This window comes from Enterobacter sp. CC120223-11, assembly GCF_900215375.1.
Taxonomy (GTDB): Bacteria; Pseudomonadota; Gammaproteobacteria; order Enterobacterales; family Enterobacteriaceae; genus Scandinavium.
This window is the reverse complement of sequence record NZ_OBEF01000015.1, coordinates 56,349-114,019: the sequence shown is the minus strand read 5'-3', so window position 1 is coordinate 114,019 and position 57,671 is coordinate 56,349. Positions and strand designations below refer to the sequence as shown.

Sequence of the window (57,671 nt, the reverse complement as noted above, 5' to 3'; positions counted from 1 at the left end):
ACGGGAACACCAGGATGCTCATCGCTTTGACGATCATCTGCTCACCGAAGCGCACGATGGTCATCATGCCGACAATCAGGATCAGCGACAGGATTGCACGCGGCGGTGGCGTCATGCTCAGCTGGTGAGTCATGAAGCTTTCAACGGTGTTGGTGATCGCCACGCTGTAAACCAGCAGGATTGGGTAAATCGCGAAGAAGTAGAGCAGGGTAATCAGCTTACCTGCGCCGATGCCGAAGTGCTCTTCAACAACTTCTGTGATGTCTTCGCCCGGATTTTTACCGGACAGCACGAAGCGGGTCAGGCCGCGGTGTGCGAAGTAGGTCATTGGAAAGGCAAGGATTGCCATGATGATCAGCGGAATAAGTCCGCCGACACCGGCGTTGATCGGCAGGAACAGCACGCCCGCACCGATCGCCGTGCCGTAAAGGCCCAGCATCCACATAGTGTCCGTTTTACGCCATCCGCTACGACTTTCAGCCGAGGCAATGGTGCTGGTCTGAATGGTTTCCATCTGTATCTCCTGGAGGAAGCAATTTGTCAGTAATCTGGTCAAATCCAATGAATAAATGACTGACGGTAAAATAAATTAGTGCCAAACGGGCTTTTATTGTGATTTTTACCCGTGATTGTATGGGGCCGGAAAGATACATTTAAGTTATCAATGTATCAGTGATCGCGATCTCAAATGCAATAAAACACTTCCAGAAAGACGCTTCTTAGGTCATCAGTCTGCTTTTCGTAGGTTAACGATGATTTATGGGCGCGAAGGCTACCATCGGCAGCGAGGAGGAGGAAAGTTTACCATGGGGAAAACATATCTTTTGCTGAAAAATGGCTCACAAATAGCGCTTTAAAGCGCACTAACATAATTTATATGAATATTTGTCGTTTTCGGGTGGGGCGATAATGCCTGCTTCGAAGCAAAAGATAAGGGCGGCTTATGCGCCGCCCTTGTGTCAGAGATGTGTTGGTCAGGAACAGATTTCGTAGCAGGGAATGTAGGCAGAGCCTGGCAGCTTCATGCGGTGCTGGGCCACAAAGCTTTGCAGCAGCTTGTCCATCCGGCGCATCATCTCGCTGTCGCCGTGGATTTTGTACGGACCATTTTCTTCAATGGCACGAATGCCCACTTCCTTCACGTTACCCGCAACGATGCCCGAAAACGCGCGGCGCAGGTCTGCAGCCAGCACTTCGACCGGCTGGTCAGGATAAAGCTTCAGGTTGGCCATGTTTTCATGGGTCGGTTCAAACGGCTGTTGCAGGTCCGGCGCGATACGCATCGACCAGTTGAAGCTGTAGGCATCGCCCGTGTCGCGACGATTCTCTTTCACCAGCGGCATGGCCTTTTTCATCTGACGCGCCACTTCCGCCGGATCGTCGATGATAATGCGATAGTGACGACGGGCCGCTTCGCCGAGCGTATGCACGATGAAATCGTCCAGCACGCGGAAGTAGTCCTCGCTCTCTTTCGGCCCGGTCAGGATCAGCGGCAGAACCTGATTTTTGTTGGCTGGGTTCATCAGAATGCCGAGCAGATAGAGCAGCTCTTCCGCAGTGCCGACGCCACCCGGGAAGATGATTATCCCGTGGGCGATACGCACGAAGGCTTCCAGGCGCTTTTCGATATCCGGCATGATGATGAGCTCATTCACCAGCGGGTTTGGCGGCTCAGCGGCGATGATCGAAGGTTCAGTCATGCCAATAAAACGCCCTTCTTTATAACGCTGCTGCGCGTGACCGACGGCGGCACCTTTCATCGGCGCTTCCATCGCGCCCGGGCCGCAGCCTGTGCAGATATTCAGTTCGCGCAGGCCGAGCTGAGTCCCCACGCGGCGGGCATACAGGTATTCGTTTTCATTAATGGAGTGGCCGCCCCAGCAGACGACCATGCTCGGTGCTTCCCCCACGTGCAGCGCACGGGCGTTGCGCAGGATTGAGAACACCAGGTTGGTGATATGGGCAGAGCTTTCCAGGTCGAGATTCGGGAAGCGAACGGTGTTATGGATCTGGCCGTAAACGAACAGAATATCGCGCAGCACCGCAAACAGGTTGGCCTGCAGGGAGCGGATGATGCGCCCGTCAACAAAGGCATCTTCCGGTGGGTTAATCAGTTCCAGCTTCACACCGCGCTCGCGGCGTAGCACGTTGATATCAAAACTTTCAAAGCGGGAGAGCAGTTCTTTGCTGTTGTCCGTCAGGCTGCCGGAGTTGAGTACAGCCAGGGAACAGTTGCGGAACAGCTGGTACAGGTCGAGGTCGCTGCTGGCGTTGCTTTTCAGCATGTCGACTTCCAGCTGCGACAGCATATCCATTGAGCCAAGCGGGCTAATATGTGTAATCAAGTGAGCTCCTTACGGGACGAGTATCGTCTTCCCTATTGATTACAATAGCCTTGCCTGTTTGTTTTCCACAAGAAAAAGCGCGGACATATCCGCGCTTTATTTTGCAATGATTTATGTTACTGGCGCACCAGGCGTCCAGTCGCCGGAACGAAATCCGTGTTGCTGCGCCACGGGTTGATATCCAGCCCGCCGCGGCGGGTGTAGCGCGCGTAGACGCTGAGCGATTCCGGCTGGCAGAAGCGCTGGATGTCGCTAAAAATACGCTCGACGCACTGTTCGTGGAATTCGTTGTGATGGCGGAAAGAGACCAGGTAACGCAGCAGCTTTTCACGGTCGATCTTCGGCCCGCGGTACTGAATCTGCACCGAGCCCCAGTCCGGCTGGTTGGTGATGAGACAGTTGGATTTCAGCAGATGGCTGACCAGCGTTTCTTCAACGACTTTACCGCTGGCGGCATCCTGTAAATGGTCAGCGCTGAATTCGTAGCTTTCAATCTCGATGTCCTGATCGTCGATGCAGCTGCCGTGGAAATGGGCAATCGGCTGACCTTCCATTTCATCAAGACGGAACAGCGCGACGCTAACATCACCCTGCGCACAGCCACGAAGATCGCGTTCGAGCGTGGCACGAACCTCTTCCCAACTGGCGAAACGGGTCTGGTTGAAGCTGTTCAGGTAGAGCTTGAAACTTTTCGATTCGACCAGGTTGGCGCTGGTGTCGCTCAGCTCAACGTGGCCGACCGCCACCTGCGGCAGACCTTTCGCGTTCAGCCAGGAGAGCTCGTAGAGCGTCCAGATATCACCGCCGTGAAACGGCAGGTTATCGGCATGCAGTCCGAGCGGGTCTCGGTTCAGGCTGCGCGGAACAGGCTGCAGCAGGCTTGCATCGTAAACATCGCGGTAATCAGTGGATTTACCGAGCGTCAGGCCAGAGAGTGCCTGGTGGTTATCATAAGAAGACATGTTTCACCGTCATAAAGCAGGTAGACTAATGGTTTCAGTTTATCCTGGTTGACCTGGAGAGAGAAAGCAGTGGATCAGCAGACCGCCGAAGCCCTGGAGGGGTTTACCCAACGTTATTGTGATGCCTGGCAGCAGCGCCATGGCACCTCGCCGCGCAGCGAAGAACTGTACGGAGTCCCTTCCCCCTGCGTAACGCGCACAGAAGAGGAGGCGGTATTCTGGCAGCCTCAGCCGTTTAGCCTGGAGCCCACTCTGGAAGCGGTTGAAAGGGCGCTGGATATTGTGGTACAACAGCCGCTTCAAACTTATTATACCAGCCAGTTTGCCGGTGATATGCCAGCCACCTTTGGTGCACGACAGCTTACGCTGCTGCAGGTCTGGAGCCCGGATGACTTCCAGCGAGTGCAGGAAAATCTGATTGGTCATCTGGTGACGCAGAAACGCCTCAAGCTTTCACCGACGCTGTTTATCGCTACGCTGGACAGTGAACTGGATGTAGTTTCTGTCTGCAATCTGACGGGCGAAGTGGTTCTTGAGACCCTGGGCACCCGCAATCGCACCACGCTTTCCGCCTCCATCGCGAGCTTCCTGACTCACCTTGAGCCCCTTGTGTAATCCATCAGCCCAGGATCCTTGTGAGAGATCTCTTACATACTCTGTAGGAGATCGCCGGATCATTCCCCGGATATTGCCGCTTCGTTTTTATCACTATTTATTTAAATCAATAAGTTAGAGTTTGGTCTTCCCACTTTCATATGAAAACTAACTTAGTGGAGTCGTTAAAGGCGTCTTGTAAGACGAGGCGAAATAGGGGATTCTATACAGGTCGACAGGGAGTCGCGAAACGAAGCGAACATCAGGATGATGACGCTTCAGCAGGATACACCAGGACGGTGCTACAAGGACAGGCTTGAGGATGCAAGCAAAAGGATGACGCAGGACGCGTTAAAGGACACCTCCAGGATGGAGAATGAGAGCCGGTCATGATGCCCGGTGGATCAGGAAGATCAGGACACACTTACGGATAAGTGAAATCGCATCGGGGTGGTGCGAGCAGGATGCAAAAGTTTACGGATGAACTTGGTCAGGAGACCGCAGGAAAAGTTGTCACGGATGAGCAGGGAGCACCAAAAGTAGCTGGATTGCTGCGAAACGAACCGGGAGCACTGTGTAAAAACAGTGCTCCTTTTTTTATTTCCCGCCATACCGATGGTATCCTGCGCCGCAGATTTCCATTTCGACGTCTCTTCCGAGGTTTTCATGAGCCATCACGATAGCGTGCGCCTGCGCCTGCACGCGATTGAATCCCTGCTGCGCGAACATCAGCACTGGCAGAACACCGCGCCGGACGCCAGCGTGTTCGACAGCACACAGCCTTTCTGCATGGACACGCTGGAGCCGCTCGAATGGCTGCAATGGGTGCTGATCCCCCGTATGCATCAGCTTATCGAGAGCCAGCAGCCGCTGCCGCAAAGCTTCGCCGTTGCGCCTTATTACGAAATCGCCCTCGAGGCGGGCCATCCGTTTCGGGCGATTATTCTGCCGGAGCTTGAGCAGCTCGATGCCCTGTTTGCGGATGTTGACGACTGATGCTGGAGATCCTCTATCAGGATGAATGGCTGGTTGCCGTCAATAAACCCTCCGGCTGGCTGGTGCACCGCAGCTGGCTCGATCGCGATGAAAAAGTGGTGGTGATGCAGACCGTGCGCGACCAGATTGGTCAGCATGTGTTTACCGTGCATCGCCTCGACAGGCCCACCTCCGGCGTATTGCTGATGGGATTATCAAGCGAAGCGGGCCGTCGCCTTTCGCAGCAGTTTGAGCAGCATCAGATCCAGAAACGCTATCACGCCATCGTGCGCGGCTGGCTGACGGAAGAAGCGGTGCTTGATTATCCGCTGGTAGAAGAGCTGGATAAAATCGCCGATAAGTTTGCCCGCGAAGATAAAGAAGCGCAGCCTGCGGTGACGCACTACCGCGGCCTGGCGACGGTGGAAATGCCAGTCCCCACCGGGCGCTATCCAACCACGCGCTACGGCCTGGTGGAGCTCGATCCGAAAACCGGACGCAAGCATCAGCTGCGTCGCCACATGAGCCATCTTCGCCATCCGATCCTCGGTGACAGCAAGCACGGTGATTTGCGCCAGAACCGCAGTGCGGCGGAGCATTTCGGCTGTCATCGCTTAATGCTGCACGCCAGCGAGCTGCATCTGACCCACCCCTTCACCGGCGAGCCGCTGACGATTCGCGCCAGCCTCGATGATATCTGGATGCAGGCAATGTCACATTTCGGCTGGCGTGGCCTTCTCCCTGAGGTTGAAAGGGTTGAGTTTACGCCGGACAACGGTCAGGATGACCGCATAACTGAATGATTCAGGGAGCAAAGTAATGGCGGAAGTAGGCATTTTTGTCGGCACCATGTACGGAAACGCGCTACTGGTGGCGGAAGAAGCAGAAACGATCCTCAAAGCGCACGGCCACCAGGCGAAGGTCTTTGAAGATCCGGAAGTCGATGACTGGGCGTCATATCAGGGGAAGTACGCCCTGGTCGTGACCTCCACCACCGGGCAAGGCGATCTTCCGGACAGCATTGTGCCGCTGTATCAGGGGATTCAGGACATGTATCAGCCCCATTTGCGCTACGGCATTATTGCGCTCGGCGACAGCACCTACTCGCATTTTTGCGGCGGCGGCAAAAAATTTGATGCGCTGTTGCAAGAGCAGGGCGCGCAGCGCATTGGCGACATGCTGATGATTGACGCCAGCGAAGATCCTGAGCCTGAAAGTATTTCCAACCCGTGGGTGGAGCAGTGGGTCACGCTGCTCGATTAACCCTCAATGCCCTTCAGCCGAAGGGCATTTTTCTCTCTCCATTCCTCATTTCGTGAACCAGCCCCCATCCTCCTGGGCATAAGCCACAAAACACCTTCCCACACTACGTGAATGCTGTGTTTATGCACGGTGAGCCTGTGCGTGCGCGTTTTTATACTTCTTCTGCCGGTGAATAAAACGTGGCGCGCCTGAGTGCGACGCCGCCATAAAAACAAACATCATTCTGATTACCCTACAGGTTACGTTGTTCAGAATGAGGGAAGCCTCAGGAGTACAACAATGAGTTCACTAAGTCAGGCGACGGCGGCTGCAGAAAAGCGGACCAACGCGCGCTACTGGATTGTGGTGATGCTGTTTATCGTCACCTCCTTTAACTACGGCGACCGCGCCACGCTGTCGATTGCCGGGTCAGAAATGGCCAAAGATATCGGCCTGGATCCTGTCGGGATGGGCTATGTTTTCTCCGCTTTTTCATGGGCCTACGTCATTGGCCAAATTCCAGGAGGCTGGCTGCTTGACCGCTTCGGCTCCAAGCGAGTCTACTTCTGGTCAATTTTCACCTGGTCGATGTTTACCCTGTTACAAGGCTTCGTCGATATCTTCAACGGCTTCGGCATTATCGTGGCGCTGTTTACCCTGCGTTTCCTGGTTGGCCTTGCTGAAGCGCCTTCCTTCCCTGGCAACAGCCGTATTGTAGCCGCCTGGTTCCCGGCGCAGGAAAGGGGCACGGCGGTGGCCATCTTTAACTCGGCCCAGTATTTCGCTACTGTGATCTTCGCACCAATCATGGGCTGGCTGACGCATGAAGTGGGCTGGTCGCACGTGTTCTTCTTTATGGGCGGACTCGGGATCCTGATTAGCTTCCTGTGGCTGAAGATGATCCACGAACCTAACCAGCACCCGGGCGTAAACCAGAAAGAGCTGGACTACATCGCAGAGGGCGGCGCGCTGATCAACATGGATCAGAAAAAGAGCGTGCAGCAGGTGCCGATGCGTGAGAAATGGCAGCAGATTAAGCAGCTGATCGGCTCCCGAATGATGGTCGGTATCTATCTGGGCCAGTACTGCATCAACGCGCTGACCTACTTCTTTATCACCTGGTTCCCGGTGTACCTGGTGCAGGCGCGCGGCATGTCAATTCTGAAAGCGGGATTTGTCGCTTCCATTCCGGCGGTCTGCGGCTTCGTTGGCGGCGTGCTCGGCGGGATCATTTCCGACTGGCTGATGCGCAAAACCGGCTCGCTGAACGTGGCGCGTAAAACGCCTATCGTGCTCGGCATGCTGCTGTCGATGAGCATGGTGTTCTGTAACTATGTGGATGCGGAATGGATGATTATCGGCTTTATGGCGATGGCCTTCTTCGGCAAAGGCATTGGCGCGCTGGGCTGGGCGGTGATGGCAGATACGGCACCGAAAGAAATCAGCGGTCTCAGCGGCGGCCTGTTCAATATGTTCGGCAACGTTTCCGGGATCGTGACCCCGATTGCTATCGGTTACATCGTGGCAACCACCGGTTCATTCAACTGGGCGCTGATTTACGTTGGCATCCACGCGCTGGTGGCGGTGCTGAGCTACCTGGTGCTGGTGGGAGATATTAAACGCATTGAACTGAAACCTGTTGCGGAGCGTGCGGCATGAATACTCAGGCAAGCCCGGTAATCACCGATATGAAAGTGATCCCGGTGGCGGCGCAGGACAGCATGCTGATGAACATCGGCGGCGCGCACCACGCGTACTTCACCCGCAACATTGTGGTGCTCACCGATAACGCCGGGCATACCGGCGTGGGTGAAGCGCCCGGTGGGAAAGTGATTTATCAGACGCTGGTGGAGGCGATTCCGCAGGTTGTCGGCCAGGAAATTGCCCGTATGAATCGGGTGGTGCAGCAGGTTCACAAGGGCAATCAGGCGGCGGATTTCGATACCTTCGGCAAAGGTGCCTGGACGTTTGAACTGAAGGTGAACGCCGTGGCGGCGCTCGAGGCTGCGCTGCTGGATCTGCTCGGTCAGGCGCTGAACGTGCCCGTCTGTGAGCTGCTGGGCCCGGGTAAGCAACGCGATGCGGTGACGGTGCTGGGGTATCTGTTCTACATCGGCGATCGCAACAAAACGGACTTGCCGTATGCCGAAGGGCGGCGTGATGGCCACGACTGGTATCACCTGCGTCACCAGGAAGCGCTATCTTCTTCTGCCGTGGTGCAGCTGGCGGAAGCGGCGCAGGACAGATACGGCTTCAAAGATTTCAAACTAAAAGGCGGCGTGCTGCCGGGCGAGCAGGAAATTGAGACGGCGAAAGCGCTCAAGAAACGCTTCCCCGATGCGCGAATCACCGTTGATCCCAACGGCGCGTGGCTGCTCGATGAAGCCATCGCGCTCTGCAAAGGCATGCAGGACGTGCTGACCTATGCTGAAGATCCGTGCGGCGCAGAGCAGGGCTTTTCGGGGCGTGAAGTGATGGCCGAGTTCCGCCGCGCCACGGGCCTGCCGGTGGCAACCAACATGATTGCCACCAACTGGCGCGAAATGGGGCACGCGGTGATGCTTAACGCCGTCGATATTCCACTGGCCGACCCGCATTTCTGGACGCTTTCCGGTGCGGTACGCGTGGCGCAGCTTTGCGATGACTGGGGGCTAACCTGGGGCTGTCACTCGAACAATCATTTCGACATCTCCCTTGCCATGTTTACCCACGTCGGCGCGGCGGCGCCTGGCAAGCCGACCGCCATTGATACACACTGGATCTGGCAGGAAGGTGATGCCAGACTGACCCAAAATCCACTGCAGATAGAAAACGGTAAAATCGCCGTGCCGCAGGCGCCAGGGCTTGGGGTCGAGCTTGACTGGGCGCAGGTTGAAAAGGCCCATGAGGCCTATAAACGCCTGCCCGACGGCGCGCGTAATGACGCGATACCGATGCAGTATTTAATCCCAGGCTGGACATTCGATCGCAAACGTCCTGTTTTCGGTCGCACTCACTAAAAAGGATTGCATGATGACGCTTCAACACTCCACGCCGGTCGTGACTTCGATGCAGGTGATCCCGGTTGCCGGGCACGACAGCATGCTGATGAACCTGAGCGGGGCGCACGCGCCGTTCTTCACCCGCAATATCGTGATGATTAAGGACAACTCCGGGCACACGGGCGTCGGTGAAATTCCCGGCGGTGAGAAAATTCGGCAGACCCTGGAAGATGCCGCGGCGCTGGTCGTAGGCAAAACCCTCGGCGAATACAAAAATGTGCTCAATGCGGTGCGTAACGCCTTTGCCGACCGCGACTCCGGCGGGCGCGGCCTGCAAACCTTCGACCTGCGAACCACCATTCACGTGGTGACGGGCATTGAGGCGGCGCTGCTCGATCTGCTCGGCCAGCATCTGGGCGTCAACGTTGCCTCATTGCTGGGCGACGGACAGCAGCGCAGCGAAGTGGAAATGCTCGGTTACCTGTTCTTCGTTGGCGATCGTAAACGTACGCCGCTGCCGTACCAGAGCCAGCCGGATGATAAATGCGACTGGTATCGCGTGCGTCATGATGAAGCCATGACCCCGGATGCCGTGGTGCGTTTGGCGGAAGCCGCGTATGAGAAATATGGCTTCAACGATTTCAAACTCAAAGGTGGCGTGCTGAGCGGCGAAGAAGAAGCCGAAGCGGTGACGGCGCTGGCAAAACGCTTCCCGCAGGCGCGCGTGACGCTCGATCCGAATGGTGCCTGGTCGCTGGATGAGGCAATCAAAATCGGCAAGCAGCTGCGGAACGTGCTGGCCTATGCGGAAGATCCTTGCGGCGCAGAGCAGGGCTTCTCCGGGCGGGAAGTGATGGCGGAATTCCGCCGTGCGACCGGCCTGCCGACCGCCACCAATATGATTGCGACGGACTGGCGGCAGATGGGGCACACGCTCTCATTACAGTCGGTGGATATTCCGCTGGCGGACCCGCACTTCTGGACGATGCAGGGCTCGGTGCGCGTGGCGCAGATGTGCCATGAGTTTGGTCTCACATGGGGCTCGCACTCCAACAACCATTTCGACATTTCGCTGGCAATGTTCACTCACGTGGCTGCCGCAGCACCGGGCAAAGTCACCGCCATCGATACCCACTGGATTTGGCAGGAGGGCAATCAGCGCCTGACGAAACAGCCGTTTGAGATCAAAGGCGGCATGGTGCAGGTGCCTTCCACGCCGGGCCTCGGCGTTGAGCTGGATATGGACCGCGTCATGCAGGCCCATGAGCTGTATCAGAAGCACGGCCTCGGCGCACGTGATGATGCGATGGGAATGCAGTATTTGATTCCTGAATGGACCTTCGACAACAAGCGCCCCTGCATGGTGCGCTGACGGAAAAATGCCGGAACTCTGTTAAGGACAGCCTATGAAAATCGTGATTGCCCCGGATTCGTATAAGGAGAGCCTGAGTGCGCTCGACGTGGCCTGCGCCATCGAAGAGGGCTTCAGGCAGATCTTTCCCGATGCGGAGTATGTGAAAATTCCGGTGGCGGATGGCGGCGAGGGCACCGTGGAAGCAATGGTTGCCGCGACCTGCGGGCGCGTAATCACGGTGAAGGTCACCGGCCCACTGGGCGAACCTGTACAGGCGTTCTACGGCATTTCCGGCGATGAGCACACCGCGTTTATCGAAATGGCGGCGGCCAGTGGTTTAGAAAGCGTGCCGCCTGCCAGACGCAATCCCCTGAAAACGACTTCGTGGGGAACAGGCGAGCTGATTCGCCACGCGCTGGACGCGGGTGTGAAGAGCATCATCATTGGTATCGGTGGCAGCGCCACCAACGACGGTGGCGCAGGAATGGCGCAGGCGCTGGGGGTCAAACTGCTGTCCGAAAACGGGCAGCAAATTCCGCCAGGCGGCGAGGGATTGGAGCAGCTGTCGCGTATCGATCTCTCCGGGCTGGACTCGCGTCTTGCGGCGTGCCGGATTGATGTCGCCTGCGATGTCACTAACCCTCTGACCGGCAAAGAGGGGGCGACGGCGGTGTTCGGCCCACAAAAAGGGGCGACTGCGGAAATGATCCCACAGTTGGATGCGGCGTTGACGCACTACGCCACGCTTATCGAGCGCGATTTAAAGATTGATGTTCTGAATCTTGAAGGCGGCGGCGCGGCTGGCGGTATGGGTGCGGCGCTGTTTGCATTTTGTGGCGCGACGCTGCGCCCAGGCATTGAGATCGTCACTGAGGCTTTGCAGCTGGCTGAGCAGGTTGCGAGCGCGGATCTGGTGATTACCGGTGAAGGCCGCATCGACAGCCAGACCATCCATGGCAAAGTGCCTGTCGGGGTAGCAAAGGTGGCGAAGCGCTTTCACATCCCGGTGATCGCCATTGCCGGAAGCCTGACCGAGGACGTAGAGGTTGTTCACCAGCACGGTCTGGATGCGGTTTTCAGCGTGCTTTATCAGGTCGGGACGCTTGAAGACGCGCTGGCGGGTGCGGAGGAAAACGTCAGGCGCACGGCGCGCAACGTGGCGGCGGTGCTCAGGATGAGATAAACGCCCCTCACCCCGACCCTCTCCCCAAAGGGACGAGGGAGAAAGTCAAAACCCGCACTGAACAGTCACCTCTGCTCTTTGGGGCGAGGGAGAAAGTCAAAACCCGCACTGAACAGTCACCTCTGCTCTTTGGGGCGAGGGAGAAAGTAAAAACTCGCACTGAACAGTCACCTCTGCCCTTTAGGGCGAGGGAGAAAGTCAAAACTCGCACTGAACAGTCACCTCTGCCCTTTAGGGCGAGGAAGAAAGTCAATACCCGCACTGAACAGTTCCCTCTCCCCTTTGGGGAGAGGGTTAGGGTGAGGGGAAAATCACCCCAAAATCTCCCGCGCTTCCCGGGCAACATTGTCCATCTCATCCAGCAGTTCGAGAAACTCGGGTTCAAGATCCTCTGGCGCAATGCCGTTACGCAGCTGCCCTTCAATCAGATGACACAGGTTTTTTAGTCGTGGCACGCCGCTGTAGCCGCAGCTGCCATGGAGCTTGTGAATGGCATCGACCAGATCATCCGGATTTTCACCCACCAGCTGCTCTTCCACTTTGTTACGAATTTCCGGCAGAAACTCCACCAGCATTTGCAGCATGTCCCGCGCCAGGTTCTGCTTGTTAGCGGCCTGGCGCAGGGCCAGCGCCCAGTCGAGCGTGGTGTTGATATTCACCGGCGGCTGCGGCTCAGACACCTCAATCGGCGGCGCGCTCATGCCGGGCTTATAGCGTAGCAGCAGGTTAAGCAGCTTGTTCTCTTCGATAGGCTTCGCCAGATAGTCATTCATCCCGGCGCTCAGCAGCTTCTCTTTCTGGCCCGCCATGGCGTGCGCGGTGACCGCAATCACCGGCGTCTGCTGCTGGTGCGGCAGTTGGTGAATCAGCTCGCAGGCGCGAATGCCGTCCATGTCCGGCATCTGAATATCCATCAGGATCAGGTCGAACTGCATCTGCCTGGCTCGCTCAATAGCCTGCTGGCCGCTGTCGCACAGCTCTACGTTTTGTACCTGATCTTCCAGTAACGCGCCGATAAGCTTCAGGTTAGCCGGATTGTCATCCACCGCCATCACTGACATCCCTAAGCGCGAATCGCTGGAAGCGGGGGGCGCCGCGGCATGGCTGGTGCGGCAATATTCCGCCAGTGCGGGCAGTAAGCGAGTAGAGGTTAGCGGTTTCAGCAGACAGGCGGCTGCGCCGTTGCTCTTGAGCGCTTCGGCATTGACCTGCGCGTGGCAAGGCAGCGCCAGCACCAGGAAGTCGGTCATTGAATTGGCGCGGGCAAGCTTGTCGGCGTGCATGTTCAAATCGCGCATTGAAACGGGCACCGCAATCAGCAGAATATCGTAACGATCTTCCGGCAGGGCAGAGAAGGTCGGGCTGTATACCACCTCCAGCGGCGTGGTGGCCAGCATGTCCAGCGTTGCTTGCGCGGCGGCAGCGTTGGCTTCGACGTAGGCCAGACGTTTTCCCGCAAGGCAGCCAATGGTCTGCCCCTCTGGCGAACCCACGTTAGGGTTGAGATCGAGGTTAATGTGGAACCAGAAGGTCGAACCGCGGTTCGGCTGGCTGTGGAAGGAGATATCACCGCCCATCTCTTTAACCAGTTTCTGGGTGATGACGAGGCCAAGCCCGGTGCCGCCGTGACGGCGTGAAATGCTGGCATCCGCCTGACGGAAAGCCTGGAACAGCCGCGACTGGTCACGTTCGGGAATGCCGATGCCGGTGTCGCGGATCTGCACCTCAATCTGCGCTTTGTTGTTACTCAGCGAGCGTTTTTCCACCAGCACATCAATGTTGCCGTTTTCAGTAAATTTGATCGCGTTGCCGACCAGATTCGTGATGACCTGCTGAAGGCGCAGAGGATCGCCAATCACGTTGTCTGGCACGTCGTTCTTGATGTTGAGGGTCAGCTCAAGCCCTTTGTCGTGGGCAGAGTGAGCGAGCAGCGTCACCACTTCATCGAGCGAATTGCGCAGCGGGAAAGGAATATTTTCGAGCACCAGCTTGCCTGCTTCCAGCTTTGAGAAGTCGAGGACGTCATTGATGATCGCCAGCAGGTTATTCGCCGATCGCTCAATGGTGCTGAGGTGATCGCGCTGGGTTGGGTTCAGATCGGTTTTCAGCGTCAGGCGCGTGAAGCCAATCACGCCGTTGAGAGGGGTTCGCAGCTCATGTGACATATTGGCGAGGAACTCGGACTTAATGCGCGCCGCTTCCTGAGCACGCTTTTTGGCGAGATCCAGTTCGACGTTCTGGATCTCCATCTGCTCAAGGGTTTCACGCAGATCGGAGGTCGCCTGGTCGACGTTGTGCTGCATCTCTTCGTGATAGGCGGCAAGCGACATCGCCATCGAGTTGATGCCGTTTTTCAGCATATCCAGCTCACCGAGCATAAAGCCTTCCACGCGGCTGTCGAGCTGACCACGACGTATGCGGTCGACGGTATTGACCATGTTGCGAATCGGCCCGGTGACGTCACGCATCAGACGCCAGCCGAAAATCAGCGCGATGCCGATGCAGAACAGCATCATCACGCTGGAGATAAAGATCTCCTTATACTGCTGTAAGCGCACGGACTTCAGATCCAGCTCCAGCGCCACGTAGCCGAGCATATTGACCGGGGTTTTAGCATCCGAGGTTGGCGACTCATCCGGCGAATAGCTTTCGGAAATAATGGGCGTGCGCAGGATCATCAGATCGCCGCTGCGGATGACGCTCAGCCTGCGGGGCAGCGGGGAGCCTTTCGGCAACTGTAATTCGCCCGGATCGAGATGATAGTTGGAGGTAACAAACAGCCGGTTGTGCTCATCGTAGACCGAAATGGCCCGCACGATATCCGAATGGCGGCGATGCAGGACGCTGATCAGCTGTCCTATTGACTCGCGGTTTTGCAGGTTCATGCCATATTCACTGGAGACGGCGAGCGGCTCAATGATGCTGGCCCCGGCGTCTTCCAGCTGACGTTGCAGGTCGTGATATCGGTGAACGACAAAGAAGATGCTGAGCAGCAAACCGATAAGCACGGTCGGGGCGAGAATCAGGATCATCATGCGCGCGCGCAGGCTGTAGTTGGTCATGGCGGTCCGTTATGGGAGAATCAGGGTTAACACACTATGTTTGAGATAATGCTCTGAATGGCGCAATTCTACTCTGCAAAACGCCGCGTGACGACGCGCGAGATCATAACCGTAACGGTAAACGACCTGGATCCCTTTGGCCAGGGCGTGGCGCGCCATAACGGAAAGGCACTTTTTATCAATGGATTACTGCCCGGTGAACAGGCAGAAATCCGCATCACTGAAGATAAAAAACAGTATGCGCGCGGGCAAGTAAAACGTCGGCTGAATGATAGCCCGGAGCGCGAAAAACCGCGCTGTCCGCATTTTGGCGTCTGCGGCGGCTGTCAGCAGCAGCACGCCAGCGTCGCGTTACAGGAACGCAGCAAGCAGGCGGCACTGGCGCGATTAATGAAGCGGGACGTGAACGAAATCCTCTCTGCCAACCCCTGGGGTTACCGCCGTCGCGCGCGTTTGAGTCTGAATTATCAGCCAAAGAACCACCAATTGCAGATGGGTTTTCGCAAGGCGGGGTCGAACGACATCGTTAATGTGACGCAGTGCCCCGTTTTGGTGCCCGCTCTTGAGGCATTATTGCCCGCCGTACGCGACTGCCTGAGCGGGCTTGCCGGAATTCGCCATCTTGGTCATGTCGAACTGGTGCTGGCAGACAACGGTCCGCTGATGGTGTTGCGCCATACCGCACCGCTGAGTGCGGCGGATAAAGCAAAACTGGAACAGTTTTCGCATTCACACCAGCTTGCGCTCTGGCTTGCCCCGCAAAGCGATAGCATTGAACAGGTTAGCGGTGAGCAGCCCTGGTACAGTTCAGACGGGCTACGCTTAACGTTCAGCCCGCGCGATTTTATTCAGGTCAATGATGGCGTGAACCAGAAGATGGTGGCTGCCGCGCTGGAATGGCTGGACGTTCAGCCAGGCGACCGCGTGCTGGATCTGTTTTGTGGAATGGGCAACTTTACTCTTCCGTTGGCGAAGCGCGCGGCGAGCGTCGTCGGCGTTGAAGGCGTGCCTGCGCTGGTCGAAAAAGGGCAGCAGAACGCGGAACGTAACGCGTTGCACAATGTGACATTCTTTCACGAAAACCTCGAAGAAGATGTCACCCTTCAGGCCTGGGCGAAAAACGGGTTTGACAAAATTTTACTCGATCCTGCACGTGCGGGCGCACCGGGCGTGATGCAGCATATTGTAAAATTGGCCCCCAAACGGGTGGTGTATGTTTCCTGCAACCCGGCGACGCTGGCGCGGGACAGCGAAGTGCTGCTGGCGGCAGGCTATCAAATTCAGCGTCTGGCAATGCTGGATATGTTCCCGCACACTGGGCACCTGGAGTCGATGGTGCTGTTTGAGCACAATTAATGAATCAAGGCTTGTCGAATTCGACAGGCCCGGTCCCTAAAGGAGAGGACAATGGTTGCGGTACGCAGTGCACATCTTAATAAAGCTGGGGAGTTCGATCCGGTTAAATGGATAGCAAGCCTGGGCATTTCCAGCCAACAGTCGTGTGAACGCTTAGCCGAAACATGGACCTATTGTCGTGAACAAACCCTCGATCGCCCCGATGCGGAGCTGCTGCTCTGGCGCGGCGTTGAGATGGTTGAAATTCTCTCCATGCTGAATATGGATATCGACTCCCTGCGGGCGGCGATGCTGTTTCCGCTGGTGGTAGACGAGGTGGTCAGCGAAGAAACGCTGGAGCAGAGTGTTGGCAAATCCATCGTGACGCTGATTCACGGCGTGCGCGACATGGCCGCCATTCGCCAGCTGAAAGCCACTCACAACGATTCCGTCTCTTCTGAACAGGTCGATAACGTGCGGCGCATGCTGCTGGCGATGGTCGACGATTTCCGCTGCGTGGTTATCAAGCTTGCCGAGCGTATTGCCCACCTGCGAGAGGTGAAGGACGCGCCGGAAGACGAACGCGTGCTGGCGGCAAAAGAGTGTACCAATATCTACGCGCCGCTGGCGAACCGCCTCGGCATCGGCCAGCTGAAGTGGGAGCTGGAAGATTACTGCTTCCGTTACCTGCACCCGGCGGAATATAAGCGCATTGCCAAACTGCTGCACGAGCGCCGTATCGATCGTGAACACTACATCGACGAGTTCGTCGGCACGCTGCGTGGCTCCATCAAAGAAGAGGGCGTGAAGGCCGAGGTTTACGGCCGGCCGAAGCACATCTACAGCATCTGGCGAAAAATGCAGAAGAAGCATCTGCAGTTTGACGAGCTGTTTGACGTGCGCGCGGTGCGTATCGTCGCTGAGCGTTTGCAGGATTGCTACGCGGCGCTCGGCATCGTGCATACCCACTTCCGTCACCTGCCGGATGAGTTCGACGATTACGTCGCTAACCCAAAACCGAACGGCTATCAGTCAATCCACACCGTCGTTTTAGGGCCGGGTGGTAAAACCGTAGAAATTCAAATCCGTACCCGCCAGATGCACGAAGAGTCCGAGCTTGGCGTGGCGGCGCACTGGAAATACAAAGAGGGCGCGGCCTCCAGCGGCGCTCGCGGTCACGAAGACCGTATTGCCTGGCTGCGTAAGCTGATTGCGTGGCAGGAAGAGATGGCCGATTCGGGCGAAATGCTCGATGAAGTGCGCAGCCAGGTCTTCGACGATCGGGTCTACGTGTTCACCCCGAAAGGCGACGTGGTCGATTTGCCTGCGGGCTCCACGCCGCTCGATTTCGCCTATCACATTCACAGTAACGTTGGGCATCGCTGCATCGGCGCGAAGATCGGCGGGCGCATCGTGCCGTTTACCTATCAGCTGCAGATGGGCGATCAGATAGAGATCCTTACCCAGAAGCAGCCGAACCCGAGCCGCGACTGGCTGAACCCGAACCTGGGCTACGTCACCACCAGCCGCGGGCGCTCGAAAATTCACGCCTGGTTCCGCAAACAGGATCGCGACAAGAACATTCTGGCGGGGCGTCAGATCCTCGACGATGAGCTGGAACGCCTCGGTATCAACCTGAAGGAAGCGGAGAAGCACCTGCTGCCGCGCTACAACTTCAACGAGCTTGACGAGCTGCTGGCGGCCATCGGCGGCGGCGACATTCGCCTTAACCAGATGGTCAATTTCCTGCAGGGCCAGTTCAACAAGCCGAGCGCGGCGGAGCAGGATGCGGCGGCGCTGAAACAGCTTCAGCAGAAAACCTACAACCCGCAGCAGAATCGCAAGAAAGACGACGGCCGCGTGGTAGTCGAAGGTGTGGGCAATCTGATGCACCACATTGCGCGCTGCTGCCAGCCGATTCCGGGCGATGATATTGTTGGTTTTATCACGCAGGGACGCGGGATTTCCGTGCACCGCGCTGACTGCGACCAACTGGTGGAACTGCAGTCTCACGCGCCGGAACGCATCGTTGATGCCGTCTGGGGCGAAAGCTACTCCGCCGGGTATTCGCTGGTGGTCCGCGTGCAGGCCAATGACCGCAGCGGCCTGCTGCGCGACATCACCACCATCCTCGCGAACGAAAAGGTCAACGTGCTGGGCGTGGCCAGCCGCAGCGACACAAAGCAGCAGCTGGCGACCATCGACATGACCATCGAAATCTACAACCTGCAGGTGCTGGGCCGCGTGCTCGGCAAGCTGAATCAGGTGCCGGACGTGATTGACGCTCGCCGTTTGCACGGCAGTTAATTTTTTTCTCTCTTATCCTGACCGACAATGTTTTCTCCCTCTCCCTGAGGGAGAGGGCCGGGGTGAGGGGGAAATCTGACATATTGCAAGGAACTCCCATGAATCAAATCGACCGCCTGCTCGGCATCATGAAGCGCCTGCGCGACCCGGAAAACGGCTGTCCGTGGGACAAAGAGCAGACCTTCGCCACCATCGCGCCTTACACCCTCGAAGAAACCTACGAAGTGCTGGATGCCATCAGCCGTGAGGATTTTGACGACCTGCGCGGTGAGCTTGGCGACCTGCTGTTCCAGGTGGTGTTCTACGCTCAGATGGCGCAGGAAGAAGGGCGCTTTAACTTCGATGATATCTGCGCCGCCATCAGCGACAAGCTTGAACGCCGCCATCCGCATATCTTTGGCGATGCCACCGCCAGCAACAGCACGGAAGTGCTGGAGCGCTGGGAAGCTATCAAGAGCGCTGAACGTGCTGAAAAAGCACAGCATTCTGCTCTCGACGACATTCCACACAGCCTGCCTGCGCTGATGCGTTCCCATAAAATCCAGAAGCGCGTCTCTGCCGTTGGCTTCGACTGGACTTCGCTCGGCCCGGTGCTCGACAAAGTGTATGAAGAGATCGACGAAGTGATGCACGAGGCCAAACAGGCCGTCATTGACGAAGCAAAGCTCGAAGAGGAAATGGGCGACCTGCTGTTCGCGACGGTCAATCTTTCGCGTCATTTAGGCGTCAAAGCCGAGACGGCTTTGCAAAAAGCCAACCTCAAATTCGAGCGTCGTTTCCGCGAAGTGGAACGGATTGTTGCCGCGCGAGGCCTGGAAATGACCGGGATCGACCTCGAAGCGATGGAAAGCGTGTGGCAGGAAGTAAAACGACAGGAAACTGATCTCTAACACTTTTTTGCGATCAAGCGCGATTTGTGTGATTTTTAAAATGACAAGCGCTTGATTTGCGTCAAAAACATTTACCCAAAAGGGGCTATTTTCTCACTCCTTATCTTGCTTGAGCCTGGGAATGGAGGCGAAGAATGAATGTTTGTGGCGCTCGCCGTGTTCGGGTATACTACTTTCCCGTCCTGGTTATTCCATCATTCCAACCTAACTTCTCAGGTTCAGCATGACAACGAACTATATTTTTGTGACCGGCGGGGTCGTATCCTCTCTGGGTAAAGGCATTGCAGCCGCCTCCCTCGCAGCCATCCTCGAAGCCCGTGGCCTTAACGTGACCATGATGAAGCTGGATCCGTACATCAACGTCGATCCGGGCACCATGAGTCCTATCCAGCACGGGGAAGTGTTCGTTACTGAAGACGGCGCTGAAACCGACCTGGACCTGGGTCACTACGAGCGTTTCATTCGCACCAAAATGACTCGCCGCAACAACTTCACCACTGGCCGTATCTATTCTGACGTTCTGCGTAAAGAGCGCCGTGGCGACTATCTGGGCGCAACCGTTCAGGTTATTCCGCACATCACCAACGCCATTAAAGAGCGCGTGCTCGCAGGCGGTGAAGGCCACGACGTGGTGCTGGTAGAAATCGGCGGAACCGTCGGTGATATCGAATCCCTGCCGTTCCTCGAAGCCATTCGCCAGCTGGCCGTGGATATTGGTCGTGAACACGCGCTGTTCATGCACCTGACTCTGGTGCCTTACCTGGCCGCGGCGGGTGAAGTCAAAACCAAACCGACTCAGCACTCCGTAAAAGAGCTGCTCTCCATCGGTATCCAGCCAGATATTCTGATCTGCCGCTCCGATCGTGCGGTTCCGGCTAACGAACGTGCAAAAATTGCATTGTTCTGTAACGTTCCAGAAAAAGCCGTTATCTCGATGAAAGACGTCGATTCCATTTATAAAATCCCGGGCCTGTTGAAATCACAGGGCCTGGACGATTATATTTGTAAACGATTCAGCTTGAACGTTCCGGAAGCAAATCTGTCAGAATGGGAACAGGTTATCTACGAAGAAGCTAACCCGGCTGGCGAAGTGAACATTGGTATGGTCGGCAAGTATATTGAACTGCCGGATGCCTATAAGTCCGTTATCGAAGCGCTGAAGCACGGTGGTCTGAAGAACCGCGTTTCCGTCAACATCAAGCTGATTGACTCGCAGGATGTTGAAACTCGCGGTGTAGAAATTCTGAAAGATCTGGATGCTATTCTTATCCCTGGCGGCTTCGGCTACCGTGGTGTAGAAGGCAAGATCGCTACCGCACGCTATGCGCGTGAAAACAATATTCCTTACCTCGGCATTTGCCTGGGTATGCAGGTTGCGTTGATCGAGTTCGCTCGTAACGTAGTCGGGATGGAAAACGCCAACTCGACGGAATTTGTGCCAGACTGTAAGTACCCGGTTGTGGCCCTTATCACCGAATGGCGTGACGAAGACGGGAATGTCGAAGTGCGTACTGAGAAAAGCGATCTCGGCGGCACCATGCGTCTGGGGGCTCAGGCCTGCCAGCTCAGCGACGACAGCCTGGTTCGCAAGATGTACGGCGAAGAGACTATCACCGAGCGTCACCGTCACCGCTATGAAGTCAACAATATGCTGTTGAAACAGATTGAAGCTGCGGGCCTGCGCGTTGCGGGCCGTTCCGGGGATGATCAGTTGGTCGAGATCATCGAGGTGCCTAACCATCCGTGGTTCGTCGCCTGTCAGTTCCATCCGGAGTTTACTTCTACGCCGCGTGATGGGCATCCGCTGTTTGCAGGCTTCGTGAAAGCCGCCAGCGAGTACCAGAAGCGTCAGGCGAAGTAAGAAAAGTTAGAACGGCAGCGCCCCAGGTTGGGGCGTTGTTTGTCTGGAGTTTTAGTTTAACTTGTACTGAGGAAAACCTAATGTCCAAAATCGTTAAAGTCATCGGTCGTGAAATCATCGACTCCCGTGGTAACCCGACTGTTGAAGCCGAAGTACACCTGGAAGGTGGTTTCGTCGGTATGGCTGCTGCACCATCAGGTGCATCTACCGGTTCCCGCGAAGCGCTGGAACTGCGTGATGGCGACAAATCCCGCTACATGGGTAAAGGCGTACTGAAAGCTGTTGGCGCGGTAAACGGCCCAATCGCTCAGGCAATCCTTGGCAAAGATGCCAAAGATCAGGCTGGCATCGACAAGATCATGATCGATCTGGACGGTACTGAAAACAAATCTAACTTCGGCGCTAACGCAATCCTGGCTGTGTCTCTGGCAAACGCTAAAGCAGCAGCTGCTTCCAAAGGTCAGCCGCTGTTCGAACACATCGCTGAACTGAACGGCACCCCAGGCAAATACTCCATGCCAGTTCCGATGATGAACATCATCAACGGCGGTGAGCACGCGGACAACAACGTTGATATTCAGGAATTCATGATTCAGCCAGTTGGCGCGAAATCCCTGAAAGAAGCGGTACGTATGGGTTCTGAAGTGTTCCACAACCTGGCTAAAGTTCTGAAAGCTAAAGGTATGAACACTGCAGTTGGTGACGAAGGTGGCTACGCGCCAAACCTGGGTTCCAACGCAGAAGCTCTGGCTGTTATCGCTGAAGCGGTTAAAGCAGCAGGCTACGAGCTGGGCACCGACATCACCCTGGCGATGGACTGTGCAGCATCTGAATTCTACAAAGACGGTAAATACGTTCTGGCTGGCGAAGGCAACAAAGCGTTCACCTCCGAAGAGTTCACTCACTTCCTGGAAGACCTGACCAAACAGTACCCAATCGTCTCCATCGAAGATGGCCTGGACGAATCTGACTGGGCTGGTTTCGCATACCAGACCAAAGTACTGGGCGACAAAATCCAGCTGGTTGGTGACGATCTGTTCGTAACCAACACCAAGATCCTGAAAGAAGGCATCGAGAAAGGCATCGTTAACTCCATCCTGATCAAATTCAACCAGATCGGTTCCCTGACCGAAACTCTGGCTGCAATCAAGATGGCTAAAGATGCTGGCTACACCGCTGTCATCTCTCACCGTTCCGGTGAAACCGAAGATGCAACCATCGCTGACCTGGCGGTAGGTACTGCAGCAGGCCAGATCAAAACCGGTTCCATGAGCCGTTCTGACCGTGTTGCTAAGTACAACCAGCTGATCCGTATCGAAGAAGCGCTGGGCGAAAAAGCACCTTACAACGGTCGTAAAGAGATCAAAGGTCAGTAAGTCTGACTTTCGCTCTTACTAAAAAACCCGCCTCGGCGGGTTTTTTTATGTCTGAAGCTTAGGGATTTACAGCAGCAGCGGCAGCGTCGCGCTGGCCGTTTGCTGGTTGACGTCGCTGTAGTGCTCATCGAGTGCAATCAGTGAAGTCGTCAGCAGTTCAACAAGCAGCATGACACCCACTTTGGCATTGAGCGCCCCTGCGCTCAGCGGCCCTTCGGGCTTGGCCGCCACCAGCTGAATATCGCTCAGGGAAGCCAGCGGGCTGCGCGGGGTGTTACTGAGCGACAGCACCTGCACGCCACACTTGCGCGCAAGCTTCACCACGTGGAGCAAATCACGCGTTGAGCCGGAACTCGAAATAGCTACCACCAGCGTGTTTTTTGAAAGCGTGGTGGCATTCATTGCCGCGCGATGCATATCGCTGAAAAGCTGCGCCGGTTTGCCGAGGCGCAGCAGCTTGTAATGCAGATACTCGCCGAGAATGGCGCTGGCCGCCACGCCGTAGATTTGCACTGAGTCCGCCTGGTGCAGCGCCTGGGCCGCCTGTTCCAGCAGTGCCCTGTCGAGCAACTTGGCGGTATCCTGTAAGGCCTGAACGGATTCACTGACCACGTTATCAATTTCATCGCCGCTGTGCTCAGTCGGTTGACCCTGCTGAATATCCAGCGCCAGCGCCATCTTAAACTCGTTGTAGCCCTTGCAGCCCAGCGTGCGGCACAGGCGCGTCACGCTTGCCTCGCTGGTTTCACTTTCGCGCGCCAGCTCGGTGATCGTCAGGTAAAGCACCTTCGCTGGATCGCCCAGCACAAACTCTCCCAGCTTTTGCTGTGTCGGGCTGTAGCCGGACACGCCCTGGCGCAGCCTTAACAGCAGATTTTCATTGTCTGACATGCAGGATCCTTAATGCGTTTCTCTGTGGCTAGTGTGGCGGAAAGCAGGGGATCGGCGCCAGTCATTTTAAAAAAGTATGATCGGCCTCCGGGTTTGTGGTGATAATTTTCACATGAGTATATTTGTGTGGTAAAAATTTTCATCACAACGACAGGGGAATGAAAAAATGAATCAAATATTCAGCGGTGCCTCCTCGGGGGCGTGGTTTGAAAAGGCGCAGCGCTTCGGAAAATCGTTCATGCTGCCGATCGCGGTGCTGCCTGCCGCAGGGCTGCTGTTGGGAATCGGCGGAGCGCTCTCTAACCCGAACACCTTAACGGCATACCCGTTCCTGGATGTGGCCTGGCTGCAGGCCATCTTTACCATCATGAGCAGCGCGGGCTCGATTGTCTTTGCCAATCTCTCGGTGCTGTTTGCAGTCGGGGTTGCCGTTGGTTTGGCGAAAACCGACAAAGGCACCGCCGGGCTCGCGGCGCTGCTGGCATTTTTGGTGATGAACGCCACGATTAACGCTTTGCTTACGCTAAACGGCACGCTGGCGCATGAGAACCCGGGCGCGGTCGGCCAGGGAATGACGCTGGGCATTCAGACCCTGGAAACGGGCGTGTTTGGCGGCGTGGTGATTGGCCTGGTGACCTGCGCCTTGCATCATCGCTTCAATAAAATTGCGCTGCCGCAGTTCCTCGGTTTCTTCGGCGGCTCGCGCTTTGTGCCCATTATCAGCTCACTGGCGGCAATTTTGGTCGGCGCCATCATGACGGTCGTGTGGCCCCATTTTCAGAAGCTGATTTTTGGCCTTGGCGGGCTGGTGGATGCCACAGGCTACCTCGGCACCTTTCTCTACGGCTTTATCCTGCGCATGCTCGGACCCTTTGGCCTGCACCATATTTTCTATTTACCGTTCTGGACCACGGCGCTCGGCGGCAGTGAAATCGTCAACGGCCAGCTGGTGGAAGGCACGCAGCGCATCTTCTTCGCGCAGTTAGCCGATCCGGCCACACAGCAGTTCTATATCGGTACCTCGCGCTTTATGTCCGGGCGCTTCATCACCATGATGTTTGGCCTGATTGGGGCGTGTCTGGCGATGTACCACACCGCGAAGCCGGAGAACAAAAAGCGCGTGGCTGGCCTGCTGCTCTCAGCGGCGCTGACCTCTTTCCTGACGGGGATCACCGAGCCGATTGAGTTCTCCTTCCTGTTTGTGGCACCCGTGCTCTACGTCATCCACGCCTTCTTCGACGGGCTGGCGTTTATGATCGCCCATATTCTGCACATCACCATCGGCCAGACTTTCTCTGGCGGCTTTATTGACTTCATTCTCTTCGGTGTATTGCAGGGCGAAGCCAAAACTCACTGGATGTACGTGCCGCTGGTCGGCGTGCCGTGGTTCTGCCTTTACTACTTCACGTTCCGCTTCCTGATTAACCGCTTTGGCTTCATGACGCCGGGCCGGGAGAAAGAAGCGACGGTCGAAAATGTCATCCCGCAAAGCGGACGTGCGGCGGCAGTCATCGCCGGGCTGGGCGGGCGTGACAATCTGGAAGAAGTGGACTGCTGCGCCACGCGCCTGCGCGTCACGGTGAAGGACGGCGGGAAAGTCGATCAGGAAGCACTGAAAGCCACGGGCGCGCGCGGCGTGATCCTGCGAGGCAACGGCGTACAGGTCATCTATGGCCCACACGTCACGATTATTAAAAATGAAGTGGAAGAGAGCTTAGCGTTATGAAAACCGTACTGGATACCCTGAAAGGGAAGTTAATCGTCTCCTGCCAGGCGCTGGATAATGAGCCATTACACAGCCCGTTTATCATGTCCAGGATGGCGGTGGCGGCAGAAGAAGGGGGCGCGGAGGGCATTCGTGCCAACAGCGTGGTGGACATTGCCGCCATTAAGCAGCAGGTTTCGCTACCGGTGATTGGCATCATCAAGCGTGATTATCCGGACAGTGAGGTATTTATCACCGCGACGATGAAAGAGGTAGATGAACTGATGAGCGTCGGGCCGGAAATCATCGCGCTTGATGCCACCGCTCGCCCGCGCCCAGGTAGGCAACGGTTGGATGCACTGGTTGCGGAAATTCGCGCTAAGTATCCGTCGGTGCTGCTGATGGCAGATATCTCAACGGCGGAAGAGGCGCTCACGGCGCAGTCGCTCGGGTTTGATTGTGTGGGCACCACGCTTTACGGTTATACGGCAGAAACGGCGGGCCACACGCTGCCGGAAAACGACTGCGGTTTTTTACGCGAAGTGCTGGCCGCAGTGAGCATTCCGGTGGTGGCGGAAGGGAACGTAGAAACCCCGGCGCTGGCGGCGCAGTGCCTTGAAATGGGCGCGCATACCGTGGTGGTGGGCGGCGCGATTACTCGTCCTCAGCAAATTACGGCGCGCTTTGCGGCGGCCATCAAAGCCTGACGTTTCGCCCTTAATAAAAAACCCGCCTCGGCGGGTTTTAGCTTCTTATTTAAAATCAACGGCCATCTGCTGGGGGATCGACATGCCCTGCGTCGTCTGCACGCAGCGGGCGATGTAGTCCGTAAAGCGTGGCGGTTTAGGCATGCCGAGGCTCAGCAACTTTTCGTTGCTGAAGCGCACGTTGAGCATCGCAAACGCGCCGTACAGACGCATCGCTTTCAGCATCAGGCGCTCGTTGCAGGGGCCAAAAATGCCTTTCAGCTCACGGCGCGTTTTGACCAGCGTTTCATAGCTTACCTGCGCGTACTGGTCGCTGACCGGCGCTTTCTCCAGCGCCAGCGCCATGGCGTCATCAATCTCTGCAAAGCGCACGCTGTTCTCTTCGCCAGCGGAAATGTGGACTACTTCGCCCTGCGCCACCTTGCCGGAAAGCAGCATGAGCAGCGCATCGGCGCAGTAATCAACCGGGATCACGTCGATTCTGTCCTCAAGCGAACACATGAACTTCTGTAGCATCAGCGCCATGCTGAAGACCCAGAAAATGCTGCTGGAGGGTTGGCAGCCGTGATCGGTATGGCCGACGACAATGGAAGGTCGGGCAATCACTAACGGCAGAGATGGGCATTCTTCGCGCATCAGTTGTTCGATGGTGGATTTCGAGTGGGTATATTCCACAAGATGCTCCGCACGTTCGTGGAAAGTGGCACTTTCTGAAACCAGCGAATCAGGTTCTGGCGCGCAGGACATCGCGGTGCCAACGTGTAAAAAGCGCAGCAGACCGCTCACCTGAGACATGCGGCGCGCAAAGGCCAGCGTGCCTTCCACGTTAACTTTCCAGATAAGCGGATTGTTGCCAAAAGAGGCCACGGCGGCGCAGTTCAGCACGTGCGTCACGCTGTCCAGACGGGTGTCATTGAGGAAATCTTCTGGCGAACCGAGATCGCCGAGCAGGATATGACCCTCATTCAGCCGTGCCAGTCGGGCTTCGCTGACGTTGAACTTGCGCATATTGTCCTTCACGCGCTCAACCGCCGCAGATTTGTTGTCAGCCCTGACTAACAAGAGATAAGTAAAGTCTGATTCCTGATTGAGCAGTTTTTCAAAAACCGCGCCGCCCAGAAAACCGGTCACACCTGTCATCAATAACGTATTCAAGATTGCACTCTCGCTTAAAAGGATGCGACGAGTGTAGGGAGTGGGATATCAACGCCGTATCAATGGCGTTTGCGACGGAGCCTGAGAGTGTGAGGCGTTTAGGATTGGTTGCAGAAGTGCGCCACGCAGCCGGTTGGCTCGCCCTGAGGGGCTAAATCTGCGATAATTATCGTTTACTCCTATCACCGAGACGACTATGCAGTACCCGATTAACGAAATGTTCCAGACCCTGCAAGGCGAGGGTTACTTCACTGGCGTTCCTGCCATTTTTATTCGCTTACAGGGATGCCCGGTTGGCTGTGCGTGGTGCGATACCAAACATACCTGGGAGATGCTGGAAGATCGGGAAGTCTCTTTGTTCAGCATTCTGGCGAAAACCAAAGAGAGCGACAAATGGGGCGCAGGCACCCCGGAAGATCTGCTGACTGCCATCACCCGCCAGGGCTGGACGGCGCGCCATGTGGTGATCACCGGCGGCGAACCCTGCATTCATGATTTAACGCCGCTGACCACGCTGCTCGAGCAGAACGGCTACAGCTGTCAGATTGAAACCAGCGGCACCCATGAAGTGCGCTGCTCGCACGCCACCTGGGTCACCGTGTCGCCGAAAGTGAATATGCGCGGCGGGTACGAAGTGCTGTCCCAGGCGCTGCATCGCGCCGATGAAATCAAGCATCCGGTTGGCCGCGTGCGCGACATCGAAGCGCTGGATGAACTGCTGGCAACGCTGAGCGACGAAAAGCAGCGCGTCATTGCGCTGCAGCCAATCAGCCAGAAAGACGACGCCACGCGCCTGTGCATCGAAACCTGCATCGCCCGCAACTGGCGTCTGTCGATGCAGACGCATAAATACCTGAATATTGCCTGATGAAATGCCGGGTGGCGCTGGCGCTTACCCGGCCTACGATTCGGGATTTTGTAGGCCCGGTAAGGTGTTAGCCGCCACCGGGCACTCTGCCACCCGGAAAAAAAATCAGGCGTTCGACCAGCTCTGAATCGCCTCTACCTGACTCAAATCCCCATGGAACACTTCGTACGATTTTTTCAGAATCGGATCGGTGTGTTTGGTCAGATCTTTAAAGATCCCTTTATTCATCGCCTCGTAGCGCACAGCATGGGCGGCAACCGGGGTAAACACGTCTTTCACCCGCACCATATTATCTACCGCTTTTTGATACGACGAATAAAGGCCCAGGCCCACGGCAGTATTAATGGCTGCACCGAGGCTGGCGCAGCCGTTAATCGCATTACGGCGGGCGGGCATGTTGAAGACGTCGGCGAAAATCTGCATAAACAGATCGCTGTTGGAGCCGCCGCCGGTGATGATCACCTGCTTCGCCTGCTGGCGCATTTCGCTCGTCATGCTGTCGTAGTTGTTTTTCAGCGTCAGGGCTATGCTTTCGAGGATTGAGCGGTAAATCCACGCGTAGTCCATCGTGGCGTTGAAGCCAATCATGATGCCGCGCTTATACGGCTCCCACGGATTAGTCAGCCAGTCGAGCACGGTCATCAGGCCGTCGCAGCCTGGAGGAACATGGCTGGCTTTTTGATTGAGCAAATCCTCCGGCGAAATGCCTTTGGCTTTTGCATCCTGAATCAGCGACTCGCCGAGCATGTCGCGCAGCCAGCTGACGGTCCACATGCCTTTGCGAATGCCGTAGCCTTCATACAGCAGCGTTTCCGGGATGGAGGACATAATCGGCCAGTAGGCCTGTGGGTCTTTCGGCAACTGCCTGCCGTTCATCATCAGCGCGATGTAGGTGCCGAGCGAAATAACAGCCGTTTCATCGTCGAGCAAGCCCGCGCCGAGGGCCTCAACGGCCTTATCGCTGGTGCTGCACACCACCGGCAGCCCCTGCGGGAAGCCCGTCGCTTTTGCCGCTTCAGCCGTGATATGGCCTAACACCGTGCCCGGCATCTGCACGTCAAACAGCATTTCGCGAGGAATATTGAATTTCTCGAAAACGGCCGGGTCTTCGCTCCAGTTCCAGGTTTTGTAGTCCACCGGCCACTGTCCGAAGTAGTTGGCGATGTTGTCCTTACGCTCGCCGGTGAGGCGAAGCGAAAGATAGCCGGAGAAGGACGTCACGAAGGCAACGTCATTATTTGTGTGCTCATAAGGGCGCGTCACGCGGGAATCCTGCCAGCTGATAAGCTGCGCGGCGGGCGTGCCGTCTTTCTTCAGCAGTGCGCGACAGCAGCGGATGGAGCCGAGGCCGATGCCGACGATGTTTTCTGCCCTGCCGCCAAACTGGCGCATCAAATCTTTACCGGCTGCGCACAGTGAGGTCCAGAGATCGTCGTCCGGATGTTCCACCGTATCCGCATCAGGCGTGTACATTGGCTGCAATAACCCTTTGCCCTCGCAGACCACGTTCCCTTTCAGGTCGTACATCACGACTTTGGTACTCTGACTGCCGCCATCAATTCCAATGATGTATTTCTCAGACATTGTCCATCTCCTTTAAATTGACCCGTCACTCGCCTGCGCTTTCTGCGGCCAGCGACGCTACGTTTTCCGTTTCCTGACCCGCGGCGCGGATTTTCCTGAACAGCAGGAAGGTAAAGACGATAACCATGCAGACTGCGCCCAGGCCCATTAGCCACATGTTGCGGTAGGCTTCGGCGGCGGGCAGCGTGTCTTGCCAGTAACCGACGACAGGGTAAACAAAGACGTCGGGCAGGAAGCCGATCACCGAACAGATCCCGACGGTGGTGCCCATAATAAAGGTCGGCGTTCTGGCTTCGCCCGGGCAGGCGAAATAGAGCCCGCGTGAGGCATAACAGGTGAAAGCCAGCAGCAGAATCAGGCCGATCCCGATAGCAACAGACTGCGGATTGTTATTGGTCGCCAGCAGGGCAACCAGCGTCAGGGCGCTGATGACGGAGAGGATCTGAATCACACGCGTCGGCGATTTCACCCGGCTATAGGTGGTTATCAGCCCGCCTAACGGGCCACAGAAGGCCCGGAAGATTTTGTTAATGACGATTCCCATATAGCTCGCGGCAACCAGCGACATGCCGTACATCTCGGTCAGGTAGTTGGTGGAGTAGCTGAGGATGGCGTAAATGGTGTACACGCCGAAGATAATCAGGCTGCAATACCAGGTGGTGCTGATGCGCAGTACGGAAAGGATATCGCTGAGCTGGAAAGCTTTTTTCGGCTGAGCCGCATCCGTTACGCCCGGTTCCACGCCGTCGGCGACGAAAAACCAGCAGAGGATCCCCAGCAGAATATAGACCACGCTGTAGATCAGAATCACCGTTTTCAGGCTGTTCGGATCGTCAGCGGCGAAGCGGGAGAAGGCCCACATCGTGAACACCGCCAGCGACATCACGCCCACGCCGCGCAGCCCTTCCATCCAGCCCATGATCTTGCCCTGCTCGGTGCTGTCGCCCAGCATCGAAGCGGCTTTGATCGACACCGACCACAGCATCAGAATGGTGGTGATGGCAAAGGCCACCTGAATCAGCAGCATGACCCAGAGCGGCGGATAGGTGGCCATTAGCAGGCCGAGCAGCCCGGTCACGATCATTGCCGAGGTGATCATTTTACGGTGCGAGAATTTATCGGCAATGACGCCGCTGGGCGCATAGAGAATAATTGCGGTTATTCCGAAAGTACTCATGATTAACCCAATTTCGGTATTGCTAAATCCCATAAATTTTGCCATAGGGATTTGGTAAATATAACGTAAATAAGCCAGGTCAAAACTCACGCCGCCACTAAAGCTAATAATGGCGAGGGTTATCCAACGGCGATATGATGATTTTTGCATATCGTTCTCTCGTGTTATCTGGACGGAAAACAAACAAAAAAAAGAGAAAAGTAAGCCGCCTTTGCAGGTGGATTACTTTTCTCATGGGCTCTAGTAATTGTCGTAACAAATAACATGTTCAGCGGAGTTTGAGTGTGAGAATAATCACGCTTCTTACGTTTACTCAATTTGCATGAGTGAAACCCGGCTCTGTGAAGCGCATCACATTCGCCCCCGGACGGCTGTGCTAAAAATTACGCCCAGTTACCAGAGAATATGAGAAAGGTGACTTCCCTCTTCGCGGGGGAAGTTGCCTTTCTTTTTTTTTGCCTGAAGGATTATGGAGCCACATTATGTCTATCGAGTCGCTTAATGCATTTTCAATGGATTTCTTCTCCCTGAAGGGAAAAACGGCCATCGTCACCGGCGGCAACAGCGGCCTGGGCCAGGCGTTTGCGATGGCGCTGGCGAAAGCCGGGGCGAATCTGTTTATCCCAAGCTTCATCAAAGACAACGGCGAAACCCGCGAGCTGATTGAGCAGCAGGGCGTGCAGGTCGAATTCATGCAGGTCGATATCACCGCCGAAGGTGCCCCGGGTAAGATTATCGCGGCCTGCTGTGAGCGCTTTGGCACGGTCGATATTCTGGTGAACAACGCCGGAATTTGTAAGCTGAACAAAGTGCTGGATTTTGGTCGTGCCGACTGGGACCCGATGATCGACGTCAACCTGACGGCGGCCTTTGAATTAAGCCACGAAGCAGCAAAAGTGATGATTCCGCAAAAGCACGGAAAAATTATTAATATCTGTTCGTTATTTTCGTATTTAGGTGGACAGTGGTCACCTGCTTATTCCGCAACCAAACATGCGTTAGCCGGTTTTACCAAAGCCTATTGTGATGAATTAGGTCAGTACAATATTCAGGTTAATGGTATTGCGCCTGGATATTATGCAACCGAAATTACAACGGCCACGCGCAGTAATCCAGAGACCAACCAACGTGTGCTGGATCATATTCCTGCGAATCGCTGGGGAGATACCCAGGATTTAATGGGGGCAATGGTTTATCTTTCCAGCCGCGCTTCTGATTATGTGAATGGTCATTTATTAGTCGTCGACGGTGGATATTTAGTCCGCTAATTAAGGTAATTCTTAATAGATATTGCCTGTTGAGTACGGTGGTTCCTGCATTTTTTACTCTTAAATCAGAAAGGAAACGTTATGTCTTTATCCCGCGAAGCAATTGTTGATCAGGTGAAAGAGATTGTTGGCCCGGAACGCGTTGTCACCGATGAGAACGTACTGAAGAAAAACAGCGTCGATCGCTTCAGAAAATTTGCCGACATTCACGGTGTGTTCACGCTGCCGCTGCCGGCGGCGGTGGTAAAACTGGGATCCACTCAGCAGGTTTCTCAGGTGCTGGCGTTTATGAACCAGCACAAAATCAACGGCGTGCCGCGCACCGGGGCATCCGCGACGGAAGGCGGGCTGGAAACGGTGGTGAAAAATTCGCTGGTGCTCGACGGCTCCGGGATGAACAAAATCATCGATATTGATATCGAGAACATGCAGGCCACCGCGCAGTGCGGCGTCCCGCTGGAGGTGCTGGAAAACGCCCTGCGCGCCAAAGGCTACACCACGGGTCACTCGCCGCAGTCAAAACCGCTGGCGCAGATGGGCGGCCTGGTCGCCACCCGCAGTATCGGCCAGTTCTCTACGCTGTATGGCGCAATTGAAGACATGGTGGTTGGGCTTGAGGCCGTGCTGCCGGACGGTACCATCACGCGCATCAAAAACGTGCCGCGCCGTGCCGCCGGGCCGGACATTCGCCACATCATCATCGGCAACGAAGGGGCGCTGTGCTACATCACGGAAGTGACGGTGAAAATTTTCAAATTCACCCCGGAAAACAACCTCTTCTACGGCTACATCCTCGACGACATGAAGGTGGGCTTCGATATCCTGCGCGAAGTGATGGTTGAGGGCTATCGTCCGTCCATCGCACGTCTTTACGACGCCGAAGACGGCACGCAGCACTTTACCCATTTCGCCGACGGCAAATGCGTGCTGATCTTTATGGCAGAGGGAAATCCACGTATCGCGAAAGCGACCGGGGAAGGGATTGCCGAGGTTGTTGCCCGCTACCCGCAGTGCACCCGCGTGGACAGCAAGCTTATTGAAAACTGGTTCAACCATCTGAACTGGGGTCCGGAGAAGGTCGCGGCTGAACGTGTACAGATCCTCAAAACCGGCAATATGGGCTTCACCACGGAAGTGTCCGGTGACTGGAGCAGCATCCATCAGATTTACGAGCGCGTGATCCACCGTATCCGCACCGAGTTCCCGCACGCCGATGACATCACCATGCTCGGCGGTCACTCTTCTCACAGCTATATCAATGGCACCAATATGTACTTCGTGTACGACTACAACGTGGTGGGCTGCAAGCCGGAAGAAGAGATCGACAAGTACCACAACCCGCTGAACAAAATCATTTGCGAGGAGACGATCAATCTTGGCGGCTCGATGGTTCACCATCACGGCATCGGTAAACACCGCGTGCACTGGGCCAAAGCGGAACACGGCACCGCCTGGGCGCTGCTGGAAGGGCTGAAGAAGCAGTTCGATCCGAACGGCATCATGAACACCGGGACTATCTATCCGATTGAAAAATAACCGCTATAAAGGCTTCTCCTTCGGGGAAGCCGTCTTTTTTCCTGAGGGGGAGCTATGAGCGCGTCACCTGTACGAATGGACGATCTGCCGCTAACCCGCTTTCACTGGCGCATTGCCGGACTGACCTTTGGCGCACACCTGACGGACGGTTACGTGCTGGGCGTCATCGGCTACGCCATTATTCCGCTCCAGGCGCAAATGAGCCTGACGCCGATGCTCGAAGGGCTCATCGGCGGCTCGGCGCTGTTTGGCCTGTTTCTCGGCAGCCTGATCCTCGGCTGGATCTCCGATCACATTGGTCGCCAGCGTATCTTCACCTTCAGTTTCCTGCTGATCACCCTGGCTTCCTTCTTACAATTCTTTGTCACCTCGCCAGAGCAGCTGATCTTCCTGCGCATCCTGATTGGCTTCGGCCTCGGCGGTGACTACTCGGTGGGGCACACGCTGCTGGCGGAGTTTTCGCCCAAACGCTATCGCGGCATGCTGCTGGGCGCGTTCAGCGTGGTCTGGACGCTCGGCTATGTGCTGGCGAGCGTGGCGGGGCATCACTGGATCGGTAACGATCCTGAAGCCTGGCGCTGGCTCCTTGCTTCCGCGTCATTGCCCGCGCTGGCTATTACGCTGCTGCGCATGGGCACGCCAGAATCGCCACGCTGGCTGATGCGCCAGGGGCGCATCAACGAAGCCCACGCCATCGTCCGGCGCTTTCTCGGCGCGAACGTGCTGCCCGGCGATGAGATTTCTGGCGTTACCACCCGTCATATCAGCACGCTGTTTTCCGCCCGCTACTGGCGACGCACGGCGTTCAACAGCCTGTTCTTTATCTGTCTGGTGGTGCCGTGGTTCGTGATTTACACCTGGCTGCCGACCATCGCTCAGACCATCGGGCTGGAAGATGCATTGACCGCAAGCTTAATCCTCAACTGCCTGCTGATTGTCGGTGCCTTGCTCGGCCTGGTGCTGACCTGGTCGCTGTCGCGGCGTCAGTTTTTGATCAGCAGCTTTCTGCTGCTGGCGCTCACCCTGACGGCGCTGGCGTTCACCCCCGCCAGCAACAGTACAATGATCCTGCTGCTGTTTGTTCTGTTTAGCACGGCCATTTCGGCGGCGAGTAACCTGGTGGGGATTTTGCCCGCCGAGAGTTTCCCGACGGACATTCGTTCGCTGGGCGTAGGATTCGCTACCGCAATGAGCCGCTTGGGTGCCGCCATTGCCACCGGTTTTCTGCCTATGGCGCTGGTTTCCTGGGGAATGCGCAGCACTTTGCTGATCCTGGTCGCGGTGCTGCTGGTGGGATTCGTCGTGTCACTGCTGTGGGCGCCGGAAACCCGCAATTTATCGCTGGTGGAGGCGGCCGATCTGCCGCCAAAGCCGCAAGGAAAGGTCGATGAATATTCTGTTGGCGTTTAAGGCTGAACCGGACCTGTCGATGCTCGCGGAAGCCGACTGGCAGGCCGCCGCCCGGAAAAATTCAGCGCCCGACCCTAAGCTGATGCGCGTGCTGATGGGCAACGACGAACAGGGAGCAGCGGAGCTGATGCTTCAGGTTTTAGACGCGAATCCCTCGCTGATGCTCAGCGCCATCACGCTTGGGGATCAGCGTGCCTTACCGGCCCTGCGCAATCTGGCGGCGTTGGGATTTGCGCGCCAGACGCTGCTGCTTTCGCGGGAGGATACCCGCTTCTCGCCCATGTATGTGGCCCAGCAGCTGGCAGTGCAGGCTAAAGAGCAGAACGCCGGGCTGGTGCTGCTCGGCAGCCAGAGCAGTGAAGGCCAGAACGGGCAGACTGCATGGCTGCTGGCAGAAATGCTCGGCTGGCCCTGCTTATCGTCGGTTTGCGGACTTGGCGTCGACGGCGAAGGGTTTGCCGTCGAGTGCGAAGATCAGCAACAGCGCAGCCGCTGGTCCGTGGATCGGCCTGCGGTACTGAGCGTACGCAATCGAGGCCAGCTGGCGCTGCGGGTGCCAGGCATGCGCGCGAGGCTGGCTGCGGCGAAAGTAGATGTGGAGCAGATCGCTTGCGTGCCTTCCGACTCTGCTGAAATGACCTGCCTGTCTCTGGAGCGGCAGATCGCCCGGCGCAGCGGCATCATTATTAATGAACCTGCTTCTCAGGCGGTAAAGCGGCTGTGGGATGACTATCTGTCTGAAAGGATCACGTTGTGAAAATCGCGGTAGTAACGCTCCGGCCTGAAGATGAAGGGCATCTGGCAAGTTTCCTTAAGGAAAATGCGCTGTCGCCGCAGCAGTGCTGGCGAATGCAAAACGCTTCTGTGGCATCACACCTGGCGACGCTCGAAGCTGAATATCATGTTGCCTTACCCGATTTGATTCTGTTCCCACCGTCTGAGGAAGGGAATGAACTTGCCACCCGCCTGGCGTGGCGGCTGCGCGGCTGCGCGGTTTGCCAGGCGCGGGGCTTTGACGACGAAACCCGTACGGTGAGAAAAGCGGCGTACGGCAACGCGCTGACGGCAACGTTGCAACCTCAGCATTTTCCTCTTTGCTTATCTGTTGTGGCAGCGCCGCTACGTCAGCACGCTGTTTTCCCTGCGGATATGCCCGTCAACCTGCTGACGCCGGTTCCTGTTTCTGACGCGCTGCCGCCGCCGGACGTTTTGAACAAATCTGCACATCCGCTCCAGTCAGCCCGCGTTGTGCTGGCGGCCGGGCAGGGCGCGGTGGATCAGGCCATTGAACGCCTGGCGCAAAAGCTGAAGGCTGAGACTGGCTTTACCCGCCAGCGCGTGATGGCAGGCGGGTGCGATGCGCAGCGGATGCTGGGGATTTCCGGGCAAAGCGTTGCCCCGGAGGTGTGCCTGATCGCCGGTGCGTCCGGTGCGTCGGCGTTTATGGCGGGCGTGTCGCAGAGTCAGTTTATCGTGGCGATCAATCACGATCCCGAAGCCCCCGTTTTTGCCGCGGCGGATGTCGGGATCGTCGGTGAGGCAGAGGAAGTCCTGGAGGCGCTGGCGTCCCGCGTCAGTTCAGTCTCTTAGCCAGTTTCCACACGTCGGTATTGGTGGTGGAAAGCGCTAGCACCCCCGCCGCAATAGCGTTGCGGGCATCTTCCTCATCGCACACCAGGCCTCCGGCAATCAGAGGCTGGCGCACTTTTTCCGTCACCCAGTTCAGCACCTTCGGCATGCAGCCCGGGAGAATTTCAATGCAGTCGGCGTTCGACTGCGCCACCTGCTTGTCGATGTTGTGGAACGAAATAGAGTCGACGATAAACAGGCGGTGAATGCAGAAGAAACCCTCCGCGCGGGCGGCTTTCAGCATATTGGGCTTGGTGCTGATAATGCCATCGGCCTGGGTCACCAGCTTGAGAAACTGAATCACCACCTCCTTATTCGAAGCGCCTTCCAGTAAATCAACGTGGATAAAGGCGATTTTGCCCGCCTGCTTAATCTTCTGAATGATTCCTGTGATGGTGCAAATGTTTCCATAAAGCACGGATATAAACTGGCAATCGGAGGCAATGGCCAGCTGGAGGCTGGCGTTATCCTTAACCGCGGCGATAACCGGGTTCTGTCTCAGCAGGTGAAGTAGCGACACTCAAAATCCTCAAATGTATTAGCCAAAACGCAGGGTCAGTCCGGTTCCGGAAGGGGGATGGTGCCACTCAGCAAGGGCGGTATCACCCGCCACCAGCCGACAGCTGCCACACTCCAGGCAGCCCTGAAAATGCACGTTTACCTTGCCAGCGGCGTCGCGGCGAAACAACCCGGCCGGGCAAATCTTTTCCAGCAGGGCGATTTGCTCATCGCTGAGTACGGGCCGAAGCGTAATGTGTGCTTTATCGGCAGGATGATAACAGTTGCGGGCAAGGCTCTCGCTTACAGGCATCGCAGGCTCCTCACAATATCGGCACTCAGCCGGGAAAAACCGAAGCGTCGCGCGTGGCGGAACAGGATTTGCCACAGCGGCGGATTCGCACCGGAATCGACACGCGTTAAATCCTGCATCACCGCATGGCTGAATTCGGGCCACTGGCGATACCAGCTCTCACTTTGCAGCAGCGCGGGCACGTTGCGATAACGCTCAAGCTGCTGCCATAGCGCGTTGCTGTGCAGCTCGCCGTCGTACAGCGTTTGCAGCGGTTTGTCTGGCCTTTGGAAAAACGCGATTAGCGCCCGTGCCGCAGCCTCTGCGCTCAGCATTGCGGTGTCCATCCCCCTGACCGTTACGCCGGTATTAATGCAGGTGCGCAGCGTATCGCCGACCAGCAGCCAGCCTTCGCCCGCGCGCTGGAGCGGCATGCAGTTCAGCCCGCCTTCCGGCACCAGATGGGCGCCATATTCCAGCGTTTCGGCATCGCGAATTAATGGCCGCAAAGCGGGATGGTGCTTGAGTTTTGCCAGCAGGGAAGAGGCCGAATCCGGGCCGCTACGTAAGGAGGCCAGCGGCGCGACAATCCCCAGCGACAGCGACTGCTGATTGGTATAGAGAAAGGCTCCGGCGGGTTTGCTGCCGCATATCTGGCCACTGAACAGCCATGCCACGCCCTCATTATCTTCAGTATGAAAACGTTCCTGAAGCCGCGAGCCGTCAAGGGCGAGCGTCTCTTTGATACCCAGCGCCATGCTCTCATGAGAAGGGCGGGGGAGAAGGTTCGCCTGCTCGGCAAGCAGGCTATTGGCGCCTTCGGCCAACACGACGACTTTTGCCCGCAGCGTTTCGCCTTCACAGATAACGCCAGCGATGCGATTCCCCTCCCGCAGCAGCGCTTCCACGGTCACATTACACAGCATCTGCGCACCTTCCTCCTCCGCCTGGGCTGCAAGCCACGGGTCGAAGCGGGCGCGCAGCACGCTCCAGGACTCACTCGCCGGATGCTGCGCGCAAAGCGTGGTTGCGCCATCGGCGGTCAAAAGGGAGAAATGCTCACGGGTGATGCGACGCTCAAGTGGCGCAGTCTTTTGAAAGTTCGGGAGAATATCGGCGAGGGCGTAGCCGTAGAGCCTGCCGCCGGAGAGGTTTTTGCTGCCGGGCTGTTCGCCGCGCTCGATAAGCAGAACGGACAGCCCGGTGCGGGCACTGAGCAGGGCGCAGGTCGAGCCTGCTATCCCTGCGCCAATAATAATAAGGTCAAAATCGTCCGCCACCTTGCGCTCCTTTTCCGTAGAACGCATTACCCTAACATAGCGGAATTAAAGGGAATTTGACCGCTGCCGCAAAGGCAGAAATCATTCGCCGCGGTAGATGCAACCGGCGGTGCAGGTTTCTTTGATCATGACTGCGCTGAGCAAAGGTACCAGCGGTTTGATTTCATTCCAGATCCATTTGGCCAGCACTTCGCTGGTCGGGTTTTCGAGGCCCGGAATATCATTCAAATAGTAGTGATCGAGCCTGTCGTAGGTTGGTCTGAAGGCGGCTTTCAGTTCGGCAAAATCCATGATCCAGCCCGTGTGCGGATCCACCTCACCGGTGATTTCCAGACGTACCATAAAGGAGTGACCGTGCAGACGACCGCACTTGTGGCCAGCAGGGACGTGTGGGAGGTGGTGGGCCGCTTCAAACATAAAATCTTTAAACAGGGTGGTGGACATCGTTAACTCTCGAAAATGCGGAAAAAACCGGCGAATCTTACCGCAACGCGCCTTTTTTCGCATTAACTAAAACCGGCGTTAAACGGCAGATGGGGTTCAGCGTTCGCTTGCAACTAAAAAATATATATTTATCAATTGATTAATTAACCTGTTTTGCCGATAAGAACGATAGCTAAAACAGGTTAGTCCATTTGGTTATTTATTATTTCCATCCCTTCTTTAATTGTTATTATCCAGGTCTTTATCCTTACTCTCACTGCACGATTACGATAATAATTTGCTTTGCTACTGGAACATAACGACGCATGACGACACAGGCCCCACCTTCCGCTTTGCTTCCGCTGAACCCGGAGCAGCTGGCACGCCTGCAGGCGGCCACCACCGATCTTTCACCGACCCAGCTTGCCTGGGTTTCTGGCTATTTCTGGGGCATGCTCAACCAGCAGCCGGGCAGTGCGGTCAGCGCCGCGCCCGTTACCGCTGAAGCGCCAGCCATTACTCTGATTTCCGCCTCGCAAACAGGCAACGCGCGCCGCGTGGCAGAGCAGCTTCGCGACGATCTGCTGGCGGCGCAGCTGAACGTCAAACTGGTGAACGCGGGCGACTACAAATTCAAACAAATTGCCCAGGAAAAACTGCTGGTGGTGGTGACCTCCACCCAGGGCGAAGGCGAGCCGCCGGAAGAAGCCGTGGCGCTGCACAAGTTCCTGTTCTCGAAAAAAGCGCCGAAGCTGAACGGCACGGCGTTTGCCGTGTTTGGCCTCGGTGACACCTCCTACGAATTCTTCTGCCAGTCAGGCAAAGATTTTGACAGCAAGCTCGCCGAGCTTGGCGGCGAACGCCTGCTGGACAGAGTGGATACCGACGTTGAGTTCCAGCCTGCGGCAGCCGAATGGCGGGCGCGTATTGTTGAAGTGCTGAAAGCCCGCGCGCCGAAAGAGAGCCCGGCGCAGGCTGCATTGAGCGCCGCCGGGGCGGTGAACGAAGTGCATTCCAGCCCTTACAGCAAAGAAGCGCCGCTGACCGCAACGCTTGCGGTGAACCAAAAAATTACCGGCCGCGATTCTGAAAAAGACGTGCGCCACATTGAAATCGACCTGGCAGATTCCGGCCTGCGTTATCAGCCGGGCGATGCGCTTGGCGTGTGGTATCAGAACGATCCTGCGCTGGTGAAAGAGCTGGTTGAACTGCTGTGGCTGAAGGGCGACGAAACGGTCACCGTGAACGGTCAGGCGCAGCCGCTGAGTGAAGCCTTGCAGTGGCACTTCGAGCTGACTGTGAATACCGCGAATATCGTGGAGAACTACGCCACGCTGACCCGCAGCGATTCCCTGCTGCCGCTGGTGGGCGATAAGGCGAAGTTACAGCATTACGCCGCCACCACGCCGATTGTCGATATGGTGCGTTTTTCTCCGGCGCAGCTGGATGCCGAAGCATTAATCGGCCTGCTGCGTCCCCTGACGCCGCGCCTCTATTCGATTGCCTCTTCTCAGGCTGAAGTGGAAACCGAAGTGCACGTCACCGTGGGCGTGGTGCGTTACGACATCGAAGGTCGCGCCCGTACGGGCGGAGCGTCCAGCTTCCTCGCCGATCGACTCGAAGAAGAGGGTGAAGTGCGCGTGTTCATCGAACACAACGACAACTTCCGCCTGCCTGCTAACCCGGACACGCCGGTCATCATGATTGGCCCGGGCACGGGTATCGCCCCGTTCCGCTCCTTCATGCAGCAGCGCGCGGCCGACGGCGCGGAAGGCAAAAACTGGCTTTTCTTCGGCAACCCGCACTTCACCGATGATTTCCTCTATCAGGTGGAGTGGCAGCGCTATGTCAAAGAAGGCGTCCTGAGCAAAATCGATCTGGCGTGGTCCAGAGATCAAAAAGAAAAAGTCTACGTACAGGACAAGCTGCGCCAGCAGGGCGCGGAGCTGTGGCGCTGGATCAATGACGGTGCCCATATTTATGTCTGCGGCGACGCTAATCGCATGGCGAAAGACGTTGAGCAGGCTTTGCTGGAAGTGATTGCTGAATTTGGCGCGATGGACGCCGAAGCGGCAGACGACTATTTAAGTGAGCTGCGCGTAGAGCGCCGTTATCAGCGAGATGTCTACTAATGAGCGAAAAACACCCGGGCCCTTTAGTGGTCGACGGCAAGCTGTCGGACGCCGAGCGTCTGAAAAAAGAGAGCAACTACCTGCGCGGCACCATTGCAGAAGATTTGCATGAAGGCCTGACCGGCGGCTTCAACGGCGATAACTTCCTGCTGATCCGCTTCCACGGCATGTACCAGCAGGACGATCGCGACATCCGTGCCGAGCGCGCCGAACAGAAGCTGGAGCCGCGTCATGCGATGATGCTGCGCTGCCGCCTGCCGGGCGGGATCATCACCCCGAAGCAGTGGCAGTCGATCGACAAGTTTGCTGAAAACAACACAATCTACGGCAGCATTCGTCTGACCAACCGTCAGACGTTCCAGTTCCACGGCATCCTGAAAAAGAACGTGAAACCGGCGCACCAGATGCTGCATGAAGTGGGGCTGGACGCGCTGGCAACCGCCAACGACGTGAACCGTAACGTGCTTTGTACGTCGAACCCGATTGAGTCTGAGCTGCACGCGGAAGCCTACGAGTGGGCGAAGAAACTGTCTGAGCATCTGCTGCCGCGCACCCGCGCCTATGCAGAGATCTGGCACGATCAGGAGAAAGTCGCAACCACAGACGAAGAGCCGATCCTCGGTGAAACCTATCTGCCGCGTAAGTTTAAAACCACGGTAGTGATCCCGCCGCAGAATGACGTGGATCTTCATGCCAACGACATGAACTTTGTGGCGGTGGCGGAGAACGGCAAACTGGTGGGCTTCAACCTGCTGGTGGGCGGTGGCCTGTCTATCGATCACGGCAACAAGAAAACCTATGCCCGCACCGCGAGCGAGTTTGGCTTCCTGCCGCTGGAGCACACGCTCGCCGTAGCGGAAGCGGTGGTCACCACTCAGCGCGACTGGGGTAACCGTACCGATCGTAAAAACGCCAAAACTAAATACACGCTGGAGCGCGTTGGTGTGGACGTCTTTAAAGCCGAAGTGGAACGCCGTGCGGGCATGACTTTCGCCCCAATCCGTCCATACGAATTTACTGGCCGCGGCGACCGCATCGGCTGGGTGAAAGGCATCGACAATAAATGGCACCTGACGCTGTTTATTGAGAATGGCCGTATTCTGGATTACCCGGATCGTCCGCTGAAAACCGGCCTGCTGGAAATTGCGAAGATCCATAAAGGCGATTTCCGCCTGACAGCCAACCAGAACCTGATTGTCGCGGGCGTGCCGGAAAGCCAGAAGGCGAAAATTGAAAAACTCGCTCAGGATCATGGCCTGATGAACGCCGTGAAGCCGCAGCGTGAAAACTCGATGGCCTGCGTCTCCTTCCCGACCTGTCCGCTGGCGATGGCCGAAGCCGAACGCTTCCTGCCGTCGTTCGTCGACAAAGTGGAAGCGGTGATGGCGCGCCACGGCGTGGGCGATGAGCATATCGTTCTGCGCGTGACGGGCTGCCCGAACGGCTGTGGCCGCGCGCTGCTGGCGGAGCTGGGTCTGGTGGGTAAAGCGCCGGGTCGCTACAACCTGCACCTGGGCGGCAACCGCATGGGCACGCGCATTCCGCGTATGTACCGTGAAAACATTACCGAGTCAGAAATCCTTGATTCTGTCGACCAGCTGGTGGGGCGCTGGGCCAAAGAGCGCGATGCCGATGAAGGCTTCGGTGACTTTACCGTACGCGCCGGAATTGTCCGCCCGGTGCTCGACCCGGCCCGGGATTTCTGGGAATAACGTATCCTTGCCGGATGCGGCATTCATGCCTTATCCGGCCTACATAAATGTGTCGCTGTAGGCCTGATAAGCGCAGCGCCATCAGGCAAAAGTGAGGAATTTATGTCTGTACTCGATCTGAACGCCTTAAATGATTTGCCGAAAGTCGATCGCGTGCTCGCCCTGGCGGAAACTAACTCGCAGCTGGAAAAGCTGACGGCCGAAGAGCGTGTCGCCTGGGCGCTGGAGAATCTGCCGGGTGAATATGTGCTTTCTTCGAGTTTCGGTATTCAGGCTGCGGTGAGCCTGCATCTGGTGAATCAGCTGCGCCCGGATATTCCGGTGATCCTCACCGATACCGGCTATTTATTTCCGGAGACTTATCAGTTTATCGATGAGCTGACGGATAAGCTGAAGCTCAACCTTAAAATTTATCGGGCTGAACAAAGCCCGGCATGGCAGGAAGCGCGCCACGGAAAATTGTGGGAACAGGGCGTTGAGGGCCTTGAGAAATACAATGAGATTAACAAAGTCGAGCCAATGAACCGGGCGCTGAAAGAGCTCAACGGACAAACCTGGTTTGCCGGCCTGCGTCGTGAACAGTCAGGCAGTCGGGCTAATTTACCGGTGCTGGCTATTCAGCGTGGCGTATTCAAAATCCTGCCAATTATCGACTGGGACAACCGCACGGTTTATCAGTATCTGCAAAAGCACGGCCTGAAATATCACCCGCTGTGGGATCAGGGCTATCTTTCCGTCGGTGATACCCACACTACCCGTAAATGGGAGCCTGGCATGGCGGAAGAAGAAACGCGCTTCTTTGGGCTTAAACGCGAGTGTGGGCTGCACGAGGGGTAACGTTCTGCCGGGCAGCGTGATGCCTGCCCGGTTAAAAGCTTAACCTTTCCCTGCTTTTGCCAGCTCCTTCACCAGCGGCAACATGATTTTTACGACGTCGCGACCGCGACGCTCGATTCGGCCAGGCAGGGCTTTGTCGATGTACTGCTGGTTGTCGAGGCGAACGTTATGCCAGCTGTTGCCGTCGGGGAAGTCGTGGCTTTTGGCGCGCTGCTGGAAACCATCCTTGTTGCCGAGCGACCAGTTTGTGGCTTCGACGGAAAGCACGGGGATCCCCGCGTTATCGAACACTTCAGCGTCATTACAGCAGCCGGTGCCTTTCGGGTAATTTGCATTCAACCCTGGATTCACTGCGGCCTGAATACCGTGCCTGTGGGCGAGCGTGATAGCGCGGTCGCGGGTCAGCTTACGCACCGACGCCGGGGTTGATTTTCCGCTGTTGAAATAGAGTTTGTCGCCGACGACCAGGTTATCCAGGTTGATCACCAGCAGGGTATTTTTGCGCTCTGCGGCGCTCATGCGAGACAGCAGGTTATCCGCGCCAAGTTTTCCCTCTTCCTCACCGCTGGTTGCCACAAAGCGAATGCTGTATTCGGTGGTAATGTCCTTCAGGCGTTCTGCCAATTCCAGCATCACTCCCACGCCCATTGCGTTGTCGTCGATGCCCTGTAGCGTTAATCCACCGAGGTTGTTCTCCGTGTCGGCATCACTGTGCGGGGCGTAAGTGTCGAGATGCGCCATCACGATAATCTGCTGCGCCGCCTTGCCTTCGTGCGCGGCAATCACCGTGCTGCCGGTGACCTTATGCCAGTTCTGACGTTTGTCCTTACTGGTATAAATGAAGCGGCTGTTAAAGGTGCGGATATCGCTTTCGTAACCCATCTGGGCAAACTGCTGACGCACGTAGTCCGCGGAGAGCATTTCCGCTGGGCTGCCGGTCATGCGGCCAGGAAAATAGGTGGCGATATAGCGGGCTTGCTGGTTTGCAATCGAGCCTGTGGGAAGCGATGCGGCAAAAGAGGGCGCCGTTAAACATGCACCTATCGCCAGGGGAAGCAGGCGGCGGCACAGGGCGGAAAACATAGTGTGTCCTTACATCAGGGCAAAATAATCAACTGCCCTAGTATGAAACTGTGAGCGGTCTTACACAATTTCATTTCATCTTAAACCGGCTAAAAATCGCGCGTTAAGCACTTTTTAGCATTTGCAATTCCGGGGTGTTATTCCTTTGCGGAACTACTCATTCCATTTCGTAATTTCATTTGCTCAGAGCCTCCCCCTATAGTCCCCCTATGCTGAATGTGAATGAGTTGTAGCGCCGTGGACTATTTACCTCTCTTTGCCACTTTGAAAGACCGTCCGGTTCTGGTGATCGGCGGTGGTGATGTGGCGGCCCGAAAAATCCTGCTGCTGCGGCGGGCGGGGGCTGAGGTGCGTCTGGTGGCGCGGCAACTCTGTGCAGAACTCAGCGAGCAGGTTAACGAGCAGGCGATTGTCTGGCTTGCAGAAGAATTCGATGAAACGCAGATTGATCCTGTGTTTTTGGTGATTGCCGCCACTGACGACAGCGAACTGAATCAGCGCGTCTATGAGGCGGCTAACGCCCGCCAGCGGCTGGTGAACGTCGTCGATAATCAGCCGCTGTGCTCCTTTATCTTCCCGTCGATTGTCGACCGTTCACCTTTACTGGTGGCGATCTCGTCTGGCGGCACGGCACCGGTGCTGGCGAGAATGCTGCGTGAAAAAATCGAAGCGCTTTTGCCAACGAATCTTGGACGAATGGCGCAGGCGGCGAGCTACTGGCGACACCATATTCAGACACGTTTACACAGCGTTGCCGAGCGCCGTCGTTTCTGGGAACGCGTGTTCACCGGGCGTTTTGCCAGCCTGATGGTGGCAGGCAATGAATCTGCGGCCCAGCAGGCGCTGGAAGATGAATTGAATCAGCCTGAGCGAAAGATCGGTGAAATTGTATTAGTGGGCGCGGGGCCGGGCGATGCCGGGCTGCTGACGCTGCGCGGTTTACAGGTTATTCAGCAGGCCGATGTGGTGTTTTACGATCACCTGGTCAGCGACGGCGTGCGGGAGCTGGTGCGCCGCGATGCTGAAATGATTTGTGTCGGTAAACGCGCCGGGACTCATAGCGTACCGCAACATGAAACGAACCGGATGCTCGTCGAAGCCGCTCTGGCGGGCAAAAACGTGGTGCGCCTGAAAGGCGGCGATCCCTTCATTTTTGGTCGCGGCGGTGAAGAACTTCAGGCCGCCGCCGAGGCCGGCATTCCTTTCCAGGTTGTGCCTGGCGTAACGGCAGCAGCAGGCGCAACGGCCTACGCGGGTATCCCCCTGACGCATCGTGATTACGCTCAGAGTGTGACCTTTGTTACCGGACATTACAAAGCCGACAGCACGCCGTTCGACTGGGCGCAGCTGGCGCAAAGCCGTCAGACCCTGGCTATCTATATGGGCACCATGAAGGCCGCCGAAATCAGCCGTCAGCTCATTCTGCACGGTCGCAGCAGCGAAACACCGGTGGCGGTGATCAGCCGCGGCACGCGCGCAGACCAGCAGGTGACCGTCGGCACCTTACAACAACTCGAAAGCCTCGCGAAAGACGCCCCGATGCCAGCGCTGCTGGTGGTGGGCGAAGTGGTGCAGCTGCATCATCAGCTCGCCTGGTTTCAACACAACTTACAGCAGGAGGGATTCAACTCTTCTGTGGTGAATCTGGCTTAAGGAACGGTTATGGACCAAAAACGACTCACTCACCTGCGGCAGCTGGAGGCGGAAAGCATCCATATCATCCGCGAGGTGGCGGCAGAATTCTCCAACCCGGTGATGATGTACTCCATCGGCAAAGATTCCAGCGTGATGCTGCATCTGGCGCGTAAGGCGTTCTATCCGGGAACCCTGCCGTTCCCGCTGCTGCACGTCGATACCGGCTGGAAATTCCGTGAGATGTACGAGTTCCGTGACCGCACCGCCAAAGCCTACGGCTGCGAGCTGCTGGTGCATAAAAACCCCGAAGGCGTGGCGATGGGCATCAACCCGTTCGTTCACGGCAGCGCTAAGCACACCGACATCATGAAAACCGAAGGCCTGAAGCAGGCGTTGAACAAGTATGGTTTTGATGCTGCATTCGGCGGCGCACGTCGTGACGAAGAGAAGTCGCGCGCCAAAGAGCGTATCTACTCTTTCCGCGACCGTTTCCACCGCTGGGACCCGAAAAACCAGCGCCCTGAGCTGTGGCATAACTACAACGGCCAGATTAACAAAGGCGAAAGCATTCGCGTCTTCCCGCTTTCTAACTGGACCGAGCTGGATATCTGGCAGTACATCTATCTGGAAAATATTGAAATCGTTCCGCTGTATCTGGCAGCACCACGTCCGGTGCTGGAGCGCGACGGAATGCTGATGATGATCGACGACGATCGCATTGATTTACAGCCGGGCGAAGTGATCAAGCAACGTATGGTGCGTTTCCGCACCCTCGGCTGCTGGCCGCTGACCGGCGCGGTGGAGTCTGAAGCGAAGACCTTACCGGAAATTATTGAAGAGATGCTGGTGTCCACCACCAGTGAACGCCAGGGCCGCGTGATTGACCGCGACCAGGCAGGCTCCATGGAGCTGAAGAAACGCCAGGGTTATTTCTAAGGAGCCGCCATGAACACAACGATTGCACAACAGATTGCTGATGAAGGCGGCGTGGAAGCGTACCTGCACGCCCAGCAGCACAAAAGCCTGCTGCGTTTCCTGACCTGCGGCAGCGTGGACGACGGCAAAAGCACACTTATTGGCAGACTGCTGCACGATACCCGGCAGATTTATGAAGATCAGCTCTCTTCGCTGCATAATGACAGCAAACGTCACGGCACCCAGGGCGAAAAGCTCGACCTGGCGCTGCTGGTAGATGGCTTACAGGCCGAGCGCGAGCAGGGCATCACCATCGACGTGGCGTACCGCTACTTCTCTACCGAAAAGCGTAAGTTCATCATCGCCGACACCCCGGGCCACGAGCAATACACCCGCAACATGGCGACCGGGGCTTCTACCTGCGATCTGGCAATTTTGCTGATGGACGCGCGAAAAGGCGTGCTCGATCAGACCCGTCGTCACAGCTTCATTTCCACGCTGCTGGGCATTAAGCACCTGGTGGTGGCAGTGAACAAAATGGACCTGGTGGAGTACAGTGAAGAAAAATTCAATGAGATCCGTGAAGCCTACCTGACCTTCGCCGAACAGCTTCCGGGCGAGCTGGATATCCGCTTCGTGCCGCTGTCGGCGCTGGAAGGGGATAATGTCGCCAGCCAGAGTGAGAAAATGCCGTGGTACAGCGGCCCGACGCTGCTCGAAGTGCTGGAAACCGTACAGATCCAGCGCGTGGTGGAAAGCCAGCCGCTGCGTTTCCCGGTGCAGTACGTGAACCGCCCTAATCTCGATTTCCGCGGCTTCTCCGGGACGCTTGCGTCCGGCACGGTGAGCGTCGGCCAGCGCGTGAAGGTGCTGCCGTCGGGCGTGGAGTCTGCCGTGGCGCGCATCGTCACTTTTGACGGCGACCTGCAGCAGGCGGCGGCGGGCGAAGCGATTACCCTGGTGCTGAAGGATGAAATCGACATCAGCCGCGGTGACCTGCTGGTGGACGTCAGCGAAACGCTGCCTGCCGTGCAAAGCGCCAGCGTGGACGTGGTGTGGATGGCTGAACAGCCTTTACAGCCTGGCCAGAGCTACGAAATCAAAATTGCCGGAAAGAAAACCCGTGCACGCGTAGATGCGATTCAGTATCAGGTGAATATCAACAACCTGACCCAGAGTGAAGTGACCAGCCTGCCGCTCAACGGTATTGGCCTGGTGGATTTGACCTTCGACGAGCCGCTGGTGCTCGATAAGTATCAGCACAACCCGGTGACCGGCGGTCTTATCTTTATCGACCGTCTGACCAACGTAACGGTCGGAGCCGGGATGGTGCGCGAGCCGCAGGAGAATCATGCGGTGGCAAACAGTGGCGAATTCAGCGCCTTTGAGTTGGAGCTGAACGCGCTGGTGCGTAAGCACTTCCCGCACTGGGGCGCACGCGATCTGCTGGGAGGCAAGTGATGGCGCAGCATGACGAAAACGTCGTCTGGCATGCCCATCCAGTAACGCAGTCTCAGCGCGAACAGCACCACGGTCATCGTGGGGTTGTGCTGTGGTTTACCGGGCTTTCGGGCTCGGGTAAATCCACGGTTGCCGGGGCGCTGGAAGAGGCGCTGCACGAGCTTGGCGTCAGCACTTATTTGCTCGATGGTGATAATGTGCGTCACGGCCTGTGCAGCGATTTGGGCTTCAGCGACGACGATCGCAAAGAGAACATTCGTCGCGTGGGCGAAGTGGCAAAGCTGATGGTGGAGGCGGGGCTGGTGGTATTAACCGCTTTCATTTCGCCGCACCGTGCGGAAAGGCAGATGGTGCGGGATCGGCTGGGAGAAGGGCGCTTTATCGAAGTGTTCGTCGACACGCCGCTGGCGGTGTGTGAATCCCGCGATCCGAAAGGCTTGTACAAAAAAGCCCGCGCCGGTGAACTGCGCAATTTCACCGGCATCGACTCGGTTTACGAAGCCCCGGAAAAGGCAGACATTCACCTCGATGGCGAACAATTGGTAACAAATTTGGTTAACCAATTATTAGACCTGCTGAGACAGGGCGATATTATCAGATCCTGAGACCGGGCCGGTTTTCTGGCCAGTCAGGAAACAGGATTTGATATGCGCAATACCCAGAACATGACCATTACACGGGCAGAACCCATGGCTATCGACACCGAAGAGACCACCTGGTCTTTGTCCGGCGCGGCCGTGGGTTTTGTCGCATGGCTACTGGCGCTCGGTATTCCGTTTTTGTTCTACGGCAGCAACACGCTGTTCTTCTTCCTCTACACGTGGCCCTTCTTTTTGGCCCTGCTCCCCGTTTCCGTGGTGATCGGCATCGCGCTGCACTCGCTGATGAACGGCAAACTCCTCTACAGTATTGTGGTGACGCTGATAACGGTCGCGACCCTCTTTGGCCTGCTGTTTTTGTGGCTGCTGGGTTAAGCGTATTCGTTCGATGCGATTGGACCTGCGACTCCCGATGCAAAATGTGGTACATTCCCCGCGATACGCGGCATCGTCCGCAGGCCTGGGTGAGCACTCTGGCAAGTTTTGGGATGATGATGCCGTTTTTTTGGGGGCAGGATGGGTAAATTAACGCTGCTGTTGCTGGCACTTCTGGTCTGGCTGCAGTATTCGCTGTGGTTCGGCAAGAACGGTCTTCATGACTACAGTCGCGTCAACGATGACGTGGCGGCTCAGCAGGCAACCAACGCCAAACTTAAAGCGCGCAACGATCAGCTTTTCGCCGAAATTGACGACCTCAACGGCGGTCAGGAAGCGATTGAAGAACGCGCTCGCAACGAGCTCAGTATGACTCGCCCGGGCGAAACCTTTTATCGTCTGGTGCCGGATGCGTCCAAGCGCAATCAGGGTCAGAATCAGCGCACCGGGCAGAACAATCAATAAACCCAAGCCAGGATAATCGCATGGCAGCCACTTTTTCGGGCGTTTGCGCCGTGGTGCCGGCAGCCGGATTCGGCCGCCGTATGCAAACGGAATGCCCGAAGCAATATCTCTCAATCGGTAACAAAACGATTCTCGAACACGCGGTGGCCGCCTTGCTGGCCCATTCCCGCGTTGAACGCGTCATTATCGCCATCAGCGACGGTGACGCCCGCTTTCAGCAGCTTCCCCTCGCTAATCACCCACAAATAACCGTTGTAGAAGGCGGAGCCGAACGTGCTGATTCCGTTCTGGCAGGCCTGCGCGCAGCGGGCGACGCAGAATGGGTGCTGGTGCATGACGCCGCGCGTCCCTGTTTGCATCAGGACGATCTGGCGAATTTACTCGCACTGAGTGAAACCAGCCGCGTTGGCGGCATTCTTGCGGCGCCCGTTCGCGACACCATGAAGCGCGCTGAGCCCGGTAAAGAGGCCATTGCCCACACCGTCGATCGCACTGATCTCTGGCACGCACTGACGCCGCAGTTTTTCCCTCGTGAACTCCTCTTTGACTGCCTGACGCGGGCGCTCAATGAAGGGGCGACCATCACCGACGAAGCGTCAGCGCTGGAATATTGTGGTTTCCATCCCGAGCTGGTGGCCGGACGCGCTGATAATATTAAAGTGACCCGCCCGGAAGATTTGCGGCTGGCAGAATTTTACCTTACCCGTAGCGGACCTCAGGAGCAGGCATAATGCGAATTGGACACGGTTTTGACGTACACGCCTTTGGAGGCGAAGGCCCGATTATCATTGGTGGCGTGCGTGTGCCTTATGAAAAAGGCCTGCTGGCCCACTCGGACGGCGACGTGGCGCTGCACGCGCTCACCGACGCGCTACTCGGTGCGGCGGCGTTGGGTGATATCGGCAAGCTGTTCCCGGACACCGATCCGGCCTTTAAAGGTGCCGACAGCCGTGAGCTGCTGCGCGAAGCCTGGCGCCGCATTCAGGCCAAAGGCTACACGCTTGGCAACGTCGACGTCACTATCATCGCCCAGGCCCCGAAAATGCTGCCGCACATCCCGCAGATGCGCGTGTTCATTGCTGAAGATTTGGGTTGCCATATGGATGATGTGAACGTCAAAGCGACCACAACCGAGAAGCTTGGCTTCACCGGGCGCGGCGAAGGCATTGCCTGCGAAGCGGTTGCGCTGCTGCATAAGGCACGTCCATGATTGCGTTTGACGATCTCACTTACCTGCACGGCAAACCGCAGGGCCACGGGCAGCTGAAGGCCAATCCGGAAGACTTTCTGGTGGTCGAAGATTTGGGTTTTGCGCCAGATGGCGAAGGTGAACACCTGCTGGTGCGTATCCTGAAGAACGGCTGCAACACCCGATTTGTGGCCGACGCACTGGCAAAATTCCTCAAGGTTCACGCCCGTGAAGTGAGCTTTGCCGGGCAGAAGGACAAACATGCGGTCACAGAACAGTGGATCTGCGTGCGTCTGCCGGGCAAAGAGATGCCAGACCTGAGCAAATTTGAGCTTGAAGGCTGTAAGGTGCTGGAGTACGCCCGTCACAAGCGCAAGCTGCGCCTTGGCGCGCTGAAAGGGAACGCATTCACTCTTGTGCTGCGTGAAATCAGCCATCGTGAAGACGTCGAAGCACGCTTACAGGCCATTAATGACAAAGGCGTGCCGAACTATTTTGGCGCACAGCGCTTCGGTATTGGCGGTAGCAATTTGCAGGGCGCGCTGCGCTGGGCAGAAAGCGGTGCGCCGGTACGCGATCGCAATAAACGCAGTTTCTGGTTGTCGGCTGCACGCAGCGCGTTGTTTAATCAGCAGGTCAGCGAGCGTTTAAAAAAACCGGACTTTAATCAAGTTGTTGACGGCGATGCGCTACAATTAGCGGGACGCGGCAGCTGGTTTGTGGCCACAGGCGAAGAGCTGCCTGAACTTCAGTCCCGCGTCGACGGCCGTGACCTGATGATTACCGCCTCGCTGCCGGGCAGCGGTGAGTGGGGCACCCAGCGTGCGGCGCTGGAATTTGAGCAACAAACGCTTGCGGATGAAACGCTGTTGCAGACTTTATTGCTGCGTGAAAAAGTGGAAGCTGCGCGACGCGCCATGCTGCTTTACCCGCAACAGCTGAGCTGGAACTGGTGGGATGACGTCACCGTTGAGGTGCGTTTCTGGCTGCCGGCAGGCAGTTTTGCCACTGGTGTGGTAAGGGAACTTATCAACACAACAGGTGATTATGCGAATATTGCTGAGTAACGATGACGGGATCCACGCGCCGGGGATCCAGACCCTGGCGAAAGCCTTGCGCGAGTTTGCCGAGGTTCAGGTTGTTGCACCCGATCGTAACCGCAGCGGAGCTTCTAACTCGCTGACCCTGGAATCCTCTCTTCGTACCCACACGTTCGACAACGGCGATATTTCCGTACAAAACGGCACCCCGACGGACTGCGTGTTTCTCGGCGTAAACACGCTGATGCGCCCGCGTCCGGATGTGGTTGTCTCCGGCATTAACGCCGGGCCGAACCTGGGCGATGATGTTATCTATTCCGGCACGGTGGCGGCGGCGATGGAAGGCCGACATCTCGGTTTTCCGGCGATTGCCGTTTCGCTGAACGGCTACAATCACTATGACACCGCCGCCGCTGTGACCTGCTCCATCCTGCGGGCGCTGGCCCGTGAACCCCTGCGCACCGGGCGGATTCTCAACATCAACGTGCCTGATTTGCCTCTTTCAGAAATCAAAGGGATCCGCGTCACGCGCTGCGGTAGCCGCCATCCGGCAGACAAAGTGATTCCGCAGCAGGATCCGCGCGGGAACACGCTTTACTGGATTGGCCCACCGGGCGAGAAGTGCGATGCAGGGCCGGACACGGATTTCGCCGCCGTTGATGAAGGCTATGTGTCCGTCACGCCGCTGCACGTCGATTTAACCGCTCACAGCGCACAGGAGGTTGTCTCCGGATGGCTGGATCGTGTGGGAGTGGATGAACAATGGTGAGCCAGCGCGTACAAAGTCTTCTCAATCAGCTACGCAATCAGGGGATCGCCAATGAGCAAGTGCTCGATGCTATTGCCTCCGTGCCGCGTGAAAAGTTCATTGATGAAGCCTTTGAACACAAGGCATGGGAGAACGTGGCGCTGCCGATTGGCCAGGGCCAGACCATTTCGCAGCCGTACATGGTGGCGAGGATGACTGAGCTGCTGGAGCTGACGCCCGGGTCACGCGTGCTGGAAATCGGCACGGGCTCGGGTTACCAGACGGCGATTCTGGCGCATCTGGTGCATCATGTTTGCTCGGTTGAGCGTATCAAAAGCCTGCAATGGCACGCGCGCCGTCGCCTGAAGCAGCTTGATTTACATAATGTTTCAACTCGCCATGGCGATGGCTGGCAGGGATGGCGCGCAAGAGCGCCATTTGATGCCATTATTGTCACGGCAGCGCCGCAGGAAATTCCGGCGGCGCTGATGTCGCAGCTGGATGAAGGCGGCATTCTGGTTATACCCGTCGGCGAGGAGCAGCAGGTACTCAAGCGCGTTCGCCGGCGAGGGGATGAATTTATCATCGATACCGTGGAAGCGGTTCGCTTTGTGCCATTGGTGAAAGGCGAATTGGCGTAATACAGGAGTTTTCCTGTTTCTTTTAGCTTCGCATATGGCGTAGGGTGAGCACACTTTTTTGGGTGATTACCGTCACGTTTTACGGTTTTTAAGTCACTGACAGATAACATATTCCTGGGGGATAAATGAGCGCGGGAAGCCCTAAATTCACCGTTAGTCGCATGGCGGCTTTATCACTGGTTTCACTTTGGCTGGCAGGATGCTCCTCATCCAGTAACGCTCCCGCCCCGGTCACTTCGGTAGGCGGAATGTCTTCCAGTTCCGATTCAGGAATGCTAATCACCCCGCCTCCTAAGATGGGCACCGCCGCGCAGACGGCGCCACAGCCTCAGCCGGTGCAAACCGCCCCGGTTCAGCCACAAATTCAGCCGATGCAGCAGCAGACCGCGGTGGCTCAGGAGCCGGTTCAGATAGTGAACGGCCATGCGGTCTATAACCGTAAATATGGCGATATTCCAAAAGGCAGCTACACCGGTGGCAGCACCTATACCGTGAAGCGTGGCGATACGCTCTTCTATATTGCGTGGGTGACCGGGAACGATTTCCGCGACCTGGCGCAGCGCAATAACGTACCTGAGCCTTATGCCCTGAATGTGGGCCAGGTGCTGCAGGTGGGCAACGCTTCAGGCCAGCCGATCACCGGAAATAACGCCGTAGCACAGGCCAGCGCACAAGCCAGCACCGCTTCGCCAGGAGTAGTCTCAAAACCTGCACAAAATTCCTCCGCAGTGGTTGCGTCTCAACCAACAATTACGTATTCTGAGGATTCAGGTGAACAAAGTGCTAACAAAATGTTGCCTAATAATAAGCCTTCGACTACGGTCGTCGCGCCGGTTACGGCACCCGCTGTCAGCACTACCCAACCCACTGCAAGCTCAACGTCTACCAGTTCGCCTATCTCTTCCTGGCGCTGGCCGACCGACGGCAAAATCATCGAAAACTTTAGTGGCGGCGATGGCGGCAACAAAGGGATCGATATTGCAGGCAGTAAAGGACAGGCTATCACCGCGACCGCAGATGGGCGCGTTGTTTATGCCGGTAACGCACTGCGCGGGTACGGTAATCTTATTATCATCAAACACAATGATGATTACCTGAGCGCCTACGCCCATAACGATACGATGCTGGTCCGGGAACAACAAGAAGTGAAGGCGGGGCAGAAGATAGCTACCATGGGTAGCACCGGAACCAGTTCTACACGCTTGCATTTTGAAATTCGTTACAAGGGGAAATCCGTCAACCCGCTGCAGTATTTGCCGCAGCGATAATCAGGCGAAACAACCGTGAGGTGTGTTTCGTCCAGGGATCACGGGTAGGAGCCACCTTATGAGTCAGAATACGCTGAAAGTTCATGATTTAAATGAAGATGCGGAATTTGATGAGAACGGAACAGAGTCTGAGTCTTTCGATGAGAAAGCCTTAGTCGAAGAGGAACCCAGTGATAACGACCTGGCTGAGGAAGAGCTGTTATCACAGGGTGCCACACAGCGTGTGCTGGATGCGACTCAGCTTTACCTTGGAGAGATCGGTTATTCTCCACTGCTAACGGCCGAAGAAGAAGTCTATTTTGCACGACGTGCGTTGCGTGGTGACGTTGCTTCCCGCCGCAGGATGATTGAAAGTAACCTGCGTCTGGTGGTGAAAATTGCCCGTCGTTACAGCAATCGTGGTCTGGCTCTGCTGGATCTGATTGAAGAGGGCAACCTGGGGCTGATTCGCGCGGTCGAAAAATTCGATCCGGAGCGCGGATTCCGTTTCTCGACCTATGCAACCTGGTGGATTCGTCAGACCATTGAACGGGCAATCATGAACCAAACCCGTACTATTCGTCTGCCGATTCACATCGTCAAAGAGCTTAACGTCTATTTGCGTACCGCACGTGAGTTATCCCATAAGCTGGATCACGAGCCGAGTGCCGAAGAGATTGCTGAGCAGCTGGACAAACCGGTTGATGACGTCAGTCGTATGCTGCGTCTCAACGAGCGCATTACCTCAGTCGACACCCCGCTGGGTGGCGATTCCGAAAAAGCGCTGCTGGATATCCTGGCCGATGAAAAAGATAACGGCCCGGAAGACACCACGCAGGACGATGACATGAAGCAAAGCATCGTCAAATGGCTGTTCGAACTGAACGCCAAACAGCGTGAAGTGCTGGCTCGTCGTTTCGGTTTGTTGGGGTATGAAGCGGCAACGCTTGAAGATGTTGGCCGTGAAATCGGTCTGACTCGTGAACGCGTTCGTCAGATTCAGGTGGAAGGTTTGCGTCGCCTGCGTGAAATCCTGCAGGGGCAAGGGCTGAATATCGAAGCGCTTTTCCGCGAATAAGCAGTAAGACTCAACAAGTTTCCGTCAAAAAGGCCAGTCAGCAATGACTGGCCTTTTTCTTTTCATGATTGCCTGATGCGCTGCGCTTATTATGCCTACGACTGAAGATCGGCAGGTCCGGTAAACGCAGCGCCACCGGGCAATTTATAGCTACACCAGACTTTTGAGACGGTAAATCCACTCCAGGGCCTGGCGCGGCGTCAGCGAATCCGGATCCAGATTTTCCAGAGCCTCAACGGCAGGAGAGGTTTCTTCCGGGGCAGAAAGCAGCGACATCTGTGTGCCGTCCACCTGCGTTGCGCCAGCATTTGGTGACAGGCTTTCCAGCTCGCGAAGTTTCTGACGCGCGCGTTTAATCACTTCTTTAGGCACACCCGCCAGCGCAGCCACTGCCAGGCCGTAGCTCTTGCTTGCCGCACCATCCTGCACGCTGTGCATGAAGGCAATAGTGTCGCCGTGCTCCAAAGCATCAAGGTGAACGTTCGCCACGCCTTCCATTTTTTCCGGCAGCTGCGTCAGCTCGAAATAGTGGGTGGCAAAGAGCGTTAACGCCTTAATGCGATTCGCCAGGCCTTCGGCACAGGCCCAGGCAAGAGATAGACCGTCGTACGTAGAGGTTCCACGACCAATTTCGTCCATCAGGACCAGACTTTGCTCAGTGGCATTGTGCAGAATATTCGCGGTTTCCGTCATCTCCACCATAAAGGTCGAGCGACCGCTGGCAAGATCGTCTGCGGCACCAACGCGGGTAAAGATACGGTCGATCGGGCCGATTTCCACCTTCTGGGCCGGCACGTAGCTGCCGATATAGGCCAGCAGAGCAATCAGTGCGGTCTGGCGCATATAGGTACTTTTACCGCCCATGTTCGGCCCGGTGATGATCAGCATCCGGCGCTGCGGTGACAGGTTCAGCGGGTTGGCGATAAACGGCTCATTCAGTACCTGCTCGACCACCGGATGGCGGCCCTCGGTGATGCGAATACCGGGTTTGTCACTAAACGTCGGACAGCAGTAATTCAGGGCATCTGCGCGTTCGGCGAGGTTTACCAGCACGTCGAGCTCCGCCAGCGCCGCGGCGCTCTGCTGCAAATCGGCAAGATGCGGCAACAGCTGATCGAACAGATCGTCATAAAGCTGTTTTTCCAGTGCCAGCGCTTTGCCTTTCGACGTCAGCACCTTGTCTTCGTACTCTTTCAGCTCCGGGATGATATAACGCTCGGCATTCTTGAGCGTCTGGCGGCGGACGTAGTGGATTGGTGCCATATGACTCTGGCCACGGCTGATCTGAATGTAGTAACCGTGAACGGCGTTATAGCCCACTTTCAGCGTATCCAGACCCAGACGCTCACGTTCGCGAATCTCCAGCCTGTCGAGATAGTCCGTTGCGCCATCAGCCAGCGCGCGCCACTCGTCGAGTTCTTCATGATAGCCCGGGGCAATGACGCCGCCGTCGCGCACCAGAACCGGTGGTGTTTCGATGATTGAACGCTCAAGCAGTTCACGGAGCTCGGTAAACTCCCCCATCGTTTCACGCAGTTTCTGTACCGGGGCGCTGTCGACGCTGCTCAGCTGTTCGCGCAGTTCCGGCAGTTGCTGGAACGCATGGCGCATACGGGCAAGGTCG

General features: G+C 56.7%; 51 protein-coding genes (2 of these 51 cut by a window edge). 37 read left to right on the top strand and 14 right to left on the bottom strand.

All coding sequences use genetic code 11. The features are described from left to right. From CRO87_RS16975 to queF, 3 genes are all read right to left on the bottom strand, one after another. A protein-coding gene (locus CRO87_RS16975) for an HAAAP family serine/threonine permease (RefSeq protein ID WP_097164115.1) crosses the window boundary here: on the bottom strand, positions 1 to 514 show its beginning. 776 nt of this gene lie to the left of the window's left edge; only the first 514 of its 1,290 coding nucleotides appear in the window; its start codon is at positions 512 to 514; its stop codon lies off the left edge, out of view. A gap of 460 nt (positions 515 to 974) precedes the next feature. Further along, positions 975 to 2,345 (bottom strand): nucleotide 5'-monophosphate nucleosidase PpnN, encoded by a 1,371-nt coding sequence (ppnN, locus tag CRO87_RS16970; protein WP_097164114.1) that lies wholly within the window; start codon positions 2,343 to 2,345, stop codon positions 975 to 977. A gap of 116 nt (positions 2,346 to 2,461) precedes the next feature. Then, a complete protein-coding gene (gene queF, locus CRO87_RS16965; RefSeq protein ID WP_097164113.1) occupies positions 2,462 to 3,307 on the bottom strand; it encodes an NADPH-dependent 7-cyano-7-deazaguanine reductase QueF in 846 nt (281 codons plus the stop codon). 69 nt (positions 3,308 to 3,376) lie between these two features. On the opposite strand from queF, the gene syd reads away from it, so the two are divergent. The 8 genes from syd to CRO87_RS16925 all read left to right on the top strand — a co-directional run bounded on the left by syd (position 3,377) and on the right by CRO87_RS16925 (position 11,636). Continuing rightward, positions 3,377 to 3,922, top strand: coding sequence for a SecY-interacting protein (gene syd, locus CRO87_RS16960; RefSeq protein ID WP_097164112.1), 546 nt, complete (start codon positions 3,377 to 3,379; stop codon positions 3,920 to 3,922). 645 nt (positions 3,923 to 4,567) lie between these two features. Next, positions 4,568 to 4,897: a YqcC family protein gene (locus tag CRO87_RS16955; RefSeq protein WP_097164111.1), complete on the top strand. Its 330-nt coding sequence runs from the start codon at positions 4,568 to 4,570 to the stop codon at positions 4,895 to 4,897. Continuing rightward, a complete protein-coding gene (gene truC / locus CRO87_RS16950) occupies positions 4,897 to 5,679 on the top strand; it encodes a tRNA pseudouridine(65) synthase TruC (RefSeq protein WP_097164110.1) in 783 nt (260 codons plus the stop codon). The genes CRO87_RS16955 and truC overlap by 1 nt, the downstream gene beginning before the upstream one ends. A gap of 16 nt (positions 5,680 to 5,695) precedes the next feature. Then, positions 5,696 to 6,139: a flavodoxin gene (locus CRO87_RS16945; RefSeq protein ID WP_097164109.1), complete on the top strand. Its 444-nt coding sequence runs from the start codon at positions 5,696 to 5,698 to the stop codon at positions 6,137 to 6,139. Between the two features lie 279 nt (positions 6,140 to 6,418). After that, the gene (locus CRO87_RS16940) at positions 6,419 to 7,777 is read left to right on the top strand and encodes an MFS transporter (RefSeq protein WP_097164108.1); all 1,359 of its coding nucleotides are present in this window, start codon (positions 6,419 to 6,421) and stop codon (positions 7,775 to 7,777) included. After that, positions 7,774 to 9,117 carry an enolase C-terminal domain-like protein gene (locus CRO87_RS16935; RefSeq protein WP_097164107.1) on the top strand — a complete coding sequence of 448 codons (1,344 nt, stop codon included), beginning with the start codon at positions 7,774 to 7,776 and terminating at the stop codon, positions 9,115 to 9,117. The genes CRO87_RS16940 and CRO87_RS16935 overlap by 4 nt, the downstream gene beginning before the upstream one ends. A 13-nt stretch (positions 9,118 to 9,130) precedes the next feature. Continuing rightward, a complete protein-coding gene (gudD, locus tag CRO87_RS16930) occupies positions 9,131 to 10,471 on the top strand; it encodes a glucarate dehydratase (protein ID WP_097164106.1) in 1,341 nt (446 codons plus the stop codon). A gap of 34 nt (positions 10,472 to 10,505) precedes the next feature. Further along, positions 10,506 to 11,636 (top strand): glycerate kinase, encoded by a 1,131-nt coding sequence (locus CRO87_RS16925; protein ID WP_097164105.1) that lies wholly within the window; start codon positions 10,506 to 10,508, stop codon positions 11,634 to 11,636. Positions 11,637 to 11,947: 311 nt separating this feature from the next. On the opposite strand, the gene barA is transcribed toward CRO87_RS16925, so the two are convergent. Beyond that, the gene (barA, locus tag CRO87_RS16920) at positions 11,948 to 14,698 is read right to left on the bottom strand and encodes a two-component sensor histidine kinase BarA (RefSeq protein WP_097164104.1); all 2,751 of its coding nucleotides are present in this window, start codon (positions 14,696 to 14,698) and stop codon (positions 11,948 to 11,950) included. 57 nt (positions 14,699 to 14,755) lie between these two features. Here barA and rlmD point away from each other — a divergent pair, with 57 nt between their 5' ends. The 5 genes from rlmD to eno all read left to right on the top strand — a co-directional run bounded on the left by rlmD (position 14,756) and on the right by eno (position 22,467). Further along, positions 14,756 to 16,054, top strand: coding sequence for a 23S rRNA (uracil(1939)-C(5))-methyltransferase RlmD (gene rlmD, locus CRO87_RS16915; protein WP_097164103.1), 1,299 nt, complete (start codon positions 14,756 to 14,758; stop codon positions 16,052 to 16,054). A 51-nt stretch (positions 16,055 to 16,105) separates the two neighbouring features. After that, positions 16,106 to 18,340 carry a GTP diphosphokinase gene (gene relA / locus CRO87_RS16910; protein ID WP_097164102.1) on the top strand — a complete coding sequence of 745 codons (2,235 nt, stop codon included), beginning with the start codon at positions 16,106 to 16,108 and terminating at the stop codon, positions 18,338 to 18,340. Positions 18,341 to 18,438: 98 nt separating this feature from the next. Further along, on the top strand, positions 18,439 to 19,230 hold the full coding sequence (mazG, locus tag CRO87_RS16905; RefSeq protein ID WP_097164101.1) for a nucleoside triphosphate pyrophosphohydrolase: 792 nt from the start codon (positions 18,439 to 18,441) through the stop codon (positions 19,228 to 19,230). Positions 19,231 to 19,453: 223 nt separating this feature from the next. Further along, a complete protein-coding gene (gene pyrG, locus CRO87_RS16900; RefSeq protein ID WP_097164100.1) occupies positions 19,454 to 21,091 on the top strand; it encodes a glutamine hydrolyzing CTP synthase in 1,638 nt (545 codons plus the stop codon). An 80-nt stretch (positions 21,092 to 21,171) separates the two neighbouring features. Next, on the top strand, positions 21,172 to 22,467 hold the full coding sequence (gene eno, locus CRO87_RS16895; protein ID WP_097164099.1) for a phosphopyruvate hydratase: 1,296 nt from the start codon (positions 21,172 to 21,174) through the stop codon (positions 22,465 to 22,467). A 66-nt stretch (positions 22,468 to 22,533) separates the two neighbouring features. Here eno and CRO87_RS16890 read toward each other — a convergent pair whose 3' ends face one another. After that, positions 22,534 to 23,358, bottom strand: coding sequence for a MurR/RpiR family transcriptional regulator (locus CRO87_RS16890; protein WP_097164098.1), 825 nt, complete (start codon positions 23,356 to 23,358; stop codon positions 22,534 to 22,536). A 166-nt stretch (positions 23,359 to 23,524) separates the two neighbouring features. Here CRO87_RS16890 and CRO87_RS16885 point away from each other — a divergent pair, with 166 nt between their 5' ends. Next, positions 23,525 to 25,084 (top strand): maltose/glucose-specific PTS transporter subunit IIC, encoded by a 1,560-nt coding sequence (locus CRO87_RS16885; RefSeq protein ID WP_097164097.1) that lies wholly within the window; start codon positions 23,525 to 23,527, stop codon positions 25,082 to 25,084. Further along, complete coding sequence (locus CRO87_RS16880; RefSeq protein ID WP_097164096.1) at positions 25,081 to 25,770, top strand: N-acetylmannosamine-6-phosphate 2-epimerase; 690 nt, start codon at positions 25,081 to 25,083, stop codon at positions 25,768 to 25,770. The genes CRO87_RS16885 and CRO87_RS16880 overlap by 4 nt, the downstream gene beginning before the upstream one ends. Positions 25,771 to 25,815: 45 nt before the next feature. Here the strand turns inward: CRO87_RS16880 and CRO87_RS16875 are convergent, their stop codons facing one another. Beyond that, on the bottom strand, positions 25,816 to 26,925 hold the full coding sequence (locus tag CRO87_RS16875) for an SDR family oxidoreductase (RefSeq protein WP_097164095.1): 1,110 nt from the start codon (positions 26,923 to 26,925) through the stop codon (positions 25,816 to 25,818). 196 nt (positions 26,926 to 27,121) lie between these two features. Here CRO87_RS16875 and queE point away from each other — a divergent pair, with 196 nt between their 5' ends. Further along, positions 27,122 to 27,793 (top strand): 7-carboxy-7-deazaguanine synthase QueE, encoded by a 672-nt coding sequence (gene queE / locus CRO87_RS16870; RefSeq protein WP_097164094.1) that lies wholly within the window; start codon positions 27,122 to 27,124, stop codon positions 27,791 to 27,793. 105 nt (positions 27,794 to 27,898) lie between these two features. Here the strand turns inward: queE and CRO87_RS16865 are convergent, their stop codons facing one another. Together CRO87_RS16865 and CRO87_RS16860 are read right to left on the bottom strand one after the other, a co-directional pair. Beyond that, positions 27,899 to 29,377 carry an FGGY-family carbohydrate kinase gene (locus tag CRO87_RS16865; protein ID WP_097164093.1) on the bottom strand — a complete coding sequence of 493 codons (1,479 nt, stop codon included), beginning with the start codon at positions 29,375 to 29,377 and terminating at the stop codon, positions 27,899 to 27,901. A 25-nt stretch (positions 29,378 to 29,402) separates the two neighbouring features. Continuing rightward, complete coding sequence (locus CRO87_RS16860) at positions 29,403 to 30,704, bottom strand: nitrate/nitrite transporter (protein ID WP_097164092.1); 1,302 nt, start codon at positions 30,702 to 30,704, stop codon at positions 29,403 to 29,405. 332 nt (positions 30,705 to 31,036) lie between these two features. Here CRO87_RS16860 and CRO87_RS16855 point away from each other — a divergent pair, with 332 nt between their 5' ends. The 5 genes from CRO87_RS16855 to CRO87_RS16835 all read left to right on the top strand — a co-directional run bounded on the left by CRO87_RS16855 (position 31,037) and on the right by CRO87_RS16835 (position 36,358). Further along, positions 31,037 to 31,822 carry an SDR family oxidoreductase gene (locus CRO87_RS16855; protein ID WP_097164091.1) on the top strand — a complete coding sequence of 262 codons (786 nt, stop codon included), beginning with the start codon at positions 31,037 to 31,039 and terminating at the stop codon, positions 31,820 to 31,822. 81 nt (positions 31,823 to 31,903) lie between these two features. Continuing rightward, positions 31,904 to 33,358 carry an FAD-binding oxidoreductase gene (locus tag CRO87_RS16850; protein ID WP_097164090.1) on the top strand — a complete coding sequence of 485 codons (1,455 nt, stop codon included), beginning with the start codon at positions 31,904 to 31,906 and terminating at the stop codon, positions 33,356 to 33,358. Positions 33,359 to 33,412: 54 nt separating this feature from the next. Then, complete coding sequence (locus CRO87_RS16845; protein ID WP_097164089.1) at positions 33,413 to 34,768, top strand: MFS transporter; 1,356 nt, start codon at positions 33,413 to 33,415, stop codon at positions 34,766 to 34,768. Next, on the top strand, positions 34,746 to 35,525 hold the full coding sequence (locus CRO87_RS16840) for an electron transfer flavoprotein (RefSeq protein ID WP_097164088.1): 780 nt from the start codon (positions 34,746 to 34,748) through the stop codon (positions 35,523 to 35,525). The genes CRO87_RS16845 and CRO87_RS16840 overlap by 23 nt, the downstream gene beginning before the upstream one ends. Then, positions 35,522 to 36,358, top strand: coding sequence for an electron transfer flavoprotein subunit alpha/FixB family protein (locus CRO87_RS16835; RefSeq protein ID WP_097164087.1), 837 nt, complete (start codon positions 35,522 to 35,524; stop codon positions 36,356 to 36,358). Before CRO87_RS16840 ends, CRO87_RS16835 begins: the two co-directional genes overlap by 4 nt. On the opposite strand, the gene CRO87_RS16830 is transcribed toward CRO87_RS16835, so the two are convergent. From CRO87_RS16830 to queD, 4 genes are all read right to left on the bottom strand, one after another. Further along, a complete protein-coding gene (locus tag CRO87_RS16830) occupies positions 36,342 to 36,917 on the bottom strand; it encodes a glycerol-3-phosphate responsive antiterminator (RefSeq protein WP_097164086.1) in 576 nt (191 codons plus the stop codon). The genes CRO87_RS16835 and CRO87_RS16830 overlap by 17 nt on opposite strands. An 18-nt stretch (positions 36,918 to 36,935) precedes the next feature. After that, positions 36,936 to 37,208 (bottom strand): ferredoxin family protein, encoded by a 273-nt coding sequence (locus CRO87_RS16825; RefSeq protein ID WP_097164085.1) that lies wholly within the window; start codon positions 37,206 to 37,208, stop codon positions 36,936 to 36,938. Further along, positions 37,199 to 38,467: an FAD-dependent oxidoreductase gene (locus CRO87_RS16820; RefSeq protein WP_097164084.1), complete on the bottom strand. Its 1,269-nt coding sequence runs from the start codon at positions 38,465 to 38,467 to the stop codon at positions 37,199 to 37,201. The genes CRO87_RS16825 and CRO87_RS16820 overlap by 10 nt, the downstream gene beginning before the upstream one ends. Before the next feature lie 81 nt (positions 38,468 to 38,548). Then, the gene (gene queD, locus CRO87_RS16815) at positions 38,549 to 38,911 is read right to left on the bottom strand and encodes a 6-carboxytetrahydropterin synthase QueD (RefSeq protein ID WP_097164083.1); all 363 of its coding nucleotides are present in this window, start codon (positions 38,909 to 38,911) and stop codon (positions 38,549 to 38,551) included. Between the two features lie 305 nt (positions 38,912 to 39,216). On the opposite strand from queD, the gene cysJ reads away from it, so the two are divergent. From cysJ to cysH, 3 genes are all read left to right on the top strand, one after another. Then, positions 39,217 to 41,022 (top strand): NADPH-dependent assimilatory sulfite reductase flavoprotein subunit, encoded by a 1,806-nt coding sequence (gene cysJ / locus CRO87_RS16810; protein WP_097164082.1) that lies wholly within the window; start codon positions 39,217 to 39,219, stop codon positions 41,020 to 41,022. Then, positions 41,022 to 42,734: an assimilatory sulfite reductase (NADPH) hemoprotein subunit gene (cysI, locus tag CRO87_RS16805; RefSeq protein ID WP_097164081.1), complete on the top strand. Its 1,713-nt coding sequence runs from the start codon at positions 41,022 to 41,024 to the stop codon at positions 42,732 to 42,734. Before cysJ ends, cysI begins: the two co-directional genes overlap by 1 nt. 102 nt (positions 42,735 to 42,836) lie before the next feature. Beyond that, entirely contained in the window at positions 42,837 to 43,571 is a 735-nt protein-coding gene (gene cysH / locus CRO87_RS16800; protein ID WP_097164080.1) for a phosphoadenosine phosphosulfate reductase, read from the top strand. A gap of 39 nt (positions 43,572 to 43,610) precedes the next feature. Here cysH and CRO87_RS16795 read toward each other — a convergent pair whose 3' ends face one another. Beyond that, positions 43,611 to 44,654, bottom strand: coding sequence for an aminopeptidase (locus CRO87_RS16795; RefSeq protein WP_097164079.1), 1,044 nt, complete (start codon positions 44,652 to 44,654; stop codon positions 43,611 to 43,613). 237 nt (positions 44,655 to 44,891) lie between these two features. Here CRO87_RS16795 and cysG point away from each other — a divergent pair, with 237 nt between their 5' ends. From cysG to rpoS, 13 genes are all read left to right on the top strand, one after another. Continuing rightward, positions 44,892 to 46,307 (top strand): siroheme synthase CysG, encoded by a 1,416-nt coding sequence (cysG, locus tag CRO87_RS16790; RefSeq protein ID WP_097164078.1) that lies wholly within the window; start codon positions 44,892 to 44,894, stop codon positions 46,305 to 46,307. Between the two features lie 9 nt (positions 46,308 to 46,316). Next, the gene (gene cysD / locus CRO87_RS16785) at positions 46,317 to 47,225 is read left to right on the top strand and encodes a sulfate adenylyltransferase subunit CysD (protein WP_097164077.1); all 909 of its coding nucleotides are present in this window, start codon (positions 46,317 to 46,319) and stop codon (positions 47,223 to 47,225) included. Between the two features lie 9 nt (positions 47,226 to 47,234). Further along, the gene (gene cysN, locus CRO87_RS16780; protein WP_097164076.1) at positions 47,235 to 48,665 is read left to right on the top strand and encodes a sulfate adenylyltransferase subunit CysN; all 1,431 of its coding nucleotides are present in this window, start codon (positions 47,235 to 47,237) and stop codon (positions 48,663 to 48,665) included. Continuing rightward, entirely contained in the window at positions 48,665 to 49,270 is a 606-nt protein-coding gene (gene cysC, locus CRO87_RS16775) for an adenylyl-sulfate kinase (RefSeq protein ID WP_097164075.1), read from the top strand. The genes cysN and cysC overlap by 1 nt, the downstream gene beginning before the upstream one ends. 42 nt (positions 49,271 to 49,312) lie before the next feature. Further along, positions 49,313 to 49,639 (top strand): DUF3561 family protein, encoded by a 327-nt coding sequence (locus CRO87_RS16770; protein WP_097164074.1) that lies wholly within the window; start codon positions 49,313 to 49,315, stop codon positions 49,637 to 49,639. 141 nt (positions 49,640 to 49,780) lie between these two features. Further along, positions 49,781 to 50,104 (top strand): cell division protein FtsB, encoded by a 324-nt coding sequence (gene ftsB / locus CRO87_RS16765; RefSeq protein ID WP_097164073.1) that lies wholly within the window; start codon positions 49,781 to 49,783, stop codon positions 50,102 to 50,104. Positions 50,105 to 50,124: 20 nt separating this feature from the next. Then, positions 50,125 to 50,835, top strand: coding sequence for a 2-C-methyl-D-erythritol 4-phosphate cytidylyltransferase (gene ispD / locus CRO87_RS16760; protein WP_097164072.1), 711 nt, complete (start codon positions 50,125 to 50,127; stop codon positions 50,833 to 50,835). Beyond that, complete coding sequence (ispF, locus tag CRO87_RS16755) at positions 50,835 to 51,314, top strand: 2-C-methyl-D-erythritol 2,4-cyclodiphosphate synthase (protein ID WP_097164071.1); 480 nt, start codon at positions 50,835 to 50,837, stop codon at positions 51,312 to 51,314. The genes ispD and ispF overlap by 1 nt, the downstream gene beginning before the upstream one ends. Beyond that, complete coding sequence (truD, locus tag CRO87_RS16750; RefSeq protein ID WP_097164070.1) at positions 51,311 to 52,360, top strand: tRNA pseudouridine(13) synthase TruD; 1,050 nt, start codon at positions 51,311 to 51,313, stop codon at positions 52,358 to 52,360. The genes ispF and truD overlap by 4 nt, the downstream gene beginning before the upstream one ends. Beyond that, the gene (gene surE / locus CRO87_RS16745; RefSeq protein ID WP_097164069.1) at positions 52,341 to 53,102 is read left to right on the top strand and encodes a 5'/3'-nucleotidase SurE; all 762 of its coding nucleotides are present in this window, start codon (positions 52,341 to 52,343) and stop codon (positions 53,100 to 53,102) included. The genes truD and surE overlap by 20 nt, the downstream gene beginning before the upstream one ends. Then, the gene (locus tag CRO87_RS16740; protein ID WP_097164068.1) at positions 53,096 to 53,722 is read left to right on the top strand and encodes a protein-L-isoaspartate(D-aspartate) O-methyltransferase; all 627 of its coding nucleotides are present in this window, start codon (positions 53,096 to 53,098) and stop codon (positions 53,720 to 53,722) included. The genes surE and CRO87_RS16740 overlap by 7 nt, the downstream gene beginning before the upstream one ends. Positions 53,723 to 53,898: 176 nt before the next feature. Then, positions 53,899 to 54,990, top strand: a complete 1,092-nt coding sequence (gene nlpD / locus CRO87_RS16735; RefSeq protein ID WP_255252518.1) for a murein hydrolase activator NlpD — start codon at positions 53,899 to 53,901, stop codon at positions 54,988 to 54,990. Between the two features lie 58 nt (positions 54,991 to 55,048). Next, positions 55,049 to 56,047, top strand: coding sequence for an RNA polymerase sigma factor RpoS (rpoS, locus tag CRO87_RS16730; protein ID WP_097164066.1), 999 nt, complete (start codon positions 55,049 to 55,051; stop codon positions 56,045 to 56,047). Between the two features lie 150 nt (positions 56,048 to 56,197). On the opposite strand, the gene mutS is transcribed toward rpoS, so the two are convergent. Further along, on the bottom strand, positions 56,198 to 57,671 hold the 3' portion of the coding sequence (gene mutS / locus CRO87_RS16725; RefSeq protein WP_097164065.1) for a DNA mismatch repair protein MutS. The gene runs 1,088 nt beyond the window's last position; only the last 1,474 of its 2,562 coding nucleotides appear in the window; its start codon lies beyond the right edge, outside the window; it ends in the stop codon at positions 56,198 to 56,200.

Excerpts from the sequence above, each read along its gene's own strand:
- queF (WP_097164113.1), bottom strand. The coding sequence starts at position 3,307 with ATGTCTTCTTATGATAACCACCAGGCACTCTCTGGCCTGACGCTCGGT.
- CRO87_RS16955 (WP_097164111.1), top strand. The coding sequence starts at position 4,568 with ATGAGCCATCACGATAGCGTGCGCCTGCGCCTGCACGCGATTGAATCC.
- truC (WP_097164110.1), top strand. The coding sequence starts at position 4,897 with ATGCTGGAGATCCTCTATCAGGATGAATGGCTGGTTGCCGTCAATAAA.
- CRO87_RS16945 (WP_097164109.1), top strand. The coding sequence starts at position 5,696 with ATGGCGGAAGTAGGCATTTTTGTCGGCACCATGTACGGAAACGCGCTA.
- CRO87_RS16940 (WP_097164108.1), top strand. The coding sequence starts at position 6,419 with ATGAGTTCACTAAGTCAGGCGACGGCGGCTGCAGAAAAGCGGACCAAC.
- CRO87_RS16935 (WP_097164107.1), top strand. The coding sequence starts at position 7,774 with ATGAATACTCAGGCAAGCCCGGTAATCACCGATATGAAAGTGATCCCG.
- gudD (WP_097164106.1), top strand. The coding sequence starts at position 9,131 with ATGACGCTTCAACACTCCACGCCGGTCGTGACTTCGATGCAGGTGATC.
- CRO87_RS16925 (WP_097164105.1), top strand. The coding sequence starts at position 10,506 with ATGAAAATCGTGATTGCCCCGGATTCGTATAAGGAGAGCCTGAGTGCG.
- barA (WP_097164104.1), bottom strand. The coding sequence starts at position 14,698 with ATGACCAACTACAGCCTGCGCGCGCGCATGATGATCCTGATTCTCGCC.
- rlmD (WP_097164103.1), top strand. The coding sequence starts at position 14,756 with ATGGCGCAATTCTACTCTGCAAAACGCCGCGTGACGACGCGCGAGATC.
- relA (WP_097164102.1), top strand. The coding sequence starts at position 16,106 with ATGGTTGCGGTACGCAGTGCACATCTTAATAAAGCTGGGGAGTTCGAT.
- mazG (WP_097164101.1), top strand. The coding sequence starts at position 18,439 with ATGAATCAAATCGACCGCCTGCTCGGCATCATGAAGCGCCTGCGCGAC.
- pyrG (WP_097164100.1), top strand. The coding sequence starts at position 19,454 with ATGACAACGAACTATATTTTTGTGACCGGCGGGGTCGTATCCTCTCTG.
- eno (WP_097164099.1), top strand. The coding sequence starts at position 21,172 with ATGTCCAAAATCGTTAAAGTCATCGGTCGTGAAATCATCGACTCCCGT.
- CRO87_RS16890 (WP_097164098.1), bottom strand. The coding sequence starts at position 23,358 with ATGTCAGACAATGAAAATCTGCTGTTAAGGCTGCGCCAGGGCGTGTCC.
- CRO87_RS16885 (WP_097164097.1), top strand. The coding sequence starts at position 23,525 with ATGAATCAAATATTCAGCGGTGCCTCCTCGGGGGCGTGGTTTGAAAAG.
- CRO87_RS16880 (WP_097164096.1), top strand. The coding sequence starts at position 25,081 with ATGAAAACCGTACTGGATACCCTGAAAGGGAAGTTAATCGTCTCCTGC.
- queE (WP_097164094.1), top strand. The coding sequence starts at position 27,122 with ATGCAGTACCCGATTAACGAAATGTTCCAGACCCTGCAAGGCGAGGGT.
- CRO87_RS16865 (WP_097164093.1), bottom strand. The coding sequence starts at position 29,377 with ATGTCTGAGAAATACATCATTGGAATTGATGGCGGCAGTCAGAGTACC.
- CRO87_RS16860 (WP_097164092.1), bottom strand. The coding sequence starts at position 30,704 with ATGCAAAAATCATCATATCGCCGTTGGATAACCCTCGCCATTATTAGC.
- CRO87_RS16855 (WP_097164091.1), top strand. The coding sequence starts at position 31,037 with ATGTCTATCGAGTCGCTTAATGCATTTTCAATGGATTTCTTCTCCCTG.
- CRO87_RS16850 (WP_097164090.1), top strand. The coding sequence starts at position 31,904 with ATGTCTTTATCCCGCGAAGCAATTGTTGATCAGGTGAAAGAGATTGTT.
- CRO87_RS16845 (WP_097164089.1), top strand. The coding sequence starts at position 33,413 with ATGAGCGCGTCACCTGTACGAATGGACGATCTGCCGCTAACCCGCTTT.
- CRO87_RS16840 (WP_097164088.1), top strand. The coding sequence starts at position 34,746 with ATGAATATTCTGTTGGCGTTTAAGGCTGAACCGGACCTGTCGATGCTC.
- CRO87_RS16825 (WP_097164085.1), bottom strand. The coding sequence starts at position 37,208 with ATGCCTGTAAGCGAGAGCCTTGCCCGCAACTGTTATCATCCTGCCGAT.
- queD (WP_097164083.1), bottom strand. The coding sequence starts at position 38,911 with ATGTCCACCACCCTGTTTAAAGATTTTATGTTTGAAGCGGCCCACCAC.
- cysJ (WP_097164082.1), top strand. The coding sequence starts at position 39,217 with ATGACGACACAGGCCCCACCTTCCGCTTTGCTTCCGCTGAACCCGGAG.
- cysI (WP_097164081.1), top strand. The coding sequence starts at position 41,022 with ATGAGCGAAAAACACCCGGGCCCTTTAGTGGTCGACGGCAAGCTGTCG.
- cysH (WP_097164080.1), top strand. The coding sequence starts at position 42,837 with ATGTCTGTACTCGATCTGAACGCCTTAAATGATTTGCCGAAAGTCGAT.
- CRO87_RS16795 (WP_097164079.1), bottom strand. The coding sequence starts at position 44,654 with ATGTTTTCCGCCCTGTGCCGCCGCCTGCTTCCCCTGGCGATAGGTGCA.
- cysD (WP_097164077.1), top strand. The coding sequence starts at position 46,317 with ATGGACCAAAAACGACTCACTCACCTGCGGCAGCTGGAGGCGGAAAGC.
- cysN (WP_097164076.1), top strand. The coding sequence starts at position 47,235 with ATGAACACAACGATTGCACAACAGATTGCTGATGAAGGCGGCGTGGAA.
- cysC (WP_097164075.1), top strand. The coding sequence starts at position 48,665 with ATGGCGCAGCATGACGAAAACGTCGTCTGGCATGCCCATCCAGTAACG.
- CRO87_RS16770 (WP_097164074.1), top strand. The coding sequence starts at position 49,313 with ATGCGCAATACCCAGAACATGACCATTACACGGGCAGAACCCATGGCT.
- ftsB (WP_097164073.1), top strand. The coding sequence starts at position 49,781 with ATGGGTAAATTAACGCTGCTGTTGCTGGCACTTCTGGTCTGGCTGCAG.
- ispD (WP_097164072.1), top strand. The coding sequence starts at position 50,125 with ATGGCAGCCACTTTTTCGGGCGTTTGCGCCGTGGTGCCGGCAGCCGGA.
- ispF (WP_097164071.1), top strand. The coding sequence starts at position 50,835 with ATGCGAATTGGACACGGTTTTGACGTACACGCCTTTGGAGGCGAAGGC.
- truD (WP_097164070.1), top strand. The coding sequence starts at position 51,311 with ATGATTGCGTTTGACGATCTCACTTACCTGCACGGCAAACCGCAGGGC.
- surE (WP_097164069.1), top strand. The coding sequence starts at position 52,341 with ATGCGAATATTGCTGAGTAACGATGACGGGATCCACGCGCCGGGGATC.
- CRO87_RS16740 (WP_097164068.1), top strand. The coding sequence starts at position 53,096 with ATGGTGAGCCAGCGCGTACAAAGTCTTCTCAATCAGCTACGCAATCAG.
- rpoS (WP_097164066.1), top strand. The coding sequence starts at position 55,049 with ATGAGTCAGAATACGCTGAAAGTTCATGATTTAAATGAAGATGCGGAA.